Annotated in this window: 42 protein-coding genes and 2 pseudogenes (1 of these 44 running past the window's edge); 13 read left to right on the top strand and 31 right to left on the bottom strand. The window is 40.3% G+C overall.

What is annotated here, in order from left to right:
• The 8 genes from ACFP56_RS12070 to ACFP56_RS12035 form a co-directional block, all read right to left on the bottom strand.
• Window positions 1-1103: the start of a DUF5696 domain-containing protein gene (locus tag ACFP56_RS12070; RefSeq protein ID WP_379234757.1), read on the bottom strand. The gene continues 1465 nt to the left of window position 1, outside the view; only the first 1103 of its 2568 coding nucleotides appear in the window; it begins with the start codon at window positions 1101-1103; the stop codon falls past the left edge of the window.
• Window positions 1104-1118: 15 nt separating this feature from the next.
• Entirely contained in the window at window positions 1119-1739 is a 621-nt protein-coding gene (locus tag ACFP56_RS12065; protein ID WP_379234755.1) for a Yip1 family protein, read from the bottom strand.
• The gene (locus ACFP56_RS12060) at window positions 1736-3220 is read right to left on the bottom strand and encodes a gluconolactonase (protein WP_379234753.1); all 1485 of its coding nucleotides are present in this window, start codon (window positions 3218-3220) and stop codon (window positions 1736-1738) included. Before ACFP56_RS12060 ends, ACFP56_RS12065 begins: the two co-directional genes overlap by 4 nt.
• 10 nt (window positions 3221-3230) lie before the next feature.
• Window positions 3231-4103 (bottom strand): carbohydrate ABC transporter permease, encoded by an 873-nt coding sequence (locus ACFP56_RS12055; protein ID WP_379234751.1) that lies wholly within the window; start codon window positions 4101-4103, stop codon window positions 3231-3233.
• On the bottom strand, window positions 4100-4972 hold the full coding sequence (locus tag ACFP56_RS12050; protein WP_379235877.1) for a carbohydrate ABC transporter permease: 873 nt from the start codon (window positions 4970-4972) through the stop codon (window positions 4100-4102). Before ACFP56_RS12050 ends, ACFP56_RS12055 begins: the two co-directional genes overlap by 4 nt.
• Window positions 4973-5021: 49 nt before the next feature.
• Window positions 5022-7862, bottom strand: a complete 2841-nt coding sequence (locus ACFP56_RS12045) for an extracellular solute-binding protein (RefSeq protein ID WP_379235875.1) — start codon at window positions 7860-7862, stop codon at window positions 5022-5024.
• A 174-nt stretch (window positions 7863-8036) separates the two neighbouring features.
• Entirely contained in the window at window positions 8037-9398 is a 1362-nt protein-coding gene (locus tag ACFP56_RS12040; RefSeq protein ID WP_379234749.1) for an ABC transporter substrate-binding protein, read from the bottom strand.
• 194 nt (window positions 9399-9592) lie between these two features.
• Window positions 9593-11191, bottom strand: coding sequence for an extracellular solute-binding protein (locus tag ACFP56_RS12035; protein ID WP_379234747.1), 1599 nt, complete (start codon window positions 11189-11191; stop codon window positions 9593-9595).
• 125 nt (window positions 11192-11316) lie between these two features.
• Here ACFP56_RS12035 and ACFP56_RS12030 point away from each other — a divergent pair, with 125 nt between their 5' ends.
• The 4 genes from ACFP56_RS12030 (at window position 11317) to ACFP56_RS12015 (ending at window position 16877) form a co-directional block, all read left to right on the top strand.
• Window positions 11317-13047 (top strand): cache domain-containing sensor histidine kinase, encoded by a 1731-nt coding sequence (locus ACFP56_RS12030; RefSeq protein WP_379234745.1) that lies wholly within the window; start codon window positions 11317-11319, stop codon window positions 13045-13047.
• Between the two features lies 1 nt (window position 13048).
• Entirely contained in the window at window positions 13049-14656 is a 1608-nt protein-coding gene (locus tag ACFP56_RS12025; RefSeq protein ID WP_379234743.1) for a response regulator transcription factor, read from the top strand.
• A gap of 274 nt (window positions 14657-14930) precedes the next feature.
• Window positions 14931-15977, top strand: a complete 1047-nt coding sequence (locus tag ACFP56_RS12020; RefSeq protein ID WP_379234741.1) for a glycoside hydrolase family 5 protein — start codon at window positions 14931-14933, stop codon at window positions 15975-15977.
• 246 nt (window positions 15978-16223) lie between these two features.
• Window positions 16224-16877 carry a L,D-transpeptidase family protein gene (locus ACFP56_RS12015; RefSeq protein WP_379235873.1) on the top strand — a complete coding sequence of 218 codons (654 nt, stop codon included), beginning with the start codon at window positions 16224-16226 and terminating at the stop codon, window positions 16875-16877.
• Window positions 16878-16907: 30 nt separating this feature from the next.
• On the opposite strand, the gene ACFP56_RS12010 is transcribed toward ACFP56_RS12015, so the two are convergent.
• Genes ACFP56_RS12010 through ACFP56_RS11990 form a run of 5 tightly spaced genes read right to left on the bottom strand, consistent with a single transcriptional unit; the run spans window position 16908 to window position 21190 of the window.
• A complete protein-coding gene (locus ACFP56_RS12010) occupies window positions 16908-18314 on the bottom strand; it encodes a HAMP domain-containing sensor histidine kinase (protein ID WP_379234739.1) in 1407 nt (468 codons plus the stop codon).
• Window positions 18305-18964, bottom strand: a complete 660-nt coding sequence (locus ACFP56_RS12005) for a response regulator transcription factor (protein ID WP_379234737.1) — start codon at window positions 18962-18964, stop codon at window positions 18305-18307. Before ACFP56_RS12005 ends, ACFP56_RS12010 begins: the two co-directional genes overlap by 10 nt.
• Before the next feature lie 25 nt (window positions 18965-18989).
• Window positions 18990-19748 (bottom strand): lantibiotic immunity ABC transporter MutG family permease subunit, encoded by a 759-nt coding sequence (locus tag ACFP56_RS12000; protein WP_379234735.1) that lies wholly within the window; start codon window positions 19746-19748, stop codon window positions 18990-18992.
• 1 nt (window position 19749) lies between these two features.
• On the bottom strand, window positions 19750-20481 hold the full coding sequence (locus tag ACFP56_RS11995) for a lantibiotic immunity ABC transporter MutE/EpiE family permease subunit (RefSeq protein WP_379234733.1): 732 nt from the start codon (window positions 20479-20481) through the stop codon (window positions 19750-19752).
• Window position 20482: 1 nt separating this feature from the next.
• On the bottom strand, window positions 20483-21190 hold the full coding sequence (locus ACFP56_RS11990; protein WP_379234731.1) for a lantibiotic protection ABC transporter ATP-binding protein: 708 nt from the start codon (window positions 21188-21190) through the stop codon (window positions 20483-20485).
• A gap of 324 nt (window positions 21191-21514) precedes the next feature.
• Between ACFP56_RS11990 and ACFP56_RS11985 the strand changes: the two genes are divergently transcribed.
• The 3 genes from ACFP56_RS11985 (at window position 21515) to ACFP56_RS11975 (ending at window position 23967) form a co-directional block, all read left to right on the top strand.
• Window positions 21515-22333, top strand: a complete 819-nt coding sequence (locus ACFP56_RS11985; protein WP_379234729.1) for a GyrI-like domain-containing protein — start codon at window positions 21515-21517, stop codon at window positions 22331-22333.
• 25 nt (window positions 22334-22358) lie between these two features.
• Window positions 22359-23297 carry a hypothetical protein gene (locus ACFP56_RS11980; protein WP_379234727.1) on the top strand — a complete coding sequence of 313 codons (939 nt, stop codon included), beginning with the start codon at window positions 22359-22361 and terminating at the stop codon, window positions 23295-23297.
• A gap of 283 nt (window positions 23298-23580) precedes the next feature.
• A complete protein-coding gene (locus ACFP56_RS11975; protein ID WP_379234725.1) occupies window positions 23581-23967 on the top strand; it encodes a VOC family protein in 387 nt (128 codons plus the stop codon).
• A gap of 167 nt (window positions 23968-24134) precedes the next feature.
• On the opposite strand, the gene ACFP56_RS11970 is transcribed toward ACFP56_RS11975, so the two are convergent.
• Window positions 24135-26861 (bottom strand): alpha-L-rhamnosidase, encoded by a 2727-nt coding sequence (locus ACFP56_RS11970; RefSeq protein WP_379234723.1) that lies wholly within the window; start codon window positions 26859-26861, stop codon window positions 24135-24137.
• A 189-nt stretch (window positions 26862-27050) separates the two neighbouring features.
• On the opposite strand from ACFP56_RS11970, the gene ACFP56_RS11965 reads away from it, so the two are divergent.
• Window positions 27051-28043 (top strand): AraC family transcriptional regulator, encoded by a 993-nt coding sequence (locus tag ACFP56_RS11965; RefSeq protein ID WP_379234721.1) that lies wholly within the window; start codon window positions 27051-27053, stop codon window positions 28041-28043.
• Between the two features lie 111 nt (window positions 28044-28154).
• Here ACFP56_RS11965 and ACFP56_RS11960 read toward each other — a convergent pair whose 3' ends face one another.
• The 6 genes from ACFP56_RS11960 to ACFP56_RS11935 form a co-directional block, all read right to left on the bottom strand.
• Complete coding sequence (locus ACFP56_RS11960) at window positions 28155-29135, bottom strand: phosphotransferase (RefSeq protein WP_379234719.1); 981 nt, start codon at window positions 29133-29135, stop codon at window positions 28155-28157.
• A 20-nt stretch (window positions 29136-29155) separates the two neighbouring features.
• Window positions 29156-30067, bottom strand: a complete 912-nt coding sequence (locus ACFP56_RS11955; protein WP_379234717.1) for an NAD-dependent epimerase/dehydratase family protein — start codon at window positions 30065-30067, stop codon at window positions 29156-29158.
• Between the two features lie 283 nt (window positions 30068-30350).
• Window positions 30351-31004 carry a glycosyltransferase gene (locus ACFP56_RS11950; protein ID WP_379234715.1) on the bottom strand — a complete coding sequence of 218 codons (654 nt, stop codon included), beginning with the start codon at window positions 31002-31004 and terminating at the stop codon, window positions 30351-30353.
• Between the two features lie 290 nt (window positions 31005-31294).
• Window positions 31295-32368: a PQQ-dependent sugar dehydrogenase gene (locus tag ACFP56_RS11945; RefSeq protein ID WP_379234713.1), complete on the bottom strand. Its 1074-nt coding sequence runs from the start codon at window positions 32366-32368 to the stop codon at window positions 31295-31297.
• A 127-nt stretch (window positions 32369-32495) separates the two neighbouring features.
• Window positions 32496-33065, bottom strand: a complete 570-nt coding sequence (locus ACFP56_RS11940) for a YdeI/OmpD-associated family protein (RefSeq protein ID WP_379235871.1) — start codon at window positions 33063-33065, stop codon at window positions 32496-32498.
• 39 nt (window positions 33066-33104) lie between these two features.
• On the bottom strand, window positions 33105-33569 hold the full coding sequence (locus tag ACFP56_RS11935) for a VOC family protein (protein ID WP_379234711.1): 465 nt from the start codon (window positions 33567-33569) through the stop codon (window positions 33105-33107).
• 101 nt (window positions 33570-33670) lie between these two features.
• Between ACFP56_RS11935 and ACFP56_RS11930 the strand changes: the two genes are divergently transcribed.
• Entirely contained in the window at window positions 33671-34579 is a 909-nt protein-coding gene (locus ACFP56_RS11930) for a helix-turn-helix transcriptional regulator (protein ID WP_379235869.1), read from the top strand.
• 64 nt (window positions 34580-34643) lie between these two features.
• Here ACFP56_RS11930 and ACFP56_RS11925 read toward each other — a convergent pair whose 3' ends face one another.
• Window positions 34644-36767, bottom strand: a complete 2124-nt coding sequence (locus ACFP56_RS11925) for a PAS domain-containing protein (protein ID WP_379234709.1) — start codon at window positions 36765-36767, stop codon at window positions 34644-34646.
• Between the two features lie 327 nt (window positions 36768-37094).
• On the opposite strand from ACFP56_RS11925, the gene ACFP56_RS11920 reads away from it, so the two are divergent.
• Entirely contained in the window at window positions 37095-40667 is a 3573-nt protein-coding gene (locus tag ACFP56_RS11920; protein WP_379234706.1) for an S-layer homology domain-containing protein, read from the top strand.
• 280 nt (window positions 40668-40947) lie between these two features.
• Here the strand turns inward: ACFP56_RS11920 and ACFP56_RS11915 are convergent, their stop codons facing one another.
• Window positions 40948-42360, bottom strand: a complete 1413-nt coding sequence (locus ACFP56_RS11915) for a serine hydrolase domain-containing protein (RefSeq protein WP_379234704.1) — start codon at window positions 42358-42360, stop codon at window positions 40948-40950.
• Between the two features lie 49 nt (window positions 42361-42409).
• A complete protein-coding gene (locus ACFP56_RS11910) occupies window positions 42410-42979 on the bottom strand; it encodes a TetR/AcrR family transcriptional regulator (RefSeq protein WP_379234702.1) in 570 nt (189 codons plus the stop codon).
• 218 nt (window positions 42980-43197) lie between these two features.
• On the opposite strand from ACFP56_RS11910, the gene ACFP56_RS11905 reads away from it, so the two are divergent.
• Both ACFP56_RS11905 and ACFP56_RS11900 read left to right on the top strand, forming a co-directional pair.
• Window positions 43198-43521, top strand: a complete 324-nt coding sequence (locus tag ACFP56_RS11905) for a hypothetical protein (protein WP_379234701.1) — start codon at window positions 43198-43200, stop codon at window positions 43519-43521.
• 216 nt (window positions 43522-43737) lie between these two features.
• Window positions 43738-45222, top strand: a pseudogene (locus ACFP56_RS11900) (amidase family protein).
• A gap of 27 nt (window positions 45223-45249) precedes the next feature.
• Here the strand turns inward: ACFP56_RS11900 and ACFP56_RS11895 are convergent.
• From ACFP56_RS11895 to ACFP56_RS11860, 8 genes and pseudogenes are all read right to left on the bottom strand, one after another.
• Entirely contained in the window at window positions 45250-45660 is a 411-nt protein-coding gene (locus tag ACFP56_RS11895) for a hypothetical protein (RefSeq protein WP_379234699.1), read from the bottom strand.
• A 216-nt stretch (window positions 45661-45876) separates the two neighbouring features.
• Window positions 45877-46874: pseudogene (locus ACFP56_RS11890) on the bottom strand (NADP-dependent oxidoreductase).
• 96 nt (window positions 46875-46970) lie between these two features.
• Complete coding sequence (locus tag ACFP56_RS11885) at window positions 46971-47297, bottom strand: ArsR/SmtB family transcription factor (RefSeq protein ID WP_379234697.1); 327 nt, start codon at window positions 47295-47297, stop codon at window positions 46971-46973.
• Between the two features lie 752 nt (window positions 47298-48049).
• Entirely contained in the window at window positions 48050-49072 is a 1023-nt protein-coding gene (locus ACFP56_RS11880; protein ID WP_379234695.1) for a macro domain-containing protein, read from the bottom strand.
• A gap of 32 nt (window positions 49073-49104) precedes the next feature.
• Complete coding sequence (locus tag ACFP56_RS11875; RefSeq protein WP_379234693.1) at window positions 49105-49695, bottom strand: DarT ssDNA thymidine ADP-ribosyltransferase family protein; 591 nt, start codon at window positions 49693-49695, stop codon at window positions 49105-49107.
• Between the two features lie 170 nt (window positions 49696-49865).
• Window positions 49866-53213 (bottom strand): DEAD/DEAH box helicase family protein, encoded by a 3348-nt coding sequence (locus ACFP56_RS11870; RefSeq protein ID WP_379234691.1) that lies wholly within the window; start codon window positions 53211-53213, stop codon window positions 49866-49868.
• A 17-nt stretch (window positions 53214-53230) separates the two neighbouring features.
• On the bottom strand, window positions 53231-54337 hold the full coding sequence (locus ACFP56_RS11865; protein ID WP_379234689.1) for a restriction endonuclease subunit S: 1107 nt from the start codon (window positions 54335-54337) through the stop codon (window positions 53231-53233).
• Window positions 54334-55800 (bottom strand): type I restriction-modification system subunit M, encoded by a 1467-nt coding sequence (locus ACFP56_RS11860; protein ID WP_379234687.1) that lies wholly within the window; start codon window positions 55798-55800, stop codon window positions 54334-54336. Before ACFP56_RS11860 ends, ACFP56_RS11865 begins: the two co-directional genes overlap by 4 nt.
• Window positions 55801-56193: 393 nt before the next feature.
• Here ACFP56_RS11860 and ACFP56_RS11855 point away from each other — a divergent pair, with 393 nt between their 5' ends.
• Complete coding sequence (locus ACFP56_RS11855; protein WP_379234685.1) at window positions 56194-56511, top strand: hypothetical protein; 318 nt, start codon at window positions 56194-56196, stop codon at window positions 56509-56511.
• Window positions 56512-57671: the final 1160 nt, after the last annotated feature.

The raw sequence follows: 57671 nt of genomic DNA, 5'->3' as shown, positions 1-57671 counted from the left end.
GCTGCATCATTACGCTTCATGCCAAATACCGGCATTCTCGCGCTTTCACTAACCATCCCTCTCGCCAAGCGCGTATTGTTAGGATCATCGCCATACACACGCTGGACGTATTGCTCTTCCTTAATTTTTCCATTATTCAAATAAATCAAGCTGCCCGATCCGTCTGGCACGAACATGTATCCTTCATCCTCTACGCCAGATGCACCGAAAAATGGTAAAACATCAATGGTACGAATAAGGTATGTCGAGGTTTCCTCAATGGTTGACGCAGGTACATTGACAACGAGCTGATCATTATGAAGCGTATATTCAAGAGCAATGGTGAACGTAGGCTTATCGCCTCCTGCACTAGCTCCGCCGCCATGTTCAGCTTCGTCAAACGCTAGATCCTCCTCCGTATAGCCCGCTTCTTCAAATGCCTTTATCATTTTGTTAAGGACAAGCTGCTTCTCCACCTGTGCATCTAAACGTTCCATTACCTCTGGATTAGTTTTAGATGCCATATAACGAGCTTTAACATAATTCGCACTCGCTTCAGATAAGTTCGAAATAATTTTCTGTTCGAACCGCTCCTTACTCATATATTTAGGCAGCGCATCAATTCCTTTAGAAACATCACCGAGTGTATAGACAACGCGAGCACCATCTGGGATGCTTTCAATCGTAAACTGTTCATTGGCTACACTTTTTTCATAATTGTTGTCTACAAACAAATTCCCCTGTCTGTCTCGATATTGAATAATTAATGTAGACGCCAGCACATTTTTCTCATAGGGAGAAGCGATCGCATCATCCTCAAGATCAGGCGGACTGCTGTACCATACGTCGTTCGTATCGAGCTTTACTAATGCAATTTCCGTCGTTGTCTCATTGATGAATAATGCCAGCTTACCGTTATCTGCAACAAGCTTCATCCCATCTACTGCTGCATGACTTTTCGCAGCTGCACTTGTAAACGGAACTCCCTCAGCTATTTGCGGCAGTTGCTTGAATGCCGTCAAGTCACTTGCGGGAGCTCCTTTATTTACTAAAAACAATGTACCGATGACAACCCCTATCACAAGGAGAGCACCGAGTACGGTGTATAACTTTTTCTTTTTCATGGATGCTCCCCCTTTTTATGTTCTAAACAGGATTTCACGATAAACGTTATAAATAAAATCATACATTTGCTGCAGCATACTAAATACTAGCGCTCCAAGGAATACGATAATGCCCATTACAATGATCGTTAAAACAATCGTTGTCACTGTTTTCAACACCGTATATTGATGGACCGTCATAATCCCGACAAAAAGCAGCCACACAAACCATAACGATGCAATAGATAGGAGCAAGTAATAAAACGCTACCTCCTCATTAGCCATGTAACGACTAATAAAGGTCATTGGCAAATAAACAATAATGAATGGCGTTAACGAGTAAGCTGTTGCTAATACAATCTCCTTAAACTTTCCTTCGCCTCCCATTAGCGTTGTAATGGACCAATTGGCCACACACCATAGGAAAAAAGGAAACAGAATGGTTGCGATATCCACTAAGCTGTTGAGCGTACGAGGATCATTGTAATTCACCAAAAATCCAGCGTATTTCTTTTGCAAAATAACCGCTAATATCGTTAAGACGATTAATGTAAAAGCAACCTTAAGCTTTCCTCTGTTCTCATATTTCATATCCCAAAAGCTTTCGAAGGGCTTAACGATCACTTGAAGTGGAAATTGGAAAAAGTCCTGCTTCATAGCGCTTGATCCCTCCCTGTCGACTGACTGATTATTGATTTACGATTGTTTTTACGTAGCTTTCGCCAAACCGTCCATGCAAGACCGATCACAATCCCTACAATCAGAACCGTCATGACTGTGCTAAAATGCTCCTTCATCTCTTCACGACGATACCGTTTATAGGCTACAGAATATTGCTTACGCTCCATTCCTTGCTTAAAGTAGTAGATCGCTTCTTCATTTTGTTTGCCCATGACAAGCGAACGACCAATCCCGATATACGCAACATCATAGTTGCTATTTAAAGAAAGCACCTCTTTCCACAGCGGAACCGCTTCTTCAGAATAGCCGTTATAATGCAAGCGTGACGCTTCTAATACCGTGCTGCCAAATTTCGTAGGCTCGAACACGGTAATATTCGCTCTGGCACGATCTAAAACATAGTAATGTTCCCCATCATACTCAATCGCGCTAACAGTCTTAAACGTACCGACTTGATTGCCCTTTGCACCAAAAATATAAAGCAGATTGCCTTCTGAATCATACGTAAATACTTTGCCCTGATTCATGTCCAGCGCACTATATAGACCATCACCCAAGTACTTAATGTCTATGAAAACAGATGGTCCAACTGATAATCGGAACAAAATATCGCCTTTAACATCAAAATAACCGTAGCGCTTCAAAACATCCTCCCCGGAAGGATTTAATCGTTTGATCGGTGTATCAGAGTTAATATCAATATTGGTGGCATACACAAATCCTTTTGCATCAATATCCAAGTTTGAAAATTCGGTTGGAATGAACAGTATCATTTGGTCTCGTTGCTGCTGGGTTGAGAACATGCGCCACACAATTTCATAATAATTACGACGAACTTCATTTTTACCGATATAACCTAGAAAAGTCCCATCCGTATCAAACTGCATAATGCCTTCAAACACACCATTCGCTACAACATACACACGCTTTGCTGCATCAACGGCTATTTTTTTCGGAACAAATTTGAAGCCCTCTGCAATAATATCCGACTTGGGATCTTCGATAATAAGGCGAGGCTTATCATGCTCATCAAAACCAATGACTTGACCTAATCCTGAATCCGCAACATACAGCAATTGATCTTGATCGACAAATAAGCCGATAGGATTTTGAAAGGAAACCTGCTCGCCGCTCTCTGTTTCATATCCGTCAAGTACGTTCATGACCTGCCAATTACGGTCTGTAATGACAATTCGCTTATTGCCTGTATCGGCAATGTATATCCTTCCATCATTGCCAATGACCATATCGTTAGGCTCTAGCAATTCCCCAATCCCCATGTCGATTCCATTCACGCTTTTCTTTGGTACAAAAGCTGCGGGCGAAGCGACTGACTCTTCCCAGTAATTATAGATGTAAGCTTCATATGGCGTGCTTGCCTCCGCTACCTCCAGGAAACTACTTGAGAGAATAAGGGAAGCCGCAAGTACCGAGCTAATCCATTTTTTGATAGACATCGTTTCCCTCCTACTCTTTCATACCTGAAGAGGCCATCGTTTCAATAATTCTACTTTGTGAAAATACGAATAGTGTAATCGGTACACTCATAAGGATAAGCGCAACAGCCGCTGCTGCACCTGCTCTGGCGATTCCTCCGTATATGATTTGATTCGCTGCAAAGTGCAAGCTCTTCAACTGTTCACTATAAATAAATCCGTTTCCGTCACTGCCCCATAAAATTTGGAATTGCAAAATAATAAGCGTTAGCCATGCAGGTTTTACGTTAGGCATAACGATCGTCCAAAAAATGCGATACTCGCTTGCTCCATCAATTTTAGCTGCCTCCAGCAAGGCATCAGGCATTTGCTCCATAAATTGCTTCATTAAATATAGACCTAAGGAATAAGCAAAAGCAGGAACAATAACTGCCCAATACGTATCGACTAGTCCTAACCAGCTCATGACCATATAGTTCGGAATAGCCGTTACTGCTGGTGCGAACATTAGAGATAATACAACAACTTGAAACATCATCTTTTTACCTGGGAAGTGATGCTTCGCTAATGGAAAGGCTGCCGCCGATGCAAAAATAACATGACCAATAACCCCCATTAGCGTTATGAATACCGTATTGAAAATATATCTGCTGAACGGAACCCACGATTCCCCTAATAGATTGAGCAAATCACTAAAGTTGTTTAGCGTCGGATTTCGCACAAATAGGGTTGGTGGGAACAAAAAGATTTCATCTAGCGGCTTAAATGCATTATTAATGGCATAAACCAGGGGTAGAACCATGAATGCTCCAAAGAAAACTAGTAATATAAATAAGCTGAAGCTTCCCCAGAACGAGCGATTCACCCTTTTCGTACGGAGTTTAAAGGAGAAGGGCATGCTCATTCACCTACCTTGCGTAATAGTTTTTGTACGATTAAGTTTGTTCCAAGCATAATAATGAATAGAATGGTTGCAATAGATGACGCATACCCCATTTCAAATCTCGTTGTACCATAGTCAATTAGATGGGTAACGATCGTTTCTGCGGCATAGTTTACACTTGGAAAACCTGCGAGTGCGATCGAAACATCTGCAACGGCAAGTGATGTTGTCAGCTGAATGACAGCACCAAACATGAGCTGCGGCTTCATGGATGGTAACGTAATGTACCAAAGCTCTTGCCAACGATTACGTACACCATCTACTGCCCCTGCTTCATATAAGGTACGATCCACTGTTTGTAGACCAGCAATAAATGCCAAGAAACCTGTTCCAAGTGACAACCACAGCTGCACGATTATTATGATCGGTAGGATATAGGCTTCTATTTTCAGCCACTGAACCGGCTCCATAAGCAAGCCCCATTTAATTAGAAAACCATTAGCAATCCCATAACGGTCACCCGAAAATATCATGAGCCAAATAAAAAACACGTTGCCTGAAATAGAAGGAGCATAGAAAACAAGCGTCATAAATGCTCTTAATTTAGGTGACAGCTCATTAATAATCCATGCAAACACAAAACAGGCAATATAGCTTATTGGACCTGTAATAACAGCAAATAAAATCGTATTTTTAATCGCTACTAAGAAAATATCATCCTCTAAAAACAGTCTGGAGTAATTGTGCCAGCCAACGAATTTAGGGAATTCAAGCATATTAAAATATGTGAAGCTTAAGATGATGGAAATGACAACAGGCAAAACGGTAAATACGCTGAACAATATCATATAAGGTGCAAGCAATATATAAGAATGCTTGCTCTTTTTCATCTCATGTTTTTTTAGACTCCACCAGCTCGTCACGCTATATCTCCCCTCCCTATTGTGGCAATCCAAACTCCGTTCGTTTGTTCGTAATTTCATCCTGAATATAAGTGGTATAATCCATTAATGCCTCTCTTGCTTCAACCATGCCAATGACCGTTTTGTAGAAGGCATTGAATAGATGACGGCCTGTGAAGTAACCGCCAGGTACTTCTGGAATTCCAACGACATAATCGAACTGCTCTTTTAGCTGTTTATAATCCTCAACTGGCCATGGCAAGCTATCAAGCGCATTAATGTTAGCTGTTGGATAACGTGCTGCTGCTCCCATTAGGCCTTCCATCTCGCGACCAAACTTTGCTTGCGTTTCATCGCTAGTCCACCATTTCATAAACTGCCAAGCCGCATCTTTATCCTCTGCTTTTTCAAGCATCATAACCGCTGATCCACCGCTTGGAACTTGGCGATTGATCGTCCCGTCCTCATTCACTGTTCCAGGAATCGGTGCAAAGCCCCATAACCCTCTAATTTCTGGTGCAAATACCGTCAGCTGATTGTATATGGTGTAATCAATAATGCCGATCGGCATTTGCCCTGTACGAAAACGATTGGCGAAGTCATATTCACGCTCAAGCTTGTAATCGGTGTAATATTCTGTCCATTGTTTAAAGGTTTCGATCGCAATTCTTGAATCCAGATCAGATTCCTTTCCATCGTTTCGATAAAATTGACCACCGTTTTGGAACAATAAAGCGGCATATAAACTATTAGGCGGAATGTTTTGCCCCTGTATAGCAGCCTGCTGCACTTGAGGCAACCCAAACTCCATATGATTTTTGCTTAGTACTGCCAGCAGCTCGGAAACTTCATCCCAAGTTGTCGGCACTTCTAAACCTAATTCTTCAAGTATGTCTTTTCGGTAGAACATCATATTGAACGTTTGCTGCTCTGGAAGTGCGTACACGCCATCTGAAAATTGGTACGGAACAATAGCGCTTGCTCTGAATCTTTCCGCAACCTCCGCATAATCTTCAAACTGTGTTAAATCTACAGATGAATTTCTCATTGCAAAGTTGACAGGAATATCATTGTCAATTTGCATCGCCACATCAGGCCCTTGTCCTGCTAGCGTGGCGGGCAATAACGTGTGCATTTGCACCAGCTTCAAGTTCACGTTAATGCCGGTTTCCTCCGTAAAGGTTTCATCAATCATCGCCTTCATCGTGTTGGCTTGGTCACGTCCACTACCAATCCAAACGGTAATCGTGCGTTGCTCCTTTGCTTCAGAAACATTGCCGATACTGTTGTAGTCGATGAAGAAGGAGTTTACAAATGTTTTTATTTCATGTGTTAACTTCGCAAAAGCACCGAGCCCTTTAATCTTTACATCCTGATCTGGAGAAGAAATAATGATGGCGTCGATTTCAAGCGGATGCTCTCTTGCCTGCTGCACCCATGTTCCAAGACCGCCAGCATTTGTTTTGTATTCTGTTAGTTTCCTATGAATGTTCTCTGGCTTTTCAATCATCTCATTAAGCTGAACCGTCATCGTTTTTAGCAATGCTTCTTGATCACTTGAACCATTTGCTAATTGCCTTAGTCTTGTCGCAACGGCCTGCAAGCGGTCACGCTCGGTTATAAAGGTATCAATCATGTTCGGTATTTTACTTGTTAGCTGATAGTCTCGAAATTCATCCGGCTTCGTTCCCGTAATCATCAAAATGTTACGGTACATCGTATTCAACTCGTAAAGAGAATCCTCAACCTCAGAGATCAACTCCGCGAATGGTCCCAGCGTAACCTCCATACGAATCTGATGCTTACCCGCCGTTAAATAATAGAGATACGGTTCATCGCCATTGCCCATCGTTTCTACACGGTAACCACTTGCATACTTAAAGCCGATCGTATTCATTTCTTCAAAAGGTACTTTTCCATCGATACTTAGCTTTCTAGTAGAATAAATACCTCTTTTCCAGTTTTGCTGTGCGACAAATGAAATGTTGTACAGGCCATCCTCTGGAACCTCTACTTCCCATTCCACCCACTGGCCTGGCATACGCCAGTTATAACCACCAATTGTATTTATTTTTATTAGAGAAGCGCTATATGGATATACCGCTGCACTAGTACGTTCAGAGACTGGATAAAGCGTTGGTGAAGATTTCAGAATGGATGCTTCACCTTCAATTCGCAATTCATGACCTGATGTCTCGCGAATACCTTCTTTTTTGTACTGCTCTACTAGCGCTTCATAGGTTGGTACCTCCTCTTGCTGCTTTAAGCGCAATTGTTTTATAATCATTGGCTCACGAGAAGCTATAAATGAAATTTGATGAGTACCCTTGCTAAAATAAAATTGAAACGGTTCCGTAATATAACCGTTAGAATCCTTCACATCCGCGGTCGTCCACGCTGGAACTTCAACCTGTCTTGGGCGCAATTCGTTCCCTTGATTGTCTACTTTAACTTCATCTAACTCGTTATTCCATAAACGATCAAACTGAATAAATTTCGCTTCCTCAAACGGAATCTCTCCATTAATTGAAATCATTCTTTCAATTGCAGAGCTTTTACCCTCTACAGGATAATAGAGGACTTCTAGTTGATATAAGCCTTCTTGTGGAATATTAACTTGCCATGTCACTTCTCCAGTATCACCCGTATAAAGCGCATCTCCGTCCATGCCTTCATACTGGCTTAGAACCTTAAATTCTCCATCACTTTCTTTTACGTATTGCGTCGCATCAATAATAATTTCCTGATCTGATTTTGCGACTCCCTCGTATTGTGCTATATAGGCATCGTAGCTGCCTGCACTAACTGTAGATTTCTTAAAGTCATCTAGTGCTAGCGAGGATATGGATTCATTTTTCGAGAAATATATTTGCACCATAACGGCTACAATGATCAATGCACATAATCCTATTGTGAGCAACGTAGTAGATTTCTTTAACGTACGACGCTGAACGTTCACCATAGTTCCTCCTCACTCCAGCCTGTGGTATGCATCCTTAGTTAATTAGAAAAGGGAAGACAGATTGACTTCCCTTTTCATGATTACATATGTTTATTGTTGATCAAAAACTTTAAGCGATGATTCAGCTTGAGCCTTATAGGTTTCAGCGGCAGCTGCTGCTGAAATCTGATTAACAACAATATCATTGACGAATGGCCACGCCGGGAAGTCTGGGAAACCATCTTCAACCGATATTAATCCAGTTCCTGAAATATGGTGGCGAAGCATATCAACATCATCTTCAAAGCCATACAGACTTTCTAAATATTCTTGACCCGAATACTCCTCTAACATTGGAATATCAAGTGTTTCCTCATAAATTTTGTATACTAGCTTCGCATCCTTAACGCCTTTACCGATAAATTTTCCGTTTTTCAGATAATCTGCATACGTAATTCCTTCAACTGCATTTGGACCTTTTGGAATTGGCACAATCCCAAAATCAAAGCTTAAGTCTCTTAGATTCCATTCTGCAGTAGTGAACATGGCAACATCGCCAGATTTGAATGTGTTATATTCATCCCACTCCATTGGATTACCTGTGCCGATCTTAACTACCTTGTCGATATTGTAAAGTCGATTCAAAAACTCACCTGTTTCGATAGAACCAGGGCTAGTAAGTCCTTCTTCTAAACTCACTTCGTCAGCTAGCTTTACTCCGTTTGATGCTGCAAAATGTCTGAAAATATCCGGAGCCCAGCCAGAGAAACCATAAACATCGATCTTTCCATCGTTGTTAGTATCTCTTGTCGCATCCTTAGCCAGCTCTAAAAATTTATCCCACGTCCACTCGCCTCTTGCATAAATTTCCTTTGGATCTTCTAGACCCAAATCTTTAAACAAATTGCGATTGTAGTGAACACCAGCTCCTAAGGAATTAGGACTTTCAAAGGAATAATAATCACCAGCAATCGGTGGATACTTCTCTACCAAATTAGCTCCATTATTGATGTTGCTTGTTTCATCCGTGAATTCACTAATTGGCAGGATTAATCCTTGTTTAATTAGAGGCAATGCCAATTTGTATTCCAGCTGGATAATATCTGCGAAAGGCTCACCGGCAAGTGCACTCGTTGTGAAGTTTGGAACCATTTCGTCATATGGAATATTTACAAATTCAATTTTCACATTATATTTTTTTTCAACTTCTGCGATTTTTTCTAATCGATTCAATTCCGATTGAGTCTCACCTGCAGGTGTTTGATCCCACCATGCAGCAATTCTAATAACACGTCCATCAAGATCTGGTACATCTTCTTCTACGACTGGTTCTGGTGTACTTTCAGCCGCTCCATTAGTCGGTGTTGAATTGGCTGGCGTTGTTGTTCCATTATTTCCACCTTTACCACTACAAGCAGTCAGTACAAACACCAGACAAAGCATCAGGATAGAAAACCCTTTTAATTTACGCAAATTTTATCCCCCCATTTAAATTTGTATCCGTTTACTTTGACAATCGTACAATAATCAATAATTCACCACTACACCAAATATTTAGCCTACATAACAATAATTAAACTTATCGTCTAGGCAACGCGAAATTTGTCACTATTTAAAAACAAAGAAGCGTATGGACTGTGACATTCAGCCATACGCTTCGTTTACATCTATTCTAAATTGTTCTGTTTTCTGTCATACCAATCATTTACTTCTTCCGTTATTTTTGAACCACCATATGCCCCCCATTTTACGACAAAATCATCAAACGCCTCTATAGTTGCATCACCGAATAAAATACTGTTAAATGTGTTTTGCTCAAGCTTACCCAACAATTCCCACTTTTCTTTCATTGTTGTGGTTGGTGGTCCCGTGTACATATCCTTTCTTGATGCCTCCTGCTGCGAGAGGAGAACTTCAATGCTGTCTTCAGGCGTTTCGTTCACGATATATGAAGGTATCCGTGCCCCATCGAAAGTCAACGTGTACGCTGCGACACGCAAATTTTCGAATATGACCTCCTCAGGAGAAATTTCTGAAATATCCTTATCATCTGTTTCATTTATCGTATTCCAGTCATATCCTTTTGCTAACCCATACGTAAATTCACCTTCAGATACAGCATAATAATCAAACAAATAGTTTTGATAAGTAAAAAATATTTCTGGATGCTCCATCTTTTTATTAATTAGAATAGCTCCATTTACGGGCAATTTACCTCTACGCAATACGGTCCCTTCAGGGCCAATAGGCAACGGAATAGCCTTATATCTGGCATGAGCATCTATCAAATTCAAATCAGATAGCGGCCAGCCTGCCATCCAATACGGTCCAGCAATTATACCCGCTTTGCCAGAGGTAAATAATTGTGCGGCTTTCGTTTCATCATACCACTGACTATCGCCTGATATATACCCCTTTTCAATCCATTGCTTCAATAGGTGAAGCGCTTCCTTAGTTCCAGGTAAAACAGAACCATAGACAAGCGAGTTGTCCGCTTGCAAGTTCCACTGTTGCGGAATAGCTTCATAAGCTCCAAATACCCAGCTGCTATCTGCCATCCACGTATTCACTCCATGAATTAAACTGATCGTTAATCCATAGGTATCATCCTCTCCATTTCCATCCGGATCTTGATTGGTGAATGCCTCCATGACCGCTTCCAGCTCTGTAAACGTTTTCGGTTCCGCTAATCCTAAATTTTCAAGCCAATCCTCTCGTATCCATAGCACCGGATCAGATGTATATTCGAAATCCAAAATAGGAATAGCATATTTGAGCCCATCACGAGAGAATGCATCCCAAACTGAAGGCTCTTCCATCATTGCGTCTTTCCACACATCGGATGCATGCTGATCAAATAGCTGTCCTACCTCCATAAATTGACCAGAATCTATTAATTCATTGATCAGATCGAAATCTCGGGTTGTCACAATATCGGGCAACGTTCCTTTTGCTAACTCTAATCTTAATTTATTTGAATAGGAATTGTTAATATCGGTAATTGTCCATAGATACTTAATTCGTATCCCTAAGCGCTCCTCTGCCCAGCGCGTGTGAACATTATTTTCTAATGTTTCGCCATTGATAAAGACGACGTCCGGATTAACTGCACCTACCGTTTCAAGCGTAACAGGTGTCACATATTTACCTTGCTCCTTATCAAATTGAATAGTACCCGCTTCTTCACGTTGTGTGCTATTATTTGAGAATGTTGCCTCGCAACCAGCACATAGAATCAGTACAATCAAGATTATAGCAACCCGCAATGCACTCGCTCCTATTCTAATTGATTAAATAACTCTATCATCATATCATAATACTTGCTAAGAAAAACTACCAAAACGTCCAAATCGTCAAGCACGATTAACTATTATTAATTAGGGTGATTCGTATGAAACTTCGTATAAATTTATTTTATAAGATGCTTTTTATTATCGTTGTCATTATTAGTATTACGCTGTTTCTCTATGGACGTTCTTATCAAAATAATATAAAGCTGATCACGAATCAATTAACCTTAACCGACTTAAACCAATTGAATTTTTTCACACAGCAGCTAGATAATAATATAGACCAGCTTTTCACAAATGCCTATACGCTGTTTCGTGACTCTACGATAAGAAACTTTGGACAAATCGATAATTTAGAGCATCTGATTAATCGTAATCATACAAAATTAAATGTATTAGAAAAACTCTCACTTCAGACAAGCTCGGCTAATTTAATCAATCATATTGCTGTCTATAACGTGAACAGCAAAGAAGTTTTATCTACAGATTCTACCTCTCAATTCGGGGAGCTTGCCCTTAAACAATCACTTGATACCGATTGGACGTTTGTCCCTTATACTGCTCAATCTATGTCGCAAGGTGAATTCCATATGTATCTTGCAAGCCCTGCACATTATCTTGAAACACCCGAAAAAGCGAATATGATTATGGAGGTTCGCTTTTCTACTTCAGAGCTAGTGAAAATGCTAAGTGAGTATCAAACTCAATATAGCGGCGATACTTTTTTGTTTCAACAAAATAATGAAATTATAAGTCAGCCCGGCTCAGATTTGGATTTAGCAAAAGGCATACTTAGTAAAATCGAAGATTTAGAAGATAAGAAAAATATCTCGACGATAGTAAACTTTGACGGTAAAAGATACATGGTGAACAGTGCTTGGTCAGAGTCCTTAAAGTGGCATGTCATACACTATTCGCCATTAGAAGTTTTTTTGAAACCGCTTGAAAGCAGTCGTCTCGCTTTCTATATGGCTTCGATATTTCTGTTAATCATTAGTATTTTTCTGTTGCTTTTATTATTTAGACAAATTCATCGTCCGATCAGCATGTTAATTAGAGCTGTCAATCGCATCAAAGAGGGGATGTGGTCCTACCGAATCAACTTAAATACAAACAATGAATTTTCCATATTGAACGAAGCGTTTAATGAAATGGCTTCACAAATCCAAACATTGATCGAGCAGGTTTATATGGAACAGCTTAGAGTGAAGGACGCATATCTAAAGCAGCTTCAATCACAAATCAACCCTCACTTCTTGTATAATTGTTTGTTTTTCATTAAAAGCAAAGCTGGCGTCGGAGATACGGATGCGGTCTCAGCTATGGCGATTAATCTTGGTGAGTATTATCGCTATATTACACGGCTAGATGAATCAAATACGACAATTGGACAAGAGCTTAAACTGCTCGAAAACTATTTATCCGTACAAAACCTGAGAAAGCAAAGAATTGCATATCGAATTCATGTACCAGAGTCTTTGCTAGAGTTGCAAATTCCTAGACTACTCATTCAGCCGTTAGTAGAAAATAGTATTGTTCATGGTATTGAAAAGATATCGGGACAAGGAATCATTACAATAACTGGAAAAACAGAAGGGACAAGATTGTATATTAGCGTTGAAGACAATGGGGCTGGTATGAGCGAGCAAGATCGAATAAAGCTACTAGAAAAAATAGAATCGCCTGTATTTAATGAAACCAGTGGGTATGGCCTTTGGAATGTTCAACAAAGACTAAAACACGTATTCGGCGTGCACTCTGGGCTAAGCCTCTCCATTTCTGAAATGGGCGGGGTTTGCGTGACACTCCGAATGGATAGAAAAGAGGTATAATATGCTGCAAATTTTACTTGTTGATGATGAACCCTATGTAGTAGATGATCTCTCCATAACGATTCCTTGGGAAAATATAGATATCGATCAGGTACATGTCGCCTATTCCGGTATGGAAGCGCTCGAAATATTGCACAAACATCCAATAGATATCGTGGTTACTGATATCAATATGCCTCAAATGTCGGGGCTGGAGTTAATTGAAACGATTAAAAAGAACTGGAAGCACATGAAGTGCGTTCTGCTAACAGGCTATGCGGAGTTTGAGTATGCCAGAAAAGCCATTAATCATAATGTTAGTGATTACTTGTTAAAGCCCGTAACAGATGATCATTTAATTGAATCTTTACTTAAAATAAAGCAGGAAATTCAACAGGATTGGGAGCAATTAGCCTCTTATCAGCGTACGATGCAAACGCTGCGTGAGCATCTTCCTTTGCTTAGAGATAAATTTCTAAATGATTTATTGCAAGGTAGACGGATCTCTGATGCTCAATTTATCGAAAAAACGAAAAAATTCAATCTGCCTTTTGCAATCGGTGACACGACTGCCCTGCTGGTCGTTCGTCTGGAGGAATTTTTTCAAAAGCAGGATATGGACAGTCTTCTTTTATTAGAATATGCGATCGTTAATATAGTGGGTGAAATGCTGCAAGAGCACTTCCATGTATGGTCCTGTAAAGACAGTCATGATTATCTCATCTTTTTACTATCTCCGAAATCTAATGCAGCTTCGGGAACTGAAGACCGCTTTATGCGAAATATCGCCTATCAAATTCAAAAAAATGTAAACACAATTATCGGCGGTGAAATTTCCATTGTTACAACAGACTGGGGGCCAATCCCTTCTAAAACTCGATCGCTTTATCAGTCTGCTATTACAACGATACATCAAAGAATTGGACCCGAGATGGGCGTATACCTATCGAGCGCACGAGCAGAAGAGAATCCTTCAACCATACCGACATTGCAAGCCCTTTATGAGCCGCCCACGTTATTTCATCTATTTGAAACGAATAATTGGGATGCCATCGAGATGAAGCTAACAACGATTATTCAGGAATTAAGAAGCACAGAACTATCACAAGAACATATTCAGGAAACGAAAAGCTTTTTAGAGGCTTCATTCTTATATTTCTCTCATCGAAATAGTAAATTTCTTGGTGACATTGTTACGTCATCGCTAATGGAAACTCGCTCCATACGTACACCCGACCAACTTTGTGAATGGGCTAATACGATCCTAACTCAATTAAAGAGTTATTTTGATACAGAAAGATTAGATAGACGTTCGCTCATCATTGGACAAGTACAAGACTTTATCGGAGCCAATCTGCATTATGTCTCTCTTCATTCCATTGCGGAGCATGTCGGGCTGCACCCGGTATATTTATCTAAAATATTTAAAGCCGAAACAGGGCAGCGGATCAGTGACTTTATTTTTTATGCAAAAATGGAAAAAGCCTCTTATCTACTTACAAATACTTCTTTAAAAATTTACGAAATATCTGAGCAATTAGGGTACTCGAATGCACATTACTTTATTAAGCTATTCAAGGAATACAGCCAATTTACGCCGCAAGAATTCAGGGATCGTAGAAGAACGTAAAAAGCAAATTCTCTTCCAACCTATGGATGAGAATTTGCTTTTTTATATGCTTACAGCTAGTTAATAAATTGTTATATGGTTGCTCATTTGTTATATATTATTTTTTTGACAGTGTATATAATCCAAGTATTAATAGCGTTAAAGAAGGTTAACTACAAGGAGGTTAGGTTTGAATAACATTATTAAAACAAAATTACTATTAGTTTTATGTTTATGTCTTGTTATGACCGCATGCAGTAATGTCTTTAATAAAACCAAAAGTGGAGATGATCACGTGACCAAAGTGGATGTCTATGAGCAAGCAAAAAACATCGGTCGAGCGCTCAACATAGGTAATGCCCTGGATGCTCCTTATGAAGGTGCATGGGACATCGTAATTCAGGAAGAATATTTTAAGTTGATAAAAGAAAAAGGGTTCGATTCGATTCGCGTTCCCATCCGATTTTCCAATAAAACAACAACTGAGGCACCTTACACAATAGATGAAAACTTCATGCTGAGGGTAGATTGGGTCATTGAACAAAGTCTATTACAAGAACTGAATGTCATTGTAGATCTCCATCATTTTGACGAGTTAATTGCTGATCCTATCGGCAATAAAGAGCGTTTTCTATCGATTTGGGATCAAATATCTTCCCGTTATAGCAACCAGCCTTCAAACGTTTATTATGAAGTTCTGAATGAACCCCATTCAACAATTAGCTCAAAAATGTGGAATGAATATTTACTTGAGGCGATCGATACCATACGACAGCATGATCCAGATCGTACCTTGATTATAGGAGGTACTGATTGGAACAGCATTAATGGCTTATATCAGCTTGAATTGCCTGAGGAAGATCGAAATATTATCGCAACGATTCACTATTATGGTCCGATGTTCTTTACTCATCAAGGAGCAGAATGGATGGAACCTGAATATGGAACAAAAGGTCTTGTATGGCCGGGTCCTCCACCAGTTCCAGTAGAGCCTGTTGAAGCGGCTCAAAAGGTTGACTGGGTTAACAATTTCTTCAAAAATTATAATACCAAAACAGGAGCCGATAATCCTGCTAGCGAAGAAGCACTGGTACGAGATTTGGAGCGTGCAGCCAAGTGGGGAGAAATTCATGATCGCCCGATATTTTTAGGTGAATTTGGCGTTTACAGTAGTGCGGATATGGAGTCCAGAGCAGCATGGACTAAGAAGGTCCGAACGGAAGCTGAGCGGCTCGGCATGCCATGGGCTTATTGGGAGTTTGCAGCTGGGTTTGGTGTATATAATCGTGCATCATCTTCCTGGAATGAAAAATTAGTGGATGCCCTTCTGTCTAATCCATAAGAACTTGTAGGTATGAAAGAGACATGTCTTGTTGTCCTTTGTGCAGGAGCTGGATAATCCATCCAGCTTACACATCGAGTCAAGCATGTCTCTTTTATTTTCTATCTTTCCATCCTTAACACAATTCCCTTATTTACTGTAAAATGTATTGGATTCCTTTTTCAATGACAAACTACATCATATGTTGAAAACTATAATACGGAGACAAACATGCGAAATCTACGTTATTCACACCTTCGTTCCATCATGGCTTGTTTACTCATGTTTACCATCGTTCAATCCATCGCTTATGCGGATCCATCCTTGCCAATCATTGATGAACAAGAAATGTACACCATAGAAATTTATCCTCAACGCCATCAAATGATTGTGTTGTTGCAAGGAGAGAAAATCAAAACATACCCTATAGCCGTTGGCAATCCTTTGACGCCTACTCCAGTTGGAGAATACCAGATTATATACAAGGGAAAAGATTGGGGCCCTTCCTTCGGTCCACGTTGGCTCGGTCTAAACGTTCCCTGGGGAAATTATGGTATTCACGGTACGAATAAACCGTACTCAATTGGACAGCACTTGAGTCATGGCTGCATCCGCATGCGCAACAACGACGTCAAGGAATTATATGACATGATACCACTGGGAACCATAGTCATTATAAATGGACATTTGCTGGGGGATCTGGATCATGAACCTAGAGCCTTGGCAGAAGGAGATGTGGGAGGCGACGTACAGCTGATACAGTCCCGTCTGAAAAGCGCTGGTTACTTTAAAGGGATATGCAATGGAAAGTTTCGAGCAGATACAACGGCAGCGTTAAAACAATTTCAGCGTGATTCCCAGTTGATTCCTAATGGTGTTGTATCGGAAAAGGTATATGAACAACTGGGTTTGTTAGAGTAATCAAGAATGTGATTTCGCAGTGTCACCCTTTTATTGGTGAACATCTACATCGGTTTTTCCAGGCAGCTCAATTGTCACTTTCCCTCCGCCTGTCGTCTCATCGTTGGCAACGTTCAGCTCTCCGCCATGCAAACGAGCGATAAACCGAGCAATATACAGCCCCATGCCGTAATGTCCGTTCGATCTGCGTGCTGAATCCCCCATATAGAACTGCTCGGTCGCCATCGTGAGTGCTTCCGATGAAAAACCCGGACCCTTGTCTACAACGCAAAACCGAATACGCTTTTGCGAAAACTCAACGCTTAAGGTGAGCTCGCTGTACTTCGGTGCCTGATCAACAGCATTGGAGATAATGTTCATAAGCGCTCTTTCCAGCAGCTCTGGATCAGCATGTATCGTATCCGGCAGACCGTCCGCTATAACATATGGAGTTAGTTCCTTTACGACAGCCAGTGCATGTATCTGTCCTTCGATCTTCCGTACGAATCCCTTTAGATCAACGGTAGCAAGCTGAAGCGAGGTTAAACTCTCCGTTTTCGTAATTTCAATTAAGGATTTCATATAGGCATCCATCTGACGAATGCTTTCCGTAATATAGTCCGTATACTCCTTCTGCTCCTCGGTTAAGCTTGTCTCAGATAAAAGCTCGACATTGCCGCGAACAATAGTGAGCGGTGTCTTAACATCGTGAGCAAGCGCAGAAATTTGATCCCGACGGCTTCGTTCCAGCTTCCATTGGCTCTCCAGCGACTGCTTCAAGGCATGCTTCATCTGGTCCATAGAATGCAGCACTTGGTCAATCTCATCAATTGCGCTGTATTGAATTGTAAAATCCAAGTTTTGCTGCTGAATCAAATTTGTTGCTTCCTGCAGCCCATTCATTTTGCGTGCCAGCTTGCGACCAAAGGAAGAAGCAAGTAGCGCTGATCCACCAAGAAAAGCAATGCAGAAAACAACAAAGAAGAACAACTCAGCACTAGGCACAAGATTGCGAAGCAGGGGATCGCTGAACTGAGCAGATACAGAATACTTAAAAATATATACCTCTTGCTGAATCGTTTTCTTCGTATAATTATATGGAAAGCGATAAGAAGAATTTCGATTCTCCAGCTGCTTCCATACTTTTTCTGATTGTTTAGCCGTCATGCTATGTTCTAGCAGCTGACCATCTAAAGTATATCTTGCGTATTTGTAAAACGTATAGGATGAGTCCAGTTCCGGTAATTGACCTGCTGCAACAGCTGCACTAGCCTCCATGACCTGTTTTTCCGCATAATTAGCGGGTAAGATCATGCCTGTACGCATACACCCGACAAAAATCAAGGCATGAATCATAGTAAGTGCAATCGTACCCGCACAGAACACGGCCAAATATCGGAGAAACAACGTGCGCAGCTTGGTCGACTTTCGCTCGGAAGAGTGAGAGCTTACTTCCATCGGTATCCAATCCCCCAAACGGTCTCTACTGGAGCGACCTCTATTCGTGTCAGCTTGGCGCGTATATTTTTAATATGCTCCACAATAGTAGAGGCATCGCTCTCACCATCAAACCCAAAAACAGCTTCGTATATCTGCTCCTTGGAGAAAACTTGTCCGCGGTTCAACGCCAAAAATTCACAGATCGCATACTCGCTTTTGGTCAAGGGAACGCCCCTATCCCGTACTGTAATTTCTTTCCCAGACAGATTAAAATTCACTTCTCCAATACAGAGCACATTACGCTTCTCGCGACTTTCCCTACGAAGGTGGGCATGAATTCGTGCTCGCAATTCACCTGCGCCGAACGGTTTAATAATATAGTCATCCGCACCTTCACCGAGCCCTGCCATCACATCATTTTCCATCGATTTGGCAGTTAGGAACAGAATCGGGCAATCGACCTTATTGCGAATCAAGCGACAGAGGGAGTAACCATCCATCTTTGGCATCATCACATCCAGCAGAATGAGGTCATAGGCACCCAATTGAAGATTCGGCACCTCAGTAGAATCTGTGTAGGTTGTCACGACATGTCCGTCCTTTTGCAAAATATTGCGAAGCAACGCGACCACAGCTGGCTCGTCATCAACAGCTAGTATATTCGCCATGGCACTCACTTCCTTTACATTTGTCTTATTCTAATGATGTTCTTCCTTCCCATCGTCTAAACCAACCTCCTAATAATACCATGATTGCTGCTGTTCCACCTACACAGCACAGGATACCTGGCTGGATGAGAAACTCGGCCGGAAACGGTCCTCCCCCAGAGAGCTCAACTTGCATCCAGCTGGAGATGAATCTTGCAGCCCATGCGCTCGGAATGTAAATCCAGTTGTGATCACCAAGACCTGTCAACAATAGTGCCGCTATGAGGCTTTCTACAATTCCAAGACCAATCGATGCCCCTTTGCCAAATCTCAAGCTGATGTAGATATGCAGGGCATAGAGAAAGACACTGCTACCAAATATAATGCAGGAAGCCTTAACATAGAAGGCAAGATTGTATGCGGATTGATCCAGCATATACAGAAAGCCTGCTCCAAATCCTACAACTGCCAACAGTGCACTGCCAAAGCCTAAAATGAGCAGCAGCGTCAGCTTGCTGGCAAGGGGGACAAGTCGGCTTGGCTGGGCCAGTAGCTGCTGATAGCGTCCAGCTGAAGCTTCCTGATCAGCTGCGATGGCACAGACAATACCGATCATCGTCGGAAAAGCGATAGCGATAATCTGTAAATACCCGCTAACCTTGGAAACAGGCGCATACGGGGTATAGGCAAAGTAAGCCAAAAACATACCTAACCCTGCTAATGGAACAAGCAGGTGGATGAGCAGCAGTGGCTGCCTTTTAAGCTTCATCAGATCTGACTTGAGGCTGCGGGTATAAGCGACCATATCATTTCGCCTCCCGGTTGCGGAAAGTCAGCATGGTTAACGCGGACAGCAGAATGAACAGGCCAAGCGTGATTATTAGGCCCGGCACAATAACTCCTTTGTCCAAGAGCACATCACCATCTGGCACCTGCAATCCGTTAGGAAGCACCCCTATTACGGCGCACATAAGACGAGCAGGAATAGCATAAGGAGCTACCCACCAAAGGGATGTTGTGCTAAATAAAATCATGCAGGCTACATTCCCTAATACATTTATAATGAGCGCTGCAAACATGCCGATTCGATCCACAAGAAACAGACAAAGCGGGATCTGCCATAGAAAAGTTAGAAACAGCAACAGGCTGGCAGCGGCGCTTTCTGGTAAGGTTAGAACGGCCGGGAAGACGAAGCAGCTAAGCGTAACACCGATAAACAGAACGATAGTTGAAGCTAGCAGCATCAAGGAACCAGCGCCGATCTTGCCAAGCCAAACCTTCTCTAAATGAATAGGAAGCCCGAGTATGGCACGGTATTTTAGTTTTTTCCCATCCTTTTGAACGAGTCCTGCACACATCAGCGTTAATGCCCCGGGCAAAAGCATCGAATACCACCAGTTATAGGTTGCACTTTGCAGGTATGAACCGGCCATTAGCGCTGTACATAGCAGCAAGGTTAGAACAGGAGCCACCCAGATCAGCTTTTTCGCAAAGGTTCGTTTGACTTTTAAGGTTTCAGCACGAATGTACGCTTGCATCCTATTTCTCTCCCTTCCGGTATTCTTGAGCAATTTGCATAAATAAGGTTTCCAGACTCTCTCCTGGGGTAATCACATCCTGGTAAGCCAGAATACCTCCGGCTATGATGCCAATGTGATCAGCTATTTGTTCTACCTCAGACAAAATATGGCTGGATAAAATAACCGTGATCCCATGCTTCGGAAAAGATCGGATCAGCTCCCGCTGCTCTTGAATACCGATTGGATCGAGACCATTAGTCGGCTCATCGAGAATAAGCAGCTTTGGATTATGAAGAAGGGCGATCGCGATACCGAGCCGCTGCTTCATTCCCAAGGAAAATTGGCCGGAAAGCTTCTTTCCTGTATTCGTTAAATCGACGAGCTGCAGCACCTCGTCAATACGAGCTTCTGGCAGTCCAAGCAGTGTCGCCCGTACCTTCAAATTTTCCTTTGCCGTCAAGTTTTCATATAGAGGCGGTGACTCAATCAAGGCGCCAATATGGGCTAGATCCTTGCGCGACCACGGCTTTCCTTGAAACAAAATTTCGCCAGAAGTAGGTCGCAGCATCCCCGTCAGCATTTTAAGCGTCGTCGATTTCCCTGCCCCGTTCGGACCGAGCAGCCCGTAGACAGAATGCTCTGGAATAGATAAGGAGACATTGTTTACTGCCTGCTGGCCTTTAAAGGTTTTACATAGATTTTTCGTCTGCAACATAATGTTTTTCATCGATACCTTCATCCTTTTCTTTCGTTCTTGTGCTTATCTTATAAGCCAATTCTAAGAATTTTATAAGGATTGCCGGAGAAGTCGATAATTTCTTAATGTTTCTTAAACTGCGTTGTTTGAAAAAAGCACCGAATACGATCGGGAACCCGATGTATCCGGTGCTGTATATGCATTTTCTTGAACGTCACAAATATGATCGGTATCGTAAATTAAACAAAGTCACTATAATGGTAACAACTGTTAATTTATTTTGAGGAAGGTATTGACCTTTCCCTAACGTCAATCTTGTAAGGTAATAGTGTAACCGAACAAAGGAGGAAAACCATGCTTACGGTTGGTCAATTAGCTCGTATTTTTAACGTAACCGCTAAAACCATTCGACATTACGATGCTGTTGGGCTATTTATGCCACAAAAAGTGGGAGGCGATAATCTTTATCGATATTATTCAGCCGAGCAGCTGCCTGAATTACGCCGAATACTCTTTCTTCGCTCGATGGGGCTTAGTATTGAGGTCATACGTGAGCTTAAACAAAACGGTACATTACATCAGGCGGAGAAGCTTAAGGTGATTTTGTCCGAGCATGCTGCCAGCATTCAAGAGGAAATAGATATTAAGCTTAAACACCTAGCTTCCGTCAAGCATATGGTCGATCACATTTCTAATTCTGGGGGAATTAATATCGAACCGAGAATCGTAAGAAAAGAGGGCTTCACTGTTGTAGGCATGGAATGGAACAGGAAAATTAGCGCAGGCGAAATCCAGCAAATGTGGGAGCATTTCCTCACTCGAGAGCATGAGCTTCTTCCTTACAATTTAGAACCGGAGCATTCCTATGGCATATGCATCCCTGGTCCGGACGGTGATTTTTCTTATATTGCCGGCTTGAGGACAGATGGCAAACGTGTCCCGCAAGGTATGCAATTCATTACCGTTCCACCGCAACAGTATGCGGTGTTTACACACTTTGGTAGTGTAAGCCGCATTGGAGAGACGATGGAGCTCATCTATCGAAAGTGGCTGCCTCTTCATGGACTTGAGCCAACATCAGGGATCGACTTCGAGCTATATGATGAAAGATTTGCAGGAGCGGACAACGAAAAGTCGCAATTAGATTTGTACATTCCTATCAGTAACGGTTAACATGCATAATGAAAGGATGGGTCTCATGACCATATATCAAGGCAATGGTGCATATTGTTATGCTAATTCTGCCTCTATGCTTCTTTCAACAATTGGAGAGAAGATCTCTCCTGCATTAATTGAAGTTGTTTCTGGTTTTGCGTTAGGTGCTTTTATTGAGCGAAACCAGCTACTTTTTTTTGATATTTGTACAAGCAGTCCTGATAAAGGAATTTGTCATGCATTTGAGATTTTGGGCTTTAAGGTAATAGAGAAAGTATACAAGGAATCAGAACCATATCCAATAGAGGAATTACAGAAAGATCTTCTCCATTCTCCCGTCATGCTCGGACCTCTGGATATGGGACATCTATCTTATAATCCAAATTCTCGCTATCTAGCGGGCTGCGACCATTATGTATTAGCGTTAGGTCATCATGAACATGAATTATTAATACATGATCCAGCAGGCTTTCCTTTCGTGTCACTTTCTTTCGAACGGCTAGCTCTAGCTTGGAAAGCTGAGAACATAACTTGGAGCAGCGGTTGTTATCGCTCCTGGGTAACACCTCAACGCATATCGAACCCTACAAGTGAAGAGGTGTATGATAAAGCCGTGCAGCTTTTCATATTGAATTATGAGGAACAGAAGAAACATGCGAAACAAGAAGCAAGAGTTGCCGGTGGAGATGCCATTCGGTTAAAAGCCCAACAAATCAAAGAGGGCGCTATTGGTCATGAGGAAATTGGACATTTCGTAAATTTTGCTTTTCCTGTTGGTGCTAGACGTGCGCTTGATTTTTCAAGTTTCTTCCATGAGAGACACGCTCAGCTGTCTTTACTCAAATATAAGCAAGCCCAGTTATTTGGAAAATGTCAGACATTAGCTATGAAAAAAAACTGGACGCAGCTAGCAGAAGCAATGGAATTACTTGGTGATCATGAAGATCATATTGAAGCTGCTATTTTATCGTTACATCGTTGATTTTAACATCTTTCCGCTCCCTCGCGAATCTGCATAGGCCTTTAAAAGAACAGTTATAAATTAGCTTCCTTATGCCCATTACGTTGAGTGACAAATATTAAGTAATTCTGATCTGCTTTAATAATTCCCATCCACATACTGCTTACTGAATTCCTTTTTTAACGCCTTCCATGCTTCCTTTCCACATTGTCATAAATACTAGTTGACAGACAGATGAATTCCCATCCGATATTCCGTCTATAAGTATAGATTGCATAAAATACAAGATGAAAGGAACTCAGTTATGATTCTAAAAGCATCTCAATTAACAATTTTAGTAAAGGACCAGGGTCAGGCTAAACAATTTTATACAGAAATACTTGGTTTTGTTGTGATATCGGATATGGAATTTGGTCCATCACGGTATCTTGCTGTAGCACCGAGAGAGTCTAATGAGACAGTACTTGAATTAGTAAAGGCCGAAACACCTAACCAAGTAGCGTTGGTAGGTAAACAAAGCGCTAATCAAGTCCTGATCATGTTTGAAACAGATAATATCGAGGGTGACTATTTTGATATGAAACAGCGCGGGGTTCAATTTCAAGGAGAACCAACTAATGTTCCGGGAGGAAAAGGAGTCGGGTTTACGGATTTGTATGGTAATCAATTTGACTTATTTCAAGCAGATTAATTAATAGCTTCATGTAAATTCATAGCCCCCGCTATTTTAGCCTTATAGGTATGTACAAGGTCAGTCAAAACAAGTCCAATTAAAAACTGAGCCAATGCAAGGAATCATCCCGCATTGGCTCGACTTCATTTCATTATATCTCATAGCATAGCATTCCATATATAACACTAGCCATTAGGCTCCTCATTTCCCACCACGTAGCTTTTCGTCGACATATATTCAATCTGATAGCTTCCAGCCATCAGCACGCACGCTACATCTTTCCCACGCTGCTGAGCCTGATATTGATCTTTAAGCAAACCGGCTTCCTGCAGCTTAGCACCGTTGATCGTCACTGCACTCATTTCTGCATCAGGCAGTATAACCTTCGCTGTTGATTGAAATGGAACGGTGAAGCTGAACGACAGCCTACCGTCAGCATGAATGTGCCAGCCGCTTTCAATTAAACCAGAAGGAGAATGGAAGGTTGCTTTAGCATGCGACAATCGACCATTTGGTTTCGGGCTCAATGTAAATGCACGATAACCAGGCGCTTCTGCAACAGGATGGATGCCGCACATATGCTGAAACATCCACTGTACGATCGAGCCATATGCGTAGTGGTTCAGCGAATTCATCCCCGTGCTGCTAATGCTGCCGTCGGCCAGCACCGAGTTCCAGCGTTCCCAGATCGTTGTCGCGCCCAGCTTCACTGCATAAAGCCAGCTTGGGTAATCATCGTTAAGCAATAGCGTATATGCATCATCATTCGCGCCATGTTCCGATAGCACCAGACATAGATAAGGCGTACCAACAAAGCCTGTTGTCAGGTGCATATCATTCTCACGCAGCATCGCCTTCAAGTCACTGATTACTCTCGCACGCAGCTCCTGCGGTACAAGCTCCATATAAAGCGCAACAACCAAAGCGGTTTGCGTATGAATGGCGCAGCGCCCATTAGGCGTAAAATATTCCCGCATGATCGCTGCTTTAATCTCCTCCACAAGCTTGACATACTGCTCGGCAAGCTCATGCTTTTCCAGCACTGTCGCTGCTTTAGCTACTAATTGCGCCGAATAGCAGTAATAAGCAGATGCGATATAATAAGCGTCCGTTCCGCCAAATGGACTGTTCGGATCCTTATTGTCAAGCGCTAACCAGTCACCAAAGTGGAAGCCTGTTTGCCACAAGCGTTTGCCGCCATTCTCGTCATCGGCTCGTTTAATATAATCCACCCAATCCTTCATCGTATCGAACTGCGCCCGAAGCATTTCCTTGTCTCCGTATTGGAGATACAGTGTCCACGGAATAACCGTTGCAGCATCGCCCCAGGCTGCAGAGCCCGTGTTGCTATTCATATCGTCATCGTCCTGCCTCGACCTAAATGCTGGCACTGTAAATGGAACTGAGCCATTTCTGCGCAGCTGCTCCTGACGCAAATCAAACATGTATTTGTTATAAAAAGCCGGTGAATACATATTGAAGCAAGCTGTGGAAGCAAATACTTGTGCATCCCCCGTCCAGCCCATCCGCTCATCGCGCTGCGGACAATCCGTTGGCACATCGAGAAAATTGCCGCGTTGTCCCCATAGCGCATTTTCAAACAATCGATTCACCAGCGGGTCCGATGTTTCGATTGTCCCTGTCTGTTCCAGCTCACTATGAACAACACAGCCGGTGAAGTCCTCTAGCTTCACATCATCCAGAAAGCCTTGCAGCTTTACATAGCGGAAGCCAAAAAAGGTGAAATGAGGCTGAACTTCAGCAGGTAAACCGTTAGCAATATAGATATGCTCTGCTTTGGCTGAACGTAAATTATCCTGATAAAAGTTTCCGTTTTGCAAAATCTCACCGTACTGCAGATGCAGCTTCGTCCCTTTGCTCGCTGTCGTTTTGAAACGGACCCAGCCCGTCATGTTTTGCCCAAAGTCGAGCACTGTTTCCCCTGCAGGCGTATGAATGATCTCGACAGGCGAGCGTTCCTCCATTATTTTAACCGGGACACTTAGCCTTGCTTGAAGCTGCTCCGTTGAAACGGAGGTCGGCTGTACCGGAGACCAGTCGCTATCGTCATATTCACTGCGTGACCAGTTCGTAATGTACTTCGTTGCATCATACACCTCTCCATCATAAATGCTGCTGCTTTGCACTGCCGATGGCGCACACTTCCACGTTGGGTCCGTAGCAATTGTCCACTCTGTCCCATCGTCTAGCGTTACAACTAGCTCGGCAAGCAGCGCAAACTCTTCGCCATACCAATCTGAAAACCCGCCGTCAAAGCCAAAACGCCCTTTGTACCAGCCATTGCCGAGGGCAACACCAATTGCATTAGCACCGTCTAGAAGCAGTTCCGTTACATCGTACGTTTGATATTGCAGCCAATAGTTATAGGCATGATAGCCCGGCGCCAAGTACTCATCACTAACTCTGCGACCGTTCAGCTCAAGCTCATACAAGCCTACCCCCGCGATATAAATACGCGCCTTCTCCAGCTTCGCTATTACATCGGCTGTCAGCTGGAACTGCCTTCTAAGCAGCGGATGAATATCTCGATCGAAACTTGGCGTAATCCATAAGCCTTGCCATGGCTCCTCCATTTTGGCTGTTTCAAACCAGGCGATTTCACTCGTCGCTACATCACCGGCATCCCCCCACACCGTAACACGCCAGTAATAGCGCGTGCGCGACTTGAGCTCGATCTTCGGCGTATACGCCAAGCTATCGATATGCTGCTGTTGACCACTGTCCAGCACCATATGCTGAAAGCTCGAATCGTAGGCAATTTCTACACGAGCAGACTGCTGAAGCTTTGACCCACTTCCCCCTGACTCCGTTACCCAGGATAAACATAGACGATCGAATTGAAAGCCAAGCGGATTCGTAAGATGATTCGTTCTTAACTGTGCGACACGCATATTGACGCCTCCTATAACTAACAATATATTGGCTAAAAAGACAAGCAGCTCAAGCTGCCAGATAGCGCTTTCTTATCCTATCTTAGCGATTTTCTTTGCTGATCTATATGTCGGAACGTTTTATCTTGACTAACCATATTTTCGATCATACAATTTTGGGAAAGATGGCAAAGGAGGTGCAGCATCGAGATGGATGAGCAGCAGCTAGATCAATATTTACGCAGCTATAACGATTTAGAGGCTTCTTATATAGCCAATCCGCCGCAGAATGATATCTACGTTGCTCCAGGGGCATTCGAGATCAACGGCAAGCCGATTTTGTTGTTTGACAAGGTGGGCAACCTTTCACTCGATAAAATCAAGATTACAAAGCATGAGCGCTTTGCAGCCGTGCCGATGCATGTTCATACGTGGGTTGAAATCAACTACATATATTCAGGAAGCTGTACGCAGATTATTAATGAAGAAACAGTTGTTCTGACGGAAGGCCAGCTCATTCTTATTGATACGCAAGTACCGCATGCGATCCTGCCCACTGGGGAAAACGATATTGTGATTAACATTTTGCTGTCGAAGGATATGCTACGCACTGCTTTTTTAAGCCGCTTATCGAACAAAGGGATTATTGCCGACTTCTTGATTAATGCGATCAGTAAAGGACGCAACCACGACCACTACATCATTTTTCATTCACAAGAAAACAAGAAAATATCTCGGCTAATAAAGGAAATGCTATGCGAATATTTTGACCAAACTGCTTATTTCGATGAAATCATTGAGTCGTATATGGTCATTATTTTCACCGAGCTGCTGCGGGTTTTTAGATATGATGCGCATCAGCCACACGCGCAAACAACGAATGAAACAAGTCTGATTCAAATTCTTCAATACATTGAATCCCATTATGAGGACTGCACACTTGCGTCCGCCGCTGCTCATTTCAACTACAGCACCAGTTACTTCAGCACCTTTATCAAAAAACATACGGGCAAAACATTCAATGAGCTTGTTAGAACGCAGAAGCTGACTCATGCAGGCTTGCTGATAACGCAAACGTCAGAGCCGATCTATGAGATTGCCCGCCAGGTAGGCTACGATAATTTGACGTTTTTCTATAAAAAATTCAAACAGGTTTACGGCATGTCTCCGCAAGAGTATCGTTTGAAGCGCATGTACCAATAGATGGCTTGTAAATGGGGCTAGAAGATTTAAGGCCATCCTATGTGGATGGCCTGGTACGTATTTAGACTTTAGTTGCTTACACGGCTTAAAAGCTGAACAACTATTGCGGGATCAGACTAAATGATTCGAGCGAAACTCATTAATAAAGCCTTCTAGCCAGTCTTCTGAAAAATCAAGCGCCCCTTCATCGTTGATGAATTCGACATCAAGACCCATGACCCAAAATCGTCGCGCCATCATAAATACTGCAATTGAGGATTCATCCTGTTCGGAGAAGTCTCGAACTGTCCGGTAGCCGGAGATTAGCGAATTCCATAATACCTCTTTTTTATCCTCTGGCAGCCGTTTTCTGTTTCGAACTTGTGCCAAATCGTAGGCACGCCATCCTTTTGCGGAGAATTCAAAATCGTAGTGCGTAAAACTGTCGCCCTCTTGAAATGCGTTATTGTTGCCATGCATATCGCCATGACAAATTCCCCAATCAAGGCCCTGTTTCGTAACGACGTCGATACGCTCGATTAAGGCACTCGTATACTCGCGTAGAAATGATGCGGCGCTATGTTGCTCTCCAATATAGTTCATAATAAGATCTAGTGGCTGCCTGATGAGAAAATCTGTATCTAACTGATACCTAGGATGATCTAAGGTGATAGTGTCCAATGCTGTATGCAGCTCTGCCGCTGACCTGCCAAAAGAGAAGCATGATTGCTCATCATGGAGCACATTTTCAGTACCTGCCAGATAGCTGAAAATGACGACGCTTCTTTTACCTTCCGGCGCATCTATAGAAGTGAATGAATGCCCATCTTTTGTAGAGATCGGTACTGAAACCTTCGTGCTAGAAGAACTCAATACGGAGTCTAGCTGATCGAGTAAAGAGCATTCATACGTCACATCGCTTTCGGTTACAGATTGGCGATATACACGAAGAATATAATAACCTCTGCTGGTACGAATTTTATAGGTATCATTCAACCCTCGTAGCCAGAACACGCAATCCTCCCAGTCTCCAATATCATAAAGATTGCTTAAACAGTACTCCAAATATTTTGGAGCTAAAATAGAACGAAGGGTCGTCGGTTGATTGTACATGTTAAACTCCTTAAATTAAATTATAGCTGTGTACCAAGAGTCAGCATATGGTGTCGAGCTTGTTCCTCCAACTGGACAACGGTCTCATCGAAGGTTTTAATTGGCGAATAGCCCAAATCGTTTCTAATTTTATTGGTGCTATACGTCATTCTTATCGGTTTTCCATCAGGTATGATGAGTTCCTTGTTGATGGCGCGTGCAAGACGCGTCGTAAATTTGTCTTCCGTATAGTTGCCGTCTACAGCATTGTACGTCTGGTTTGCAGCCGCGGGATGAGTAGCCGCTAAAACGCACATTTCAGCCAAATTATCAGCATGTACCCACGGTGTCAAATCCTCGGGATGAATCCATGTTACATTCTCTACCTCTAAAAGTTTTGCAATCATCTTATCTCCCCAGTGAGAATTATGCTCGGCACAGACAACACCTGGACGCAAGATTACACTCTCTAGTCCTCGAGCTATCGCATCTTGTACAATTCTTTCTGATTCACATTTCGTCGAGGTATAAACTTCAGCGTGTCCATATGCTAACTCACTGTCTTCATCAAAGTCAATCTCTCCCTCGACATGTCCATATACAGATACCGTTGAAATATGGACAAACCGTTCAACTCCTGCTGATTTAGCCACTTCTACCAAGCACTGAACGCCCACAATATTAGCTTCCTCAGCCACGGCTCTATCATCACCGAGATACGCAGCTGCATGAATTACAGCGCTTACATCTTCTAGCGCATTTTTTAGCGTATCTCTATTTGTTAAGTCTCCAATAACAGGTATAATTCCTAACTGGTCACAAATAGCGATTTGTTCCTTGTTTCGTATCAGCCCTTTAACAATCGCGCCTTCACTAACACACTTTCTTGCAATTTTATCTCCTACCGTTCCTGAAACGCCTGTCACTAGAATCACTTTATCTCGAAGCCTCATATTATCCCCCTCCTCCAACTAGAAAGCTTTACCCATTTAATTCCACATGTGGATAGCATTGTCCTTTAATCATGTGAATTAAATTGATTCTCGTCAACTAATTCGCAAAACTGTCCGTTGTTTTCGATATATCCGTTCTTCGATGAACGATTCTACATTCAGAATGTCTGAAGACGACAAAATAAAAATGTCATCGATACAACTCCAAAAGGCGCAGTCCACCCGCCTATAGTAGAGAAATCGATGACATTTTCCAACACTTTTTATCTTAAGTTATCTTGCGTTAAAACTTTTCTGGGAACTGTTTGTAAATTCCCTCGGTCAAGATATTTGCCAGATGAATCATATGGATCTCGTTTTGATCGGTTGCTTCGATGTCGCCTTTCCAGTCTCCACTGAGACAGGCTAGTACGATCTTGGTAATGAACTGTAGATGCGTATAGAGCATATCCTGCATCTCTTTAAACTGCCAGTTGGGGTTAGCCTCACTTAAAAATTTGGCGATATCGTCCGCATTTCTATGCCAGTCTGCTTCCAGCTTATTCACATCCGTCTGATTGCCTGCTTTGGCAGCATCTACAATTTTTCCTGCGATCACAATATGCTCGGTCAGAAGCTCTGCCAGCTTATTACCAGCGGCTTCTCCGTAATATGGCTTAATGACATTGCCTATGTCCTGTTGATTTCGTAACAGACGTTCTAATACATACTTTTGATCTGGTCGATTAGATAAGGCGCTGACAATATAGCTTCTCGTCCATATCGTATGGTCAATCCATGCCTTTTCCATATCTCCCTTCAGTTTTACGTATTTGGGACTTAGACATATCGTATCCCGCTTCTCTGCTGCCTTCACTTCTGTTGATGCTATTGCTGAACTCAAACTAAACACGATAACAAAGCTTAATAGTAACGCCAGTATTTTTTTCACGCTCATCTACCCTTCTGTTCATTTGAAATATTATAGGCAGTAATATTATGGTTATTTTTCCCGAATTTATGCAAAAATAATAGGCGTAAACAGAAAGTTAGTTTCCACGACTTTCTGTTTACGCCTGAAGTTTTTGAGAAATAGAACAGCCACATTTCTAAGGGGATACCATTAAATTCTCGCCTGAGATCGGATTCCCGTTCTTACAAAAATCTACAAATCCCTTCATGTCCATTGAACCAATATATCTATTTTATAAAAGTATAACTCTCCTATATCGATAACTTAGAAATTTGTTATTCTGAAAGTGTTATGCGATATAGCTTGTCATCATTACCCTGTGGATTACCACGACCATCCGTATTGTTGGTAATAAAGTAGAGATCGTTACCCTCAACTCGGACATCTCGAATTCTTCCAAGACCAGATATCACTTCACGCGATTCACCCGTTTCAAGATCAAATTCTAATACTGCGGTTCCTCTTAATGCGGCAACGTACAATTTCCCATTATAATTGTCCATTCCAGATGGTGCCCAAGTTGATTCATTGCCAGAGGTGAATAGCGGTGCGACCATCCCCTCTTGCTCTTCATGCCCTTCGATTATTGGCCATCCGTAATTTTGACCTGCTTCTATTACATTAATCTCATCATTTGCACGGTTCCCGTGCTCGCTTGCATATAAGGTTCCATCAGGCAACCAGGTCATTCCTTGAGGATTGCGGTGGCCAACACTATAAACATATGAATCTGAAAACGGGTTATCGCTTGGAACGGACCCATCAAGATTCATTCTTAATATTTTCCCGCCTAGTGAACCCCGATCTTGAGCTATATTCGCTTGCGACGCATCACCAGCTGTTGCATAGAGCTTATTGTCAGGACCTATTTTAAGCCTTCCACCATGATGATAAGCGCCGCTTGGGATCCTATCAAGCAGTAAGCTCTCTTCCTTCCAAGCACCATCTTGCAATCGGAGTGTTACGATGCGATTAAATTGTCCAGAGCTATCTACATACGTATAGTAAGCATAAGCTAGATGGGATTCCTGGAAGTCAGGGCCAAGCACAAATCCTAAAAGTCCCGCTTCTGAGGCTGTTGCAAGCTCTTTCTTCAGCTCTACACGCTGTCTCTCGATTCCATTTTCAATTTTCACAATTGATCCCGTTCGTTCTATAAGATAGAAGGTTCCATTAGCTGCTTCGATTGACCAAGGTATGTTAAGGTTTTCCGCAATGACTTCCAGTTCATTATGTTGTTGCTGATTGGGTGTATTATTTTGCTCCTTCAGCACGGTCGTTTGTTGAGTTTTCGAAAAACATCCAGCCAATAGAGTCATAAGTACCATTAGTAACGTTATATTTTTCATCAACGCTAATCTCCTTTCTCATTTTCCTCTTTTACAGGATAGTACATATTTGTACTGTAATCCAATAAAATAGGTGAATGGAAAGTGCTTAATATAGCAGTTAAGAACGTTTGCTTGAAAAAATATGTTAATAATCTAATAGTCTCCCATGATCATTCCATTGACCGTACAAGTGGTTCTTTCTCGTGTTCGCTATGAATTTTTTTAATCTGCTTTCAAATAACTCCGGTTGATTTTTCACACTTTGGATTGTGTCAATCCGAACTCTTCTATACAGATCGGGAAGCGCTAAAAAATTTTCATATACTAGCCTGTCCTGCTTCAGCTTGTCCTCTATAACAGGGTCGATACAAAAAGAGTTGCCATCCATAGCAGGAAGAACCTTTCTGCCTGCGTCTGTCATCAATCCAAGCCTTTCGAGACGGCGGGCACGTTCTTTATTCAACTCCGTCCATGAGCTTTTTTTGCTGCGAGGAGATAATCTCTGCGCCAGCTCATTTTCAGATATGCTCTTCTTGACTCCATCGATCCATCCAAAGCACAAAGCTTCTTCCACCGCGTCCAAATACAAGAGCGTATCTGGTTTAGGCTTCATAGCTATCAAGACCCAACAACACGTTTCAGTCGAACTGTTTTCCTGCAGCCACAACCTCAACTCTTCCCTCGATTTCACAGGAATGATATGGTCTATATCCATAGTCAAATGATATTTCCTTTCTACCCTGTACAAGATGAGTTACGGTTTGTTGGATAATACGTTATCAAGAAATTGATCTGCATCGCTGTTGAATTTCCAACTCACCCCAAACTTATCGACTAGCATTCCAAAGCACGAGGACCAGGGCGTATTGGATAATGGCATGATGACATGACCGCCATCTGACAACTGAGTAAAGTATTGCTCCAGTAGCTGCTTATCATCGATAACTAAACTAATCAACATAGTATTCCCTCTGACCAGCTCACCGGTTACCGCCTTCATGGAAGGCAAAACATCCGACATCATGATTTTTCCGCCTGCGAATTCGATGGAACACTCCATAATCATATTCAACTCATTTGCCGGCATTGGGTAGTTCGGATCCTGCGGAATATCCCCAAACTTCACTTTTTTCACTTTAGTCGCGCTTAAGGCCTCCGAGTAAAATTCAATCACTTGCTCTGCATTTCCGTCAAAATTCAAGTATGGGATTGCTGACATAAAAACATTACCTCCTTCTTGTTATACATGTAGTATAATTTATAAAAGGTGACAGCTATATGTCATCATTTAATAGCGACATCGAAAAAGAGGGAGAACCGATGGATAAAGTTGAAAGATTAATTTCTATTATTATGATTTTGCTTAGAAAAGAGGTCGTATCCGCCTCGGAATTTGCGCAATTATTTAACGTATCTAAACGAACGATTCTCCGCGATATGGAAACCTTGAGTCTATCCAACATCCCGATCTATTCGATTAATGGCGTTCATGGTGGCTACGGCATCATGGATGAGTACAAAGTTGATAAACGACTTTTAAGCAATTCAGACTTGGAGAATATATTAACGGCGCTCGGAGGATTGGAACAAATTTTAAGCGAAGAAGTTGAGATAACGGTCAAAAAAATAGAAGCCATGATTAGCCCCATGGCCCCTAAAGGTACAATTAAACTATCTTTCTATGATTGGGAAGGTCGGTCTGAGATTCGTCAAACCTTGAAAACTTCTCAGGATGCCATATTAAAAAGAAGATTAGTTTCTTTTGATTATATCGATAAGAATGGCGCTACGACAAAAAGAACAGTTGAGCCTTATCAGCTTCATTTTAGCGAATCGAGTTGGTACCTGAAAGGATTCTGCTTACAACGGATGGGATATAGAACGTTTAAATTATCTCGAATCGATCATCTTCATTTGACTGAACAAACATTTAGCGCTAGAGATGAAGTGCACGAACCGGATCAAGCAGCAAGTTATCTGCCTGAGCTCGTGGAGGTTAAGGTGTTGATCTCGCCCGTCATAAAAGATCAATTCATTGAACGATACGGTCGAAAGCGCATAGAAAGGTTTAGTTCTGATTATTTATCAGCTGCCATCCAACTTCCGCAAAACCGTAACGGATTTCACTTTTTAGCAAGCTTCGGTACCAATCTGCAAGTCGTAGAACCCAAAAGCTATGTGGAAGAGTTTCGTAATTATTTAAGCAAAATGTTAGAGCAATATACTTAACGAGATCTAGCTGTTGTTGAACAAAAAAAATAGCCTGTGATTCACACAGACTAGTTCATCAATATTACAAATCAGGTAGTGCATCTATCTTGAATTTGACCAGCACGGTCGTACCTTTGGAGCCGGAACTGATTTCGAGTGCGGCATTGTGCCGCGCAGCAATCCCATGGCATACGCCTAATCCTAGACCGGTTCCGTTATCCTTGGTTGTGAAGAAGGGCGTCCCTACCCTATCCATAATGTCGGGATTAATGCCGTTCCCTTCATCCTTTACAGCCAGCATGACATGCTCGTGATCGGAATATGTACTAATTGTTAGCTTCTTGCCTAACGTCATGGCCTCGAATCCATTTCGGCACAAATTGAGGATTAACTGGCGAATCTCATTGTGATTCAGCATGAGATCGGGCGTATTCTTTATGTCCAACTCCAGTAAATACCCCTGTCTTAGCGCATCGGCCTGGATCAACGGGACTATGTCAGTTACAATTGTATTGATGTTTTGCATCTTTTGTTCGTTTAATTTCACAGAGCCCATCGAGAGAAACTCACTGACGATCGCGTTCGCACGGTCAAGCTCATCGATCATCAGACCGAATGTATCCTTATAGTTTGAGAATTCGTGATTTTTGTGCAATAGCTGTAGGAAACCTCTTACCGCCGTCATAGGGTTTCGAATCTCATGGCTGATTCCTGCAGCCAGCTGACCGATCAGATTAAGCTGGGACAACCGCTTGAGCTCTTGCTCGTACTTTTTTTGCTCCGTAATATCTTTCTGGAACACACAGATTCCATCGTGATAAGGATAGGCCCTTATTTCAAAGAATCCATTCCCTAAAAAACCCCAGCCTTCAAAAGTGACCGGTGTCCGCTCCTCCATGGCCTGATTGAGCTCAGCAAGTTCAATCCGGTATGAATCTGAACCGCTATAGAGTTCTTCAAGCTTTCTGTGGAGTATATCTTCCCGTTCCTTGCCAATCATCCTGCAGAAGTGCCGGTTCACATATACGATCTCCCAATCTTTATTCAATGCGAAGAATCCATCCGTTACACTTTCTAAAATGTTATTGAGCTCCTCATGCGCAATGGAGAGCTCTCTAGTACGCTCATTAACCAACCGTTCCAGGTTGTTACGATGCTCCATCAGCTCCGTAATGTTGTGAAAGCTAGCGATTACTTTACTCACCTGATTTTCTTCATTCAGTACTGGCACCGCACTTGAATCGAAGACAGATTCATACCCCGGTGCTCTCACAATCATCTTGAAGTTTTTTACTGTCTCCCCTTTTAAGGCCCGACTTATGGGGCTTTGGTCTTCCGAGAGCTTCTCCCCGGATAGAGAATAGAGCGTTGCACACGTTAATGCATCCCCGACGCCTATAATGGGAAGTCCACGCTGTGCTTCCTCGTTCATCAACGATATGGTTCCATTCTTTTCAAATACACAGATGGCATTGGAAGAATGCTTAATAATAGCTTCGAGCTCCAGCTTCTGCTGTCGTATGGTAGCTGACTGCTCTTCTAACTGCTGTTTATTTCGCATGACTTCGGTAATTTCATCTGCCGTCTGTACAATGTATTTGATTTGTCCGTACTCGTAGATGGGCACACTCGTGGTATCCCAGTAGGTTGTCCCCCTCTTGTATCCAATATGAGTCAATTCCTTAACATAGAACGCCTTGCCGGTCTGCAATAAAGTTAAAAATTGCTTCTCAATCTCGCTCCCTGCAAATCCGCTTACAATAGAGTGGATCGGTCTGCCAATACTATGATTTGCTTGCCGGTAAGGCTCATCCAGAAAATTAAGATAAATTTGGTTTGCTTTCAGCAAGGTCATGTCCGGGGCGGAATAGATAGCGACACCTGTAATACCGTTGAAAAATAAATGGTCGATGTATGGCAACCGATTGGCAAGATCAAAATCGTACTGAATATCAAAGTCGTACTGGGTCATTTGTTGACAGCTGTGCCGCCTAACCCAGGCTTTCTTAACTTCAAGTCGTTTCGTAAAAAAGTAGGTTTCTGATGCATCCCCAAGCATCGCTTCATCCAATTGGATACGGAGCAGATCATGCCATACGGTATGGAATGCAGATTTCAACTCCTCCATGGTAAACTCCGTAATCGCTAGAAAGGCGTCGGAAGCATCAATCACTTGACCAGCCTGTACAGTTAAACGAAATTTCACTAGGTCCGACACATCCTCATCAGTAGTAAATCCGTTATGGAATAAGTATTCAACTCTAGATCATTGTAACATGATTTACCTATGGTGATTAGAACTAAAAGAAGAGCCGAGCAACAGTTCTCAAGATGTGTACGCTAAAGGTTTGAAATTAGCTCATAACATTTAACGAAGAAAGACTCGTTTGTTATTTCGCAGCTGCTAGTCCAATATGCTCGCCTGAACAGGATACTGAGCTCTTCTCATCGTTGTACAAATAATTAACAAATTGTATAATTTATTCATACTAATTGCTAGATTTGATAACGTGCTTATTGGGAGGTTTTATCTTTGCACCGTTTTTATCGTGCTATTTTACCTGTACTTGTTTTAATTCTGATTGTTTTTTTCCAGACCGATCGCGCAGACGCCCAATACTATAAGGATATAACGAATCATTGGGCACAAGAAACATTCGAGATATGGCTTGATGAAGGGCTTATCCAAGGTTACCAGGATGGAACAGTACGTCCTGATCATTCGATTATGCGTTCTGAGTTCGCCGCTATTATTAATCGTGCATTTCCCATCTCGACAAAGTCCTCACATCTTTTTATCGATACTCCCGTAAACAGCTGGTATATGAACGATCTTCAGAGAGTATACAGTGCAGGACTTATATCAGGCTACCCAGATAATACTTTCCGACCAACGAAGCATATATCTAGAGAGGAAGCTGCTTTAGTTATTTTTCGATTAGCGCAGCTTGAACCAAATGATCATTTGGCGCTTAAATTTCAAGACACTCCTGAAATCGCAACATGGAGTTATAAAGAAATTGCTGCATTAGTTGACTACGGTGTTATCCAGAATGAAGGCAATTTCAGGCCAAAAGAGCCTATAACAAGAGCAGAAGCAATTACCATGCTAGATAAGGTGCTAGTAAAAGAAAATCGACCTTTTTCTTTCAACGACAACAGCTTATTCACTTCTCAATTTAATTCAAAAATCATTAACGATAAGAGAGTGATCAATCGAGTAGGAGAAACCGTTTGGAAAATCAACGAGGTAGAAAATCAAACACATCGCATTACGGAAGCTGGCACAATCGAATTAGGCGGTTCTCGGTTTTTACAACGTTTAGAATTAGTCAAAGCTCCACCTGAAACAAAACAAAATTATGCAATGGAGTTTACATTAAACATACAACGTATGATTAATGAGGGAAAGAAAAATAGACCAATGGTCGTTATCATCCCTCGTACGAAGGACGCTAACTATAAAGAGCACTATGCCGTTACATACTATATGGAAACAACCCCAATGGGTGCTATTGTTGCAAATTTATTCAAGGTTCGCTGGGCAATCGTTAATACTTCTGCACCAAGCGGTATGGAGCCACTTGCCGAGGGCTACTATTTATTAAAAGAAAATACTAATTATAAGGCTCAACTATCAATTGAAAACAAGGATGAAGGTGTACATATCGCTTTCTATATTGATGGACCTACTGACCCGCGCACAGCGTACAAGCCTGTTGTTGAATACTTGGATAACACACCTTATAAAATAACAAGCTCTGCAGCAGGTCCGGCATTCGGAATGGTAGGAGAAGCAGATGATGTTTGGGGCCACCCTCCAATCATATGGCTAGATAATATCAGACTGTTTACGCTTGAAAATTTTAATGAGATGAAAAAATGGTACAATCGCTATGCTAAAACTGTACCAACAGATATTAAAGATCATCCACTAGAAAAAGAAATAAAGTATCTTATTAATAGGGGACTACTTGAGCCGAAATCTAATCACAAGTTCGAACCAGAATCCATTATAACTGAGGCAGAGTTTGTAAATGCACTTGCTAAATGGTCAAGTCATCCTTTACTAATTAGCACCTCTTCTCAACCATTAACGAAAAGCACAGCAGCAAAATGGATTTATATATTAAACAATACCCCAAGCACCGATAAGCGTTATTCTTCTATATTAATGAAGCATGGTGCGGAACCTGTAACTGATGAGCTGCATTATGCCTTTGAGCAGGGTATTATAGGATTAGAAACAGACTTTTCAACGCATAAACTCTCAAAAGCTGAGGCAGCGTTATTAATAATGAGAACGATTGACAATGGCTATCGTTTACCACATGGTCAAATAAAGCTTCCTTCTATCATCAATCACGGAGCTGTTCTACAACGAAATAAGCCCATACCAATATGGGGAACAGGAACAAGCGGTGAACAAATTGAAGTTAGCTTTAGGCAACAGAAGAAAACAACGATTGTTAAAGACGGATTATGGTCCGTCACATTAGATGCTGAGCCTCATGGCGGCCCAGACACATTAACAATAAAGGGCTCCAATGAAATAATTGAACTTACAAATATTAAAGTAGGAGAGGTTTTTGTAGTAGCTGGGCAATCCAATGCTGAAATGACCATTGCTGAAGTGAATGAAACAGCTGATGTGCTTGCTAAGTATAAGGATTCAGATCAGTTGAATTTTTATTTCGCTAATCAGATTATGTCAACCAGCCCTCGTTTTGATGATAAAGGTTATTGGACTAAAGCCTATGAATGGGCAATACAGTACTCATCTGCAGTTGGAACATTTTTCGTCAATAAGCTTCAGGAAATTAATCCCGAGCTTAACGATGTGCCAATTGGCATTATTCGCATATCCTATGGTGGTTCAACGATTGAGCTATTTTTACCAGATTCTCTGATGAGAGAACAGGGCTATGTGCAGCAACATGATGAACCCATTATGTCGGGCTATTGGAATGGATTTATGGAAACCGTAGTTCCATATTCTATAAAAGGATTTTTATACTATCAAGGTGAAAACAGTACACAATTAGAATATTCCTATGAGCCGTTACTGCGCGCTCATTTAAAAACGGTACGAAAAGAATTTAGAGATCCTAATCTTCCAATTTTCCTAGTTCAATTATCAGGATATGGAGATAATTATGTGCAAACAGATATTGATACCTGGCCTATTATTCGTGAAATCCAAATGAGAACAGCGAATACGATGGATAACATTGAGCTTGTTACTGCAATAGATTTGTCCGATGCAAACCCTTTTGAAATTCACCCTCGTGATAAACGAGACATAGGTGAACGTATTGCATATCGTGCGATGGAAACGATCTATAAGGCAGGTAAACAGCCAGAAAGTGCTGAAAAAGAAACCATAACGTATAATAATGGACGATATACCGTGACATTCAAAAATGTTAACGGAAAGTTAAGCTTGCGTGATGCTGCCATTTCTGGATTCGAGGTAAAAACGGATCAAGGTAGCTGGGTTCAGGCGGAAGCCAAGGTCATTGCAGCAAACAAGGTTGAGGTATGGCTTACTGGCGACAAAAACTTAAAGGGAGTACGATATGGTTGGAGAAACTATCCAACCGTTACCTTATTCGATGAATTAGATTATCCTGTTCTACCGTTTAATTCTGATAAGGATCTCTATACGCATGTTCCTGCTCCAAAAACCAGCGAGCACTATATACGTGTTATGAATCACTTCTTAAATAACAATGATGCGATTGTCAATCTAGACCGTAACCAAACATTTAGAATGATAGAAGCAATCGATGGTCATTTAATTTACCATGAATACGCGATTTCTGGTCAAACTGTAGGCGATAGAATAGCTAAGTTTGCACGAATAGCCAATCGTCAAGCCGAGAAAGGTACATCGAATACGATTATTAAATTAAGCAATCATGGTTTAGTCGCAGGGGATTGGATACGAAATAATTCTAAACAATGGACGGATAGCAAAGTCGTCGCGATTATTGACGAGCATACTTTCCAAATTGAAAAGGAAATTTCAGGCCAAATCGCTGGAGATGAGTTGGAGTTGTATCGCTATTCAGGAACTTCAATTGCAATGGGTAATTTTGAGTAGAAATCATGTTATGGTGAAAAGTGGGCTGTTCAGTAAGTCAGTGAATACTGACTTTACTGAACAGCCCTTCGTTTTAGGTCATGCTTCGCTTCAAAGCAAAGTAACTAGGTTGATCAGTTTATTGTTAGTGGCAATAAAGCTCGTAAAACCATCAGTACCTGAATAGGCTTATGCGAACTTAATTGTACGATATCTGGATAATGCCTGTGATCTGTGATCTTGAAATCACAAAGTTTATCACTATTTCATATTTTTTTCAATGTGCCCTCAATAGCCAATATCAGGTAAAGGTTTTTCGTTTCATTGCAATAAAGAGAAAAGTTAAGAGACCGTGCACCGCCAAAACTGCCACCAGACAATAAGCAAGAAATTCGATGTCCGGAAGAAAAAGACCTACCGTTCTCCAAGAGATCCCCATACTTGATGTGAACAATGGAATCAGTCCGATAGCTAACATGACGGAGAGGATACCAATAAATCCCCATAATTTTTTATTTACTTTGGTTCTGCGTTTTAAACGGATTAGGCTTATTGAAGATAGTAGTACGAACAATATAACTACTACAAGTGTAATCCATTGCGCGCTAAGGTTTAGTTTTACCAATTCCGGATGTTTACCGTTCATAATAGACCGAATGCCTTCCATCATACTCAAATATGAGATTGCTTCCAGTTCATGATATTTATTCGTAACCAGCACGGCACCTAGATCCTGTTCGGGAATAAAGAACACTTCCGATTTGTATTCGGTTGTTGCACCAGTATGGTAAGGATACTTATCACCCGATCTAGGGAAATGCCATCCCAAGCCGTAACGTCTACCATCTTCTGGAGGAGCTTGTAATTGCTTTAGACCTTCTTCAGATAATAAATCCCCACCATTTAGCATGAATGATATAAATTTAGCTAGATCACTAGAGGTAGAAGACATGTAACCGTAAGGTGCCCCCGAATGATCGTACAAGCCACCTCCTTTAAATGGTTTGCCCAACCATGAATGAAAACCAGGAACAAGCCCTTTAGCGACAGCACTATCATAATCAGTAGTGGTGTCGTTCATGCCAAGCGGAGAAAATATATAGGAACCCATAAATTGTGAGAAGGACTGGTTGGACACCGCTTCGATAATCGCACCTAAAAGCAAATAATTAGCTGAATTATATTCATATATCTCACCCGGAACATGACTGAGCTTTACTTCACTCAATTCTGTCACGGCTTGCGTGATGCCATTGCTTCTATCGCGACCTTGATGATCTGTCACCTTCAATCCGTCATACGCGCTAATCCCGCTCGTCTGTTCTAATAGATTACGCACAGTTATTGATTTTGAACTGTCCGTTTCATAAGCAAACCATGGAATATAGGTTTCTATCGGTTCATCTAGCTTTATTCTACCGTCCTCTGACAACATCATAATAGCAAGCGAGGTAATAGGTTTGCTAACCGAACCGATAATAAATGGTGTGTCTTCCGTTACCGCCGATCCGTCGCTCATTCTCCCCCAGCTATCCTGAAAGACAATATCACCGTTATGTATGACCGCCAAAGAAGCCCCCGGAATTTGATATTCCTCCAATGCCTCATTCATAAAGTTTCTGATTTGCTGATCCGTATCGAGCCCTTCAGCAGCTAGTGTTAGAGAAGGAGTAACGAGCAGGAAGAGGAGTATACTGATTAGTATTTTTTTCATATCATTTCACCTTTCGTGTAGTTAAATACTCAAGGATCATGTCATTCATTTAAACCGAATGTTGTTTGCTTAAATAAAGCTCCAGGAGCTCGCTCAATACTCTATATGATTGATCAATATCAAATTCATCATCGACAATCTTCTGAAGCGCTAACCCGTCGAAGCATGCTAATAGAATACCAGCAAGTGCAGTATGAGAATCGCTTACTACGTGTTGGAGTGGTGCGGAAAGACTATCTCTCCCACTCTTGAGGATAGACGCTACTTGCTGCTCAAGATGACCGCTATCACTTTCTTTTAACCCTAAGGAATAAATTTCATATCGCCAACGATACCAATCTGGATTGTTCTCCACTCTGGATTTGATTTCAAGTAGTACTTCTTCGGGACTTACAGAGCCCACTGACTGTCCTTCATATTGCTGTTGATATTGCTTTTGAACTTCGTCCTGTACGGAAAGCAAGAGTTCTTCTTTATTTTTAAAGTAATAATGAACAAGTCCTGGGGTGATATCAGCTTCGCGTGCAATATCTTTGATCGAAGCGTTAAGATATCCTTTTTTAACAAATACTTTGTAAGCTGCATCGATTAATCGTTTTTTATTGTCCTTTGCGTTCATTCTGATTCCACCTTTTTTTGTTGGTCAACCAACCAAATTATAAAGATAGAGTAGAATAAAGTCAATATTTGGACTTTATTCTAAGTCATTACGTAAGGTTAATATGGTTTAATTCGTCTAAAGAATAACTAAAAATCTTATCAATTGCTAAAATCATAAAACGTATGTTACGATAAACAGATATTTTACATAAATTGTATATTATGAGGTTGGACTTCATGAAAAGAATGGCACTACTGTTAGTGATAATTACAACTTTATTAGGTTGTACTAGCAATAATAGCAATGACTCATTTGCAAAAATAGAAAAATTAAACCAACAGTTTGATGAAGCATATGGTATGGAAGATGGCTTGTGGTTTCACTACCCCAATATAGACTTTTCTTCGTTTAATCTAGTATATAAGGATAGAATACTTACTTATTCGTGGACATTTCATATTCATGAATATTTTTATGAAAAACTACTAGAGAAAAATTCGGATATTATTTTCAAGTTACGGATTCCACTAGAATTCAGAGATTTAATTAATACTCATTAAACCATACCATAAAGATTAAAGAACTTAATGATTTTTCGAATATTGAAGTAAACGTTCCAATAAAAATTGATGTTGATTTAACAGATGATGAAGTAAAGCTTCTTCGAAAGGTTCTATCTTATCATGTTATTTTTATGGATGATCATCAAAAAGAGCTTATTGGAGTTCAAATAAACTCAACAATAACTAAGAGTAGAATTGGAGTGCCTCGTTAAAATGGATATAACGATAAACGAAAGGTTATTCGAAGCAGACATTGCTTCGTTACAAGTTGCGATGGAATCAGGTACGTTAACGGCAGTGGATTGCGTTCGCTGGTATTTAGAGCGAATTGAACGATCTAATCCAATTCTTAAAGCGGTCCTAGAGGTTAATCCGGACGCGATTGCTATCGCGGAAACGTTAGACGAAGAACGACAGACAAGCGGATCTCGTGGGCCGCTTCACGGCATCCCGATCTTGCTCAAGGACAATATCGATACAGGCGATAGAATGCATACTAGTGCCGGGTCAATCGCGCTGGCGAACCATTTCGCACCGAAGGACTCGTCCATAGCAGCGCAATTAAGGGCTGCAGGAACAGTATTTTTGGGAAAGGCAAATATGACGGAATAGGCCAACTTCATGTCTTCTACGATGTGGGCAGGGTATAGCTCCCGAGGTGGCTTGACACTAAACCCTTATGGTCCTGGTGAATTGTTCGTAGGTGGATCGAGCTCGGGTTCAGGTGTAGCGGTTGCTGCCAATTTGTGTACCGTTGCGATCGGAACAGAAACTTCTGGCTCAATCATCAGCCCATCCTCGCAGAACTACCTCGTCGGCATGAAACCCACTATTGGTCTCGTCAGTCGTTCGGGTATCATCCCGATTGCTCAAAGCCAAGATTCAGCAGGCCCAATGACTCGGACAGTCAGAGACACTGCGATCTTACTCGGTGCCATGACAGCGTTGGATCCAAAAGATGCAGCTATGTTATCTAATGAGCGAATAGCGCACAAGGACTATACACAGTTTTTAGATGTTAACGGACTGTGTGATGCAAGAATCGGTGTTCCGCGTCAATATTATCGAGGACTGGACCAAGAACGATTAGCGATTATCGAACGCGCAATCGCCTTGTGCAAGGAATGCGGTGCCACTATTGTGGATCCGATATCGTTACCTTGCGAGCGTGCAAAGTGGGACTGGGACGTGATGCGTTATGAGTTCAAAAAAGGGCTAAACGATTATCTCGCCCAAGCAGGTACCGGCACTTCTGTTAGAACGTTAGATGAACTCATAGCTTATAACGAAGCGAATCGCGACTCCGCTCTTAAATATGGCCAAGATACGCTTATCTGGTCTAATGAAACAAGTGGCATGTTAATTGAAAAGGAGTACCTCGAGAGCTTACGCCTTAACCGAGAGGTAGCACGAGATCAAGGGATCGACCACGCGATTCGCCAGTATCAGTTGGACGCGCTACTTTTTCTGGGTAACGAGGATGGGCTCGATTTGTCCGCACGTGCGGGGTATCCTGCCATTACAGTGCCAGGAGGATATGCGGAGACAGGAATTATTACGGAAGGCGGCTACACGACCAAGGGGCCTCATGGGATAACTTTTGTCGGAACCGCATACAGTGAACCTTCACTATTCAGACTTGCCTATTCTTACGAGCAAGCAAGCAATAATCGGTTTGCGCCGCCTGATCCAGTTTAGCCGAGTTCAAAAAAGCTAATTGTAAAATCAGTTAGCTTTCTCTTTACCTAACTCAAAAAGTTGAATAAGTTGTTCTAATGGAATTCGATTTATAGGTGCGTACTTAGCTTGAAAATAGTCTACAATGACGGCTGAAGAATCACCATCATTAAACCAAATTTCATAATTAGTAATTCTCATTTCTGTATTAGAGCGTTGTAACCAAAATGAATAATCTGAATTACCTGAAGTTTCTATTTGCTTATCCTGCCATATTAGTCCTCTAATCACTTCGTTCACACTATTTATTATTTCCGGGTCTTTAATCTGATAAGCATCTTTAACAGGTCTATCGGTGGAATTAACTACATTAATCCATTCTGTATGATATTTTTCTTTTGAACATGAAATTAACAATAACATCATCATTAAACAAGGTATTAATTTTATTTTGTTCATATTTCCCCCCAATTAATGTATATGACTAAGTATACACTTTAGGGTTCTGTATAACATTGTACTTTTTATCGTTCTCTTAGGGTGAATCGTCAGCTATACAAAAATAAGTTCTAGAATGATCTATTAAAAGAAGCAGCGGCGGACCCAACTTGAAAAATAAAGTATTAGACTGACGCTGTTGTCATTCACTGAGATCTGTTGAATTTTGTTCTAAAATTACTTTATTCTAATGACCACCTTTCCTTTGGCCCTTCCGCTTTTTAGGTAATTAAATGCTTCACCGGCATCATTCAAATGATACACTTTATCAATAATCGGCTTTATGAGACCTCCTTCAATAAATTCCTTTAAAACCCTCAATTGTTCTCCGCTCGGTTTCATGAAAAGAAAGTGATACCTCGTTTTGCTCTTCTTCTCCAGGACCTTGATCCTACGACTCGCAATGGATAAAATTGTAGTTTTCAACCAACCCAATTTCGCTTCTTTTCCAAATCTGCCGTTTGGCATGCCGGAGATGGATACGATTTGTCCGCCTGGTTTCAGTATTCGGAATGATTTTTCCAAGGCTTCTCCACCTAAAGTATCAAAAACAGCATCATATCCGGTAAGCATTTCTTCAAAATTCTCTTTTTTATAATTAATAATTAGATCTGCCCCCAATGATTTGACCAATTGCCTTTTTCGCTAGCTGTTGTAGCAACGAAAGCACCCAACAACTTGGCTAGTTGGATGGCGAAGGTTCCAACGCCTCCCGAACCTGCGTGAATCAAAATTTTTTGGCCTTTTTGAAGGTTTAATATATCAACAAAAGCTTGGTAAGTCGTAAGTCCAATCAGTGGTATCGAGGCTGCCTCTTCAAAGGTTAAATTCTTCGGCTTCTGCCAAACGTCTTCCTCATGAACAGCAATAAATTCGGCCAAAGTTCCAATTCGGTTCTTGCGGGGTCTCCCATAAACTTCATCTCCCGGTTTAAAAGTATTCACCCGATCACCAACTTTGACTACAACCCCGGAGAAATCATTCCCTAAGATTAGAGGAAATCTGTAATTTAACAGGAATTTCATTTTCCCTTCCTTAATCTTAAAATCAATAGGATTTAAACTGGCCGCATGAATTTCCACTAGAACATCGTGTTCTCCGATATTAGGCAATGGTTGTTCAGACATCACTAATGGCACATTTTCTCCGTATTTCTCAATGACCATAGCCTTCATTTCAAAACACTCCCTTTTATGTTTATTGGTTTAGACAAATGAACTAATTGTGCATAGTAAGTTTTCTCCCTACAGTATTCCCTTCAGCTCTCAGGGTTAATCATTGGACCAATTGCATGCGTACTCAACAGAAGTAATTAATGATTTGAGTTGTTCAAGCGGTTCACGAACAGTTAATACATAATAGTTCTCTACGCCCTTTTTTTCGGATTTAATGTAACCAGACTGTTTCAGCACCTTTAAATGGTGGGATACAGCCGGTCTAGACAAATTCATATGGCCTGATATTGTATTTACATTAAGTCCTAATTTGTTCTGCGCCAACAACATAATAATCGCTTGGCGGTTTTCATCTGTCAGCACTTCCAACAATGGTATACAAGCTTTAAATTGTTGTAGAACACGCTCGGTTTGTTGACTCATTCATTCCACCTCTTGGTTTATTAGTTTAATCTCTTAAACATAATTATATCTATTTTTATAACAAAATCAAGCTAAGGTTTCAACATTTTCAAATATTAACTGTTTCCCATAACTTAATAAAGCAGCGTCAATCTAATATTTTATTTTCTTCAAACACTTTGTCAAATTGCTTTTCATCATCAAATCGACCTCGGTGTTTTTGAAAGAAGGAAAAGCAATGCTCCCAGGATCTAAAACGATGATGCTTATCCATCCTTGACTGATCGTGATAATGTTCGAGTATTTGAGTTATCATTTTTCTCCCCCTTTTCACTGAAATAAAAAGGGCTGCCCGAAGGCAGCCCCGAATGGAGTCATGATGTAATTCGTGATGTTCAAACTGTAGATAAGTCGAAGAGCTTAGTAGTATTAGTATTCCCAAAAATCCCAGTCTAATATTTCATTTTCTCAGTCTACAACTTTATTTTCCTAGTCTAATACTTTATTTTTTATAGTGTTAAAAAAAGATATTCAAATTTACTGTGATTTATTGATCAGTATTAGCACTTATACAAACAAATTCTATAATAAAGTTGTTCAAAAAACATTTATTTTTTATAATTATTAATCACTAGCTTTTCATATAATTATCTCATACATCTCTATCTTTTTAATAATAAGAAAGAACGTCATAGTGACACCTTGTATAATTTCTAATTAATAACTATAAAAAAGACGGTGATATATTGAATATATTACCGTCTTTTTTATAGTTATGCTCTTTTTAAAGAATACCCAATTAATTCCATTTCAATAATATCATACTTTATTAACTTATCTAACCCAGTTAAAATTTCTTCTCTTGTAAGGGAGTTACCATAATATCGAGCATGATCTGTTACTTTATTTACTATTTCTTCTTCAGTTAACATTTGATTATTATCTATAATTGTGACTAATGTTAATAAACAGTTTAGTTCACTACCACTTTTAACAGTATTTATCACTTCACATACACGTAAGATACTAGGCATTATTTCATTTAATCTTGACTTTGTGTTTTCACTAATAATTTTATTATATAGAATACTTTTTGCTTGTTCTGTTGTTGTAACGTTATGGTAAACTTGAAATTCTCTAATCTTTTTACTTAAATCGTTTAGGGTTTTACTAATAGGTGCATCTGATTCATCATTATTAATAAATGATTTATTAGTAGATAAAATATCTACAATTAGTGCTGCATTATATAGAAAAGTGGAGTTGAAACGTTCTAAGTTACTTTTAATTTCCATTAATATTAATGCAGATACGTTAAGAACAGGCTCAGTTTTATGTCTAATACCATGAGAGCTAGATGCCTCATAAATATATATATCCGTATATTTAGATACTTTATCTAATTTCTTTTCAATTATTTTTTTAACATCAGACCATAATAACCCACCATTGCCACTGCCGAGTGGGGGAATAGATATACTTTTTAATTCTAACTGCTGAATAAGCACTATTAAAGCATCTAGTCCTTTTTCAATATATTCTAATTTAGACTTTGCTCTCCATTTATCTTTTGTTGGAAAATTTATTATTACTTTACCTTTCTCCAACGTATAGTGCACTTTTCCAATTTGAAGTTCACCTGTTTTACATGCTTCAATATATCTTGTATTATTACTTGGGTACTCCAACTTAAATTGATAAGCTATACCTTTTCCCATGAAACCTTCACAGTTAACAGTATTAACCAAAGCTTCTGTAGAAGATTGTAACAAATCACCTGAAGTGTATTTAATCATTCTATCACCGTCCTCTAGCTATTATAATCAATTTAAAACCACGTGCGTATATTTACATAAGGACTATTTGGTTTAAGATTATATTTTCTACACAGTTCTTCAACTATTTCCTTAGTTTGTTCATTTTTAACTGCTATTGATTGAAAATATGCTGCCGGTATTACCAAATCAGTAAGACATTCAGCCATTTTCACACGTTTAGAATATTCATCACTTAAACCTTTTTGTGTTAGAACATCCCAATCAATAATTCCAAAACCTTCATCATATTCATATAAAGCACAATCTTGCATAGATAAAGGATGCATAGGTAATATTTTGAACTTATTAAACCTTGCACCATCACGTGATATACATATGTAAACAAACTCATCATTACCATATGTACTTTTTACTGCAACATCAAAAGCAGAAAAAGGATGAAAATGAAAAGGAACATATTTATCTAAACCTAATTGTGTACGCTTTGAGATAATTTCTGAATCAGCAATATCATCAAATGCTGCCCTGTTTTCTAATAAAGTTTGTCTTGCTACTAACCCATTTTCGAATATTGAAGGCAAATTTTTTAATTTTGTAAGATGATAAAGTAGTTTTCCACTTTTAGCCGATTCTATACCCATATTAATCCCCCTGAGCTTCGTTAGTAAGAGTTACATTTAAAATATTAAATAATAAATTTAAATACTATTAATACGAAGAATAATAAATAAACAGGCTTAAAAATAAAGTAATAATGTTCTGAACGCAGTTTCTTTCTAATTTCGTAAGTATTTTCAGGATCATTTTAATATTATCCCACAATCCTAACTGCATTCTCCCGAACTTTATTAACCAACTCCACAAGCTTCTTCTGTTTAGCACCATCAAACAACTTCGCAAAACTCTTTGGTCGGTCGAAGGGAGCACTCATCAACATAGCAGTTTTTTCAATGTATCCATTTTCTACGATATAATCTACAACTTTCTTCACAAACACAATCTGCTCTTGATTCAATGCTTCATCGTTTATGAACCTAGAAAATACCTTCATAGCTGCTTCCATCTCTAGTTTAGCAACCTTACGAACTAACAAACCAAACGGAGTATCTTGAAACTCACGCTGATAGTCCTCTGCAGTCCCCAGTTCGCTTGTAAACACTCTTTCTAAACTTTCATAATCCGCCTTTGTTAATTCCATATTGTTACGAAGCTTAAAAATAGCGATTTGATCCTTGTTTTGTTCAATATATCGATTAACTTTTAACTTGTAATCCTCGAAGTCATAAGCTGCTTCCATCTCTTTGCCGATTTGTTCTTCTAAAACCTCGTCCTTTAGGTTAGTATAAATAATTCGTTGTCCACCTTCGTCAAGCGTAAGACGAATTAATCCACGCAACTCAACTCTTACTTTTTCAAAATCTAAAACTCCAGCTTCATTCCAAAATTCATCCGTATCAATCATACGAATGGTTTCTATTTTCGCTTTTACTTGCGGTACACTTGCTTTTCGCTGAAGAGCTTGACCCATGTCTATGAGTCGCTTCTTATCTTTTTTGGATGATTTACTCGTATCTAAGCTACTTAACATTAGTCCATACATTAAATTATCAAATCGCTTAGCGTACTCATCTTGATCTTCCATAAAAACTAGACTAGAAAGATGTTCATTCATAAGATGCACATCTGAATCATGCAGACTAATGAATTTATCCTTTTGTTTATACGTTTCTACATATAGCAACTTTAATTTAACGGACACTAGATCACTATTCAAAGCTTGAATCTGACCGTGAACAATGTTCACTAATTCAGTACGAAACTTTTGATAAGAATCATCTATATAATCAGCATGTTGAAGTTTTTCAATAATTTGAACACGCTTCTTGAAGATAGCTTCAGAAAGGCTTATTGCTTCCGAACCTGCTAGGCCTTCTTTATTCTGACGGAAAAACTCAAAGTTACTTAAATAATCAAAAATCATAAAGTGTGTTTTATGCTGTCCTTCACCAAATAAATTATGCCGTAAGCGAGTTCCACGACCAATCATTTGCCAAAACTTCGCCTTTGAACGCACCTTTTTGAAGAACACAAGATTGACAACTTCAGGTACATCGATTCCCGTATCCATCATATCAACAGATGCAGCGATGAAAGGAGCTTTATCAGCTATCTTAAACTCATCAATAGAGGATTGTGCATACGTATCTTCATAAGTAATTTTTCTAATCCATTGACCATTATACTGCGGGTATAAAGCGTTAAATCTCTTTACGATAAAATCAGCATGCTTTTTATTAGCAGCAAATATAATCGTTTTACCAATTCGATCATCACCAGCAACTTTAATGCCTCGAGTCATAAGATCCTCTAAAACTAAGTCAACTGTACCTTGATTAAAAATAAATCTGTTGATTGCAGGAGCTGGTACTTCATCGGGAATTTCTCCATCTTCATCAATAAAATCTTCCTCATAACGCTGCTTATCTTCTTCAGAAAGTTCATCATAAGTAATCCCATTTTCAAGTAACTTTGTTTTGGGTTCGATATTCACATAACGAACTAACACCTTGTCCACATCTCTAGCTGTCTCATAATCATAGGCATACGTAGGCACCTTATTTTCTAATTCAAAAAAGTCATACGTATTACGATCAACATCTGATTTAGGAGTAGCTGTTAATCCAAGTAGTACCGCATCGAAGTATTCAAATATCGCTTTGTATTTTTTAAAAATACTACGATGTGCTTCATCAATAATAATCAGATCAAAGTGAGCAGGAGTATATAATCGCTGACCATCTTTAGATTTCGCAGAATCAATTGCATTAAGAATGGTTGGGTAAGTTGAAAAAACAATTCGAGCAGACTTATCTTCCTTACTATCTAATAAATTACATAATGTCATGTCCGGTAGATAGTTTTTAAAGTCGTCTTTAGCTTGCTTTACTAGAGATTTACGATCAGCTAGAAACAATACATTCGTAACATGACCACCTCGAGACAGTACATCCGTTAAGCTTGAAGCTGTTCTTGTTTTCCCTGTACCAGTAGCCATCACAATAAGTGCTTTTCGATGCCCTTGCTCAATATGAGCTCCAACAGCACGAATCGCTTCTTTTTGATAGTAACGATCCGTAATCTTATCATCGATAACAATGTCTATTAGCTTCTTTTTATGTGAACGACGTTTTATTAATTTTTCTAGGTCTGATCGTGAGAAAACTCCACTTATTTGACGTTGTGGTGAAGTTAAATCATCCCAAACCCATGTTTCAAAACCATTAGTATTAAAAATAATAGGGCGTTGACCATATTGGCGCTCTAAACAATCAGCATATAGCTTCGCTTGTTGTACACCCTTCTTTGGATCAACAGAGGTACGCTTCGCTTCTACTACAGCCAGCGGTAAACCGTCTCTGCCAAATAGCACATAATCTACATAACCAATTTGTTCACGATTAGGCATACCATGTACTTCAACTTCTTCACGCGCATCATCGCCAATGACCCAGCCTAATAATTTTAGGTCAACATCAATATATACTTTTCTAGTTAGGAATTCTGAGATGTCTTGAGGATTAAAAGAACGCTCTGCTTTATGCTGAGTTTTATCTCGTGTAAGTTGCATACTTAGTGCTTCAACTTGTGTTCGTAGTTTATCTAGCTCACTATTTTTTTGTTCAATTAAGCTTTCAGTCTCTTTGATACGCTTTGTATCAACAGAAATGATATGAGAGGGGATAAGGGTTTCATCATAGCTTCTTTCTTCATAATCTGCTCCGTAGCAATAATCAATCCACTGAATAAATTCAAAAAGTGCTGCTAATGACAAAGAAGCTTCGGCATGTGAGACGTTTTTATTTGTATGTACTGCTACATTACCAAGCTTAATAATAAATAATAACTTACTCCATGTTTGAGGCTCTAATTCATAGCGAAAGGAAGACTCATGAATAAGTGATTGTAAATTATCCTTGTATGGCGCTTTCATAGAGCGATCAGCAGCGTATACCCATTTCACGGCAAGCTCAAGTGCCTTACGACTTCCTACTGCCGACATAGCAGGGGAAGTTGTAAGCACACGCTCAGCCTCAATACATGCTGAAGCAAATAGTTCATATTCCATTTTACTACTTAAAAAAGAAAAGTTAGTAATCATCCTATTCACCTCAGTCGTTATTCATCAAAATACTGACTCATAAGGGCATCGAAGAGTGTTTGTGTTTCTTCGACGGATTGTTTAACTAGTGCTTTTTGTTCTTCGATTTTTTCAATAATGGATGTGAAGTATATTTGTGATTTTTCATCAACAAACAAAACAGAAAGGGATGAAATTTGTTCTTTATTAATATTTATAAACGTACTTCCATTTGATGTACTTTGAAAATATGAATACATCATTTTTAAATATAAATAAAGATACTCTCGATGATATTTATTTTTTGGTCTAATAGACGCTAATCCTCTTCCTAGACAATATTCTTTATCAGCAATATTTAATCTTCCAGCAGTAGCACCTCTAACACAGAATAAAATATCTTCGGCATTGCAAATTCTTGTGGGTGCGTTTGTCCATTGTCTTTCGATAGGGTGCTTAACTCCAAATTCCGTAGGACCGTTTAGTAAAGGAGTACCCTTACCTTCAGTATTATAACTATCTCCTGGAGGAGATTGACCCATTATAACATCCGCTACTTCTGATAAATCCTTCACTTCCCATCCCTTGTCATTCGTAACAGGGTCCCCAAACATATCATAAAACACCGATTTAATCAGCTCATCTAATTCCTCTAATTGCTTTTTTCGTGAATCAAGAAGCTCTGAAACCATATCAAGATGATGAGCGATTTGTTTTTGTATTTCTACAGGAGGGAGAGGAATAATTAATTTCTCCATACCACCTTTTGTAGCATGAAGCATTGTTATTCCTCTACCTTGTTCCTTTATTGATTTGGTACTATACTCCAATAAATAAAATGCGTACACCTTATCAATCCTATTTGTTAATTCTAGTTTCCAGATATGATAATGATATATAGCTTTTGGGCCTGACCAAATTTTCGGACCAAATGAAGCTGACCATGCATAAAGCAAATCACCTTCGTTACAATATTTTGATTCTTCAAGTTCCAAATCAGAAAAATACCAGTCTCTGTTAGAGAAGAAATTACCTACTCTTAATACAGGTGTTTTACCTTGGCTTAATAACTCCTCTTGCTTAAACGCTCGTCCATTTAGTAGAGTAACTACATCCCCAAGTCTTACCTTTTCCCACTTACTCACTTCAGAAGCCCCCTTAATTCATCCATCTTAGAGGCAATTTGCTTATCAAGTTCACTTAAGCGATCCAAGATAACTTCTGGAGCATCATACTCTATCTTCTCATATACAATCTCTTTATAGCGATTAATAGAAAGATCATAGTCATTGTCGACGATAGCAGATTTCTCCACCATAAAGCTTTGCTCTGCCGCTTTGCGTTCCTGCTCAGCCTCAAGATTATGAAAACGAGCAATAATATCAGGAATATCATTGTCTTGAATTGCTGATCGCTTATCATCAAGTGAGTATCCATCAGCCTTCATATCATAAAACCATACATGATCCGTTCCACCAACATCTGTTTTAGTGAAAATGATAATAGCAGTGCTGACCCCTGCATACGGTTTAAATACACCACTTGGCATAGAAATAATCGCTTCTAGCTTATGATTCTCAACAATTTCCTTGCGTAAAGATTTATGTGCCTTTGTTGTGCCGAATAATACACCATCAGGTACGATTGCTGCACATCGACCGCCTGTTTTTAACATACGCAGGAATAACGCGACGAATAATAGCTCCGTTTTTTTCGTATCACATACCGTCTTTAAGTTATCATGAATACTTGTAGCATCAATCGTACCTGTAAATGGAGGATTAGCTAATATCAAAGAGTATTTATTAGATATATTGTTTTGTTTCGATACACTATCAACATAATCTATATCTGGATTAGAAATTGAGTGTAGCATGAGATTCATCGCAGAAAGTCTCAGCATCGTGCGATCCGTATCAAAGCCAGATACAAGCTTTGTAGCGAATTGATCCCATTGTTCTGTAGTCATCGAAGCACCGAATTCATCGCGTACATATTCAGCTGTCGATACTAAAAAACCAGCAGTACCACAAGCAGGATCACAGACGGTATCATCTGGCGTCGGCTTCATTAATTGAACCATTAAGTCACGAATATGCTTAGGTGTGCGGAATTGGCCATTCTGACCGGCAGTAGCAAGCTTGCCAAGCATATACTCATACAAGTCACCTTGCATATCCAAATCTTGAATTTCGTGCTCATACAGCTCGTCTAAGCCTGTAATAATCTTCTCTAGCACTTGTGGGGTAGGAATTAAGAAAATTGCATCTTCCATATAACGAGTAAATGCACTTGTCTTATCATTACTAATCGTTTTAATAAAAGGGAATACGTTATCTTTAATCGTATCAAAAATAATACGAGCATCCTTTGTTTTGAAGTTACTCCAGCGCATCGATTGTCCTTCTTCATTTAATGGAAAGATTTTAGACATCGACTCGCCAGTCAATGCTTCCATACTTTCAGTTTCTATATCTTTTTCATCTAATGTACGTATAAACATCAAATAGGTTAATTGTTCTATAACAGTAAGTGGATTTGTAATTCCACCTGCCCATAAATCAGTCCATATTTTATCTACTTTATTGCGAATCTCGCCTGTTAGCATATATATTCTCCATTCGACTGTAATAAGTTTATTAGTACAATTTTACTACATTAATCATCATTTTTCACTATATTTCCAGCACATGTAAATTACTCTTTAACCATATAATATACCAATTTTAAATGTCTAAAGAAAATAAAGTAGTAGACTCGAAAAAAGTTCTAGATTGAATCGGCACCGTAACGGATAACTGCGTTTGAAATCCATCGCTGAACGTCGCTTCAATCCGATCGGTTCGAAGCCTTGTCCTGCCGCACTTGACTTAGCCTTTGACCTTCTTTTTGCTCTTGTTCTTTCTGTAGGAGCCTAGGGAGTCAAAATGTATCTTTTTGAGAAAGACTAGAATATAGTGGATATAGTATAATTGGAGAAAAACGAGAGGCAACGTGAAGCATGAAAATTACACTGGAGATGAGCGTCCGGGCTTATCCATATGCGAAACAAGTCTATTTGAACCAATTGACGAGAACGGATGGCACTTTGAAAATAAATGAAGCAACTGGCATAGCGCGTGGGTCCGCGCAAGCTTTTGTCACTATATTTTTGGCAATGATGAGCGGTTCGGCATATAAAAGAGCCTTCAACAACGCCGCGAATCAATTTTTACTCGAGAACATAAGAAAGATTTCGGTGATGCTTATTTTCAAAAAGCTTTACAGGCTACACAAGGTCACATTGATTACTATTCCACCCTGGAAAGAGGCAACTTGACTGGACTACAACGCATAGTAGATCAACTGCGAAAATTAGCCTAGTTATACTGAGAATCCGAGAAAATCAAAATGGGGTAATTAAACTTGAAGCTTTATATAATAGGGAATGGTTTTGAACGAGGGCGATGACTTACTTACTACTTATTTGCATTCTCAGTCTAATACTTTATTTTCCAGAACATTAAAACCTTCATTAGATGGCTACTACTTTACAATTTAAAGGTATAGATATTAATAAGAAAAAGCCTTCCATATCAAGGACGACTCTTTAATGTTACACTCGATTGGAAAGTAATTTCGATTCTATACCTTAAGGTTTAGATTTAATTGGGCCTTGGAATACCGTTGGATGAATCTAAACAACAGCCCCAGATGGTACATATTGCTAACTAGTAGCAGCAATTATTTTCTGCTACTAGTTAGCAATATGTCTTTAAGTTGACTCTTATTAATGCTTAATCTTCGACAGACTTCTGATGCAGATAAATCTTCTGTTATTAATAAGTTCATAACGATATTTATAAATCGTTCTCCATACTTATTTAATTCAACCATCCCGTTTGAGTTTATATAATAATCATTTCCACACGTGGAGCATGTATAATAAATATTTACATGATTATAATTTAACCAACACCGGTACTCACCGTTATAGAAGTGTTTTTCACATTTGCATATTGTCATACGAAATTGAGATAAATGAAGAAGATTGGCCGAGTAATCACTTACCAGAAATATTGTTAGCAGATAAAGGTGAATTTGCTGGCTATAATATTCAGAACAAAATAATTTCTTATTAGTTACCACGTTTGTTAGTGCCATTACTGCACCCATTCACGAAGGACCCTCTAAACCAATATTCATTCCTACAACTAATCTACTGAATACATCAATAACAAGATAAATGACTGGTCTACCTATAATCCAGTTATTGTATATCTCTGATACTAAATATATATCTCCTATAGTTGCATCAATTTGATATCGCGATCCTGGACCAAATACTTCAGATAGGGAAGTACCTAGTACAGCCCTATGGTCTTTTTCATATCTTTTTTCTCCCTTTCTTGCTTTCAAAACACTATGGATAGGTTACACTAAGTTGGACAAAAATTATGTGGGCTAGTAGACTGAGATTAATATCTAGAAGGAGCGTTT

The organism is Paenibacillus septentrionalis (assembly GCF_042659865.1).
GTDB lineage: Bacteria > Bacillota > Bacilli > Paenibacillales > Paenibacillaceae > Pristimantibacillus > Pristimantibacillus septentrionalis.
This window is presented reverse-complemented; position numbering and strand designations above follow the sequence as displayed.

What these genes read in the sequence shown, in the direction of transcription:
- ACFP56_RS12065 (WP_379234755.1), bottom strand. Translation starts at nt 1,739, where the DNA reads ATGAAGCAGGACTTTTTCCAATTTCCACTTCAAGTGATCGTTAAGCCC.
- ACFP56_RS12060 (WP_379234753.1), bottom strand. Translation starts at nt 3,220, where the DNA reads ATGTCTATCAAAAAATGGATTAGCTCGGTACTTGCGGCTTCCCTTATT.
- ACFP56_RS12055 (WP_379234751.1), bottom strand. Translation starts at nt 4,103, where the DNA reads ATGAGCATGCCCTTCTCCTTTAAACTCCGTACGAAAAGGGTGAATCGC.
- ACFP56_RS12050 (WP_379235877.1), bottom strand. Translation starts at nt 4,972, where the DNA reads ATGAAAAAGAGCAAGCATTCTTATATATTGCTTGCACCTTATATGATA.
- ACFP56_RS12045 (WP_379235875.1), bottom strand. Translation starts at nt 7,862, where the DNA reads ATGGTGCAAATATATTTCTCGAAAAATGAATCCATATCCTCGCTAGCA.
- ACFP56_RS12030 (WP_379234745.1), top strand. Translation starts at nt 11,317, where the DNA reads ATGAAACTTCGTATAAATTTATTTTATAAGATGCTTTTTATTATCGTT.
- ACFP56_RS12025 (WP_379234743.1), top strand. Translation starts at nt 13,049, where the DNA reads ATGCTGCAAATTTTACTTGTTGATGATGAACCCTATGTAGTAGATGAT.
- ACFP56_RS12015 (WP_379235873.1), top strand. Translation starts at nt 16,224, where the DNA reads ATGGCTTGTTTACTCATGTTTACCATCGTTCAATCCATCGCTTATGCG.
- ACFP56_RS12010 (WP_379234739.1), bottom strand. Translation starts at nt 18,314, where the DNA reads ATGGAAGTAAGCTCTCACTCTTCCGAGCGAAAGTCGACCAAGCTGCGC.
- ACFP56_RS12005 (WP_379234737.1), bottom strand. Translation starts at nt 18,964, where the DNA reads ATGGCGAATATACTAGCTGTTGATGACGAGCCAGCTGTGGTCGCGTTG.
- ACFP56_RS12000 (WP_379234735.1), bottom strand. Translation starts at nt 19,748, where the DNA reads ATGGTCGCTTATACCCGCAGCCTCAAGTCAGATCTGATGAAGCTTAAA.
- ACFP56_RS11995 (WP_379234733.1), bottom strand. Translation starts at nt 20,481, where the DNA reads ATGCAAGCGTACATTCGTGCTGAAACCTTAAAAGTCAAACGAACCTTT.
- ACFP56_RS11990 (WP_379234731.1), bottom strand. Translation starts at nt 21,190, where the DNA reads ATGAAAAACATTATGTTGCAGACGAAAAATCTATGTAAAACCTTTAAA.
- ACFP56_RS11985 (WP_379234729.1), top strand. Translation starts at nt 21,515, where the DNA reads ATGCTTACGGTTGGTCAATTAGCTCGTATTTTTAACGTAACCGCTAAA.
- ACFP56_RS11980 (WP_379234727.1), top strand. Translation starts at nt 22,359, where the DNA reads ATGACCATATATCAAGGCAATGGTGCATATTGTTATGCTAATTCTGCC.
- ACFP56_RS11975 (WP_379234725.1), top strand. Translation starts at nt 23,581, where the DNA reads ATGATTCTAAAAGCATCTCAATTAACAATTTTAGTAAAGGACCAGGGT.
- ACFP56_RS11970 (WP_379234723.1), bottom strand. Translation starts at nt 26,861, where the DNA reads ATGCGTGTCGCACAGTTAAGAACGAATCATCTTACGAATCCGCTTGGC.
- ACFP56_RS11965 (WP_379234721.1), top strand. Translation starts at nt 27,051, where the DNA reads ATGGATGAGCAGCAGCTAGATCAATATTTACGCAGCTATAACGATTTA.
- ACFP56_RS11960 (WP_379234719.1), bottom strand. Translation starts at nt 29,135, where the DNA reads ATGTACAATCAACCGACGACCCTTCGTTCTATTTTAGCTCCAAAATAT.
- ACFP56_RS11955 (WP_379234717.1), bottom strand. Translation starts at nt 30,067, where the DNA reads ATGAGGCTTCGAGATAAAGTGATTCTAGTGACAGGCGTTTCAGGAACG.
- ACFP56_RS11950 (WP_379234715.1), bottom strand. Translation starts at nt 31,004, where the DNA reads ATGAGCGTGAAAAAAATACTGGCGTTACTATTAAGCTTTGTTATCGTG.
- ACFP56_RS11945 (WP_379234713.1), bottom strand. Translation starts at nt 32,368, where the DNA reads ATGAAAAATATAACGTTACTAATGGTACTTATGACTCTATTGGCTGGA.
- ACFP56_RS11940 (WP_379235871.1), bottom strand. Translation starts at nt 33,065, where the DNA reads ATGGATATAGACCATATCATTCCTGTGAAATCGAGGGAAGAGTTGAGG.
- ACFP56_RS11935 (WP_379234711.1), bottom strand. Translation starts at nt 33,569, where the DNA reads ATGTCAGCAATCCCATACTTGAATTTTGACGGAAATGCAGAGCAAGTG.
- ACFP56_RS11930 (WP_379235869.1), top strand. Translation starts at nt 33,671, where the DNA reads ATGGATAAAGTTGAAAGATTAATTTCTATTATTATGATTTTGCTTAGA.
- ACFP56_RS11915 (WP_379234704.1), bottom strand. Translation starts at nt 42,360, where the DNA reads ATGAAAAAAATACTAATCAGTATACTCCTCTTCCTGCTCGTTACTCCT.
- ACFP56_RS11910 (WP_379234702.1), bottom strand. Translation starts at nt 42,979, where the DNA reads ATGAACGCAAAGGACAATAAAAAACGATTAATCGATGCAGCTTACAAA.
- ACFP56_RS11905 (WP_379234701.1), top strand. Translation starts at nt 43,198, where the DNA reads ATGAAAAGAATGGCACTACTGTTAGTGATAATTACAACTTTATTAGGT.
- ACFP56_RS11895 (WP_379234699.1), bottom strand. Translation starts at nt 45,660, where the DNA reads ATGAACAAAATAAAATTAATACCTTGTTTAATGATGATGTTATTGTTA.
- ACFP56_RS11885 (WP_379234697.1), bottom strand. Translation starts at nt 47,297, where the DNA reads ATGAGTCAACAAACCGAGCGTGTTCTACAACAATTTAAAGCTTGTATA.
- ACFP56_RS11880 (WP_379234695.1), bottom strand. Translation starts at nt 49,072, where the DNA reads ATGATTAAATACACTTCAGGTGATTTGTTACAATCTTCTACAGAAGCT.
- ACFP56_RS11875 (WP_379234693.1), bottom strand. Translation starts at nt 49,695, where the DNA reads ATGGGTATAGAATCGGCTAAAAGTGGAAAACTACTTTATCATCTTACA.
- ACFP56_RS11870 (WP_379234691.1), bottom strand. Translation starts at nt 53,213, where the DNA reads ATGATTACTAACTTTTCTTTTTTAAGTAGTAAAATGGAATATGAACTA.
- ACFP56_RS11860 (WP_379234687.1), bottom strand. Translation starts at nt 55,800, where the DNA reads ATGCTAACAGGCGAGATTCGCAATAAAGTAGATAAAATATGGACTGAT.
- ACFP56_RS11855 (WP_379234685.1), top strand. Translation starts at nt 56,194, where the DNA reads ATGAAAATTACACTGGAGATGAGCGTCCGGGCTTATCCATATGCGAAA.